General features: G+C 59.9%; 57 protein-coding genes, 2 tRNA genes, 1 pseudogene and 1 riboswitch (2 of these 61 only partly in view). Of the genes and pseudogenes, 32 read left to right on the top strand and 28 right to left on the bottom strand.

What is annotated here, in order from left to right:
* The 3 genes from PSUM_RS29815 to PSUM_RS29825 all read left to right on the top strand — a co-directional run.
* Positions 1 to 319 carry the final stretch of a 2-hydroxyacid dehydrogenase gene (locus PSUM_RS29815; protein WP_020799772.1) on the top strand. It extends 647 nt beyond the left edge of the window, so 319 of the gene's 966 nt are visible here — the last part of the coding sequence; its start codon lies off the left edge, out of view; the stop codon is at positions 317 to 319.
* Positions 320 to 352: 33 nt separating this feature from the next.
* A complete protein-coding gene (locus PSUM_RS29820) occupies positions 353 to 1351 on the top strand; it encodes a methyltransferase (protein ID WP_083349743.1) in 999 nt (332 codons plus the stop codon).
* Between the two features lie 39 nt (positions 1352 to 1390).
* Positions 1391 to 1515, top strand: a riboswitch (yybP-ykoY riboswitch).
* An 89-nt stretch (positions 1516 to 1604) separates the two neighbouring features.
* On the top strand, positions 1605 to 2189 hold the full coding sequence (locus PSUM_RS29825) for a TMEM165/GDT1 family protein (protein WP_020799770.1): 585 nt from the start codon (positions 1605 to 1607) through the stop codon (positions 2187 to 2189).
* A gap of 138 nt (positions 2190 to 2327) precedes the next feature.
* Here PSUM_RS29825 and PSUM_RS29830 read toward each other — a convergent pair whose 3' ends face one another.
* Positions 2328 to 3146 carry a M48 family metallopeptidase gene (locus PSUM_RS29830; RefSeq protein ID WP_020799769.1) on the bottom strand — a complete coding sequence of 273 codons (819 nt, stop codon included), beginning with the start codon at positions 3144 to 3146 and terminating at the stop codon, positions 2328 to 2330.
* A gap of 11 nt (positions 3147 to 3157) precedes the next feature.
* Here PSUM_RS29830 and PSUM_RS31745 point away from each other — a divergent pair, with 11 nt between their 5' ends.
* Positions 3158 to 3325 (top strand): hypothetical protein, encoded by a 168-nt coding sequence (locus PSUM_RS31745; protein ID WP_156703879.1) that lies wholly within the window; start codon positions 3158 to 3160, stop codon positions 3323 to 3325.
* Here the strand turns inward: PSUM_RS31745 and PSUM_RS29835 are convergent.
* The 3 genes from PSUM_RS29835 to PSUM_RS29845 are packed head-to-tail and all read right to left on the bottom strand — an operon-like array spanning position 3312 to position 4423.
* Positions 3312 to 3935 carry an SOS response-associated peptidase gene (locus tag PSUM_RS29835; protein WP_020799768.1) on the bottom strand — a complete coding sequence of 208 codons (624 nt, stop codon included), beginning with the start codon at positions 3933 to 3935 and terminating at the stop codon, positions 3312 to 3314. The two genes, PSUM_RS31745 and PSUM_RS29835, sit on opposite strands and share 14 nt — an antisense overlap.
* A gap of 35 nt (positions 3936 to 3970) precedes the next feature.
* On the bottom strand, positions 3971 to 4231 hold the full coding sequence (locus PSUM_RS29840) for a putative signal transducing protein (RefSeq protein WP_020799767.1): 261 nt from the start codon (positions 4229 to 4231) through the stop codon (positions 3971 to 3973).
* A gap of 9 nt (positions 4232 to 4240) precedes the next feature.
* Positions 4241 to 4423, bottom strand: coding sequence for a CPXCG motif-containing cysteine-rich protein (locus PSUM_RS29845; RefSeq protein WP_020799766.1), 183 nt, complete (start codon positions 4421 to 4423; stop codon positions 4241 to 4243).
* 139 nt (positions 4424 to 4562) lie between these two features.
* Between PSUM_RS29845 and PSUM_RS29850 the strand changes: the two genes are divergently transcribed.
* Positions 4563 to 5729 carry a 1-acyl-sn-glycerol-3-phosphate acyltransferase gene (locus tag PSUM_RS29850; RefSeq protein ID WP_020799765.1) on the top strand — a complete coding sequence of 389 codons (1167 nt, stop codon included), beginning with the start codon at positions 4563 to 4565 and terminating at the stop codon, positions 5727 to 5729.
* 55 nt (positions 5730 to 5784) lie between these two features.
* Here the strand turns inward: PSUM_RS29850 and PSUM_RS29855 are convergent, their stop codons facing one another.
* A complete protein-coding gene (locus tag PSUM_RS29855) occupies positions 5785 to 6063 on the bottom strand; it encodes a hypothetical protein (protein ID WP_020799764.1) in 279 nt (92 codons plus the stop codon).
* Between the two features lie 274 nt (positions 6064 to 6337).
* Entirely contained in the window at positions 6338 to 6922 is a 585-nt protein-coding gene (locus PSUM_RS29860) for a YajG family lipoprotein (protein ID WP_008060219.1), read from the bottom strand.
* A 199-nt stretch (positions 6923 to 7121) separates the two neighbouring features.
* On the opposite strand from PSUM_RS29860, the gene PSUM_RS29865 reads away from it, so the two are divergent.
* Positions 7122 to 7355, top strand: a complete 234-nt coding sequence (locus tag PSUM_RS29865; RefSeq protein WP_020799763.1) for a hypothetical protein — start codon at positions 7122 to 7124, stop codon at positions 7353 to 7355.
* Between the two features lie 740 nt (positions 7356 to 8095).
* Positions 8096 to 9604: a malate dehydrogenase (quinone) gene (mqo, locus tag PSUM_RS29870; protein WP_020799762.1), complete on the top strand. Its 1509-nt coding sequence runs from the start codon at positions 8096 to 8098 to the stop codon at positions 9602 to 9604.
* Between the two features lie 208 nt (positions 9605 to 9812).
* On the opposite strand, the gene PSUM_RS29875 is transcribed toward mqo, so the two are convergent.
* The 4 genes from PSUM_RS29875 to PSUM_RS29890 form a co-directional block, all read right to left on the bottom strand.
* Entirely contained in the window at positions 9813 to 10100 is a 288-nt protein-coding gene (locus tag PSUM_RS29875) for a PA4642 family protein (RefSeq protein WP_083349744.1), read from the bottom strand.
* A 63-nt stretch (positions 10101 to 10163) separates the two neighbouring features.
* Complete coding sequence (locus tag PSUM_RS29880) at positions 10164 to 10649, bottom strand: hypothetical protein (protein ID WP_020799760.1); 486 nt, start codon at positions 10647 to 10649, stop codon at positions 10164 to 10166.
* 16 nt (positions 10650 to 10665) lie between these two features.
* Entirely contained in the window at positions 10666 to 11139 is a 474-nt protein-coding gene (locus tag PSUM_RS29885) for a WbuC family cupin fold metalloprotein (protein WP_020799759.1), read from the bottom strand.
* A 3-nt stretch (positions 11140 to 11142) separates the two neighbouring features.
* Positions 11143 to 11700, bottom strand: a complete 558-nt coding sequence (locus PSUM_RS29890; protein ID WP_020799757.1) for a hypoxanthine-guanine phosphoribosyltransferase — start codon at positions 11698 to 11700, stop codon at positions 11143 to 11145.
* 162 nt (positions 11701 to 11862) lie between these two features.
* Between PSUM_RS29890 and upp the strand changes: the two genes are divergently transcribed.
* A complete protein-coding gene (gene upp / locus PSUM_RS29895) occupies positions 11863 to 12501 on the top strand; it encodes a uracil phosphoribosyltransferase (protein WP_008060213.1) in 639 nt (212 codons plus the stop codon).
* Positions 12502 to 12503: 2 nt separating this feature from the next.
* On the top strand, positions 12504 to 13778 hold the full coding sequence (locus tag PSUM_RS29900) for a uracil-xanthine permease family protein (RefSeq protein WP_020799756.1): 1275 nt from the start codon (positions 12504 to 12506) through the stop codon (positions 13776 to 13778).
* 97 nt (positions 13779 to 13875) lie between these two features.
* On the opposite strand, the gene hemH is transcribed toward PSUM_RS29900, so the two are convergent.
* Both hemH and PSUM_RS29910 read right to left on the bottom strand, forming a co-directional pair.
* Entirely contained in the window at positions 13876 to 14901 is a 1026-nt protein-coding gene (hemH, locus tag PSUM_RS29905; RefSeq protein WP_020799755.1) for a ferrochelatase, read from the bottom strand.
* Positions 14902 to 14914: 13 nt separating this feature from the next.
* Positions 14915 to 15817 carry a TIGR01777 family oxidoreductase gene (locus tag PSUM_RS29910; RefSeq protein ID WP_083349745.1) on the bottom strand — a complete coding sequence of 301 codons (903 nt, stop codon included), beginning with the start codon at positions 15815 to 15817 and terminating at the stop codon, positions 14915 to 14917.
* 198 nt (positions 15818 to 16015) lie between these two features.
* Between PSUM_RS29910 and PSUM_RS29915 the strand changes: the two genes are divergently transcribed.
* From PSUM_RS29915 to PSUM_RS29940, 6 genes are all read left to right on the top strand, one after another.
* Positions 16016 to 17002 (top strand): NAD(P)/FAD-dependent oxidoreductase, encoded by a 987-nt coding sequence (locus PSUM_RS29915; RefSeq protein WP_020799752.1) that lies wholly within the window; start codon positions 16016 to 16018, stop codon positions 17000 to 17002.
* A gap of 148 nt (positions 17003 to 17150) precedes the next feature.
* Positions 17151 to 18110, top strand: a complete 960-nt coding sequence (locus PSUM_RS29920) for a YbgA family protein (RefSeq protein ID WP_083349746.1) — start codon at positions 17151 to 17153, stop codon at positions 18108 to 18110.
* Positions 18110 to 19051 carry a MerR family transcriptional regulator gene (locus PSUM_RS29925; protein ID WP_033044013.1) on the top strand — a complete coding sequence of 314 codons (942 nt, stop codon included), beginning with the start codon at positions 18110 to 18112 and terminating at the stop codon, positions 19049 to 19051. Before PSUM_RS29920 ends, PSUM_RS29925 begins: the two co-directional genes overlap by 1 nt.
* 34 nt (positions 19052 to 19085) lie before the next feature.
* A complete protein-coding gene (gene phrB, locus PSUM_RS29930) occupies positions 19086 to 20531 on the top strand; it encodes a deoxyribodipyrimidine photo-lyase (RefSeq protein WP_083349747.1) in 1446 nt (481 codons plus the stop codon).
* A 72-nt stretch (positions 20532 to 20603) separates the two neighbouring features.
* On the top strand, positions 20604 to 21386 hold the full coding sequence (locus PSUM_RS29935; RefSeq protein ID WP_020799748.1) for an SDR family NAD(P)-dependent oxidoreductase: 783 nt from the start codon (positions 20604 to 20606) through the stop codon (positions 21384 to 21386).
* A gap of 85 nt (positions 21387 to 21471) precedes the next feature.
* Positions 21472 to 21777 (top strand): YkgJ family cysteine cluster protein, encoded by a 306-nt coding sequence (locus PSUM_RS29940; protein ID WP_033044015.1) that lies wholly within the window; start codon positions 21472 to 21474, stop codon positions 21775 to 21777.
* A gap of 60 nt (positions 21778 to 21837) precedes the next feature.
* Here PSUM_RS29940 and PSUM_RS29945 read toward each other — a convergent pair whose 3' ends face one another.
* The 6 genes from PSUM_RS29945 to hemA form a co-directional block, all read right to left on the bottom strand.
* Entirely contained in the window at positions 21838 to 22356 is a 519-nt protein-coding gene (locus PSUM_RS29945) for an acyloxyacyl hydrolase (RefSeq protein WP_083349748.1), read from the bottom strand.
* A 117-nt stretch (positions 22357 to 22473) separates the two neighbouring features.
* The gene (gene murI, locus PSUM_RS29950) at positions 22474 to 23265 is read right to left on the bottom strand and encodes a glutamate racemase (protein ID WP_083349749.1); all 792 of its coding nucleotides are present in this window, start codon (positions 23263 to 23265) and stop codon (positions 22474 to 22476) included.
* Positions 23258 to 24013, bottom strand: coding sequence for a molybdopterin-synthase adenylyltransferase MoeB (locus PSUM_RS29955; protein WP_020799743.1), 756 nt, complete (start codon positions 24011 to 24013; stop codon positions 23258 to 23260). Before PSUM_RS29955 ends, murI begins: the two co-directional genes overlap by 8 nt.
* Complete coding sequence (gene prmC, locus PSUM_RS29960) at positions 24007 to 24837, bottom strand: peptide chain release factor N(5)-glutamine methyltransferase (RefSeq protein ID WP_083349750.1); 831 nt, start codon at positions 24835 to 24837, stop codon at positions 24007 to 24009. Before prmC ends, PSUM_RS29955 begins: the two co-directional genes overlap by 7 nt.
* The gene (prfA, locus tag PSUM_RS29965) at positions 24838 to 25920 is read right to left on the bottom strand and encodes a peptide chain release factor 1 (RefSeq protein ID WP_020799741.1); all 1083 of its coding nucleotides are present in this window, start codon (positions 25918 to 25920) and stop codon (positions 24838 to 24840) included. It abuts the gene before it with no gap.
* On the bottom strand, positions 25917 to 27206 hold the full coding sequence (hemA, locus tag PSUM_RS29970; RefSeq protein ID WP_033044017.1) for a glutamyl-tRNA reductase: 1290 nt from the start codon (positions 27204 to 27206) through the stop codon (positions 25917 to 25919). Before hemA ends, prfA begins: the two co-directional genes overlap by 4 nt.
* A 314-nt stretch (positions 27207 to 27520) precedes the next feature.
* Here hemA and PSUM_RS29975 point away from each other — a divergent pair, with 314 nt between their 5' ends.
* The 8 genes from PSUM_RS29975 (at position 27521) to ychF (ending at position 34437) form a co-directional block, all read left to right on the top strand.
* A complete protein-coding gene (locus tag PSUM_RS29975) occupies positions 27521 to 29245 on the top strand; it encodes a tetratricopeptide repeat protein (protein WP_042955698.1) in 1725 nt (574 codons plus the stop codon).
* Positions 29246 to 29249: 4 nt separating this feature from the next.
* Complete coding sequence (lolB, locus tag PSUM_RS29980) at positions 29250 to 29867, top strand: lipoprotein insertase outer membrane protein LolB (protein WP_020799738.1); 618 nt, start codon at positions 29250 to 29252, stop codon at positions 29865 to 29867.
* Position 29868: 1 nt separating this feature from the next.
* Positions 29869 to 30720 carry a 4-(cytidine 5'-diphospho)-2-C-methyl-D-erythritol kinase gene (gene ispE, locus PSUM_RS29985; protein ID WP_083349751.1) on the top strand — a complete coding sequence of 284 codons (852 nt, stop codon included), beginning with the start codon at positions 29869 to 29871 and terminating at the stop codon, positions 30718 to 30720.
* 36 nt (positions 30721 to 30756) lie between these two features.
* Positions 30757 to 30831, top strand: a tRNA-Gln gene (locus PSUM_RS29990).
* A 45-nt stretch (positions 30832 to 30876) separates the two neighbouring features.
* Positions 30877 to 31818 carry a ribose-phosphate pyrophosphokinase gene (locus PSUM_RS29995; protein ID WP_003171603.1) on the top strand — a complete coding sequence of 314 codons (942 nt, stop codon included), beginning with the start codon at positions 30877 to 30879 and terminating at the stop codon, positions 31816 to 31818.
* A gap of 142 nt (positions 31819 to 31960) precedes the next feature.
* Positions 31961 to 32560, top strand: a complete 600-nt coding sequence (locus PSUM_RS30000) for a 50S ribosomal protein L25/general stress protein Ctc (RefSeq protein ID WP_007981839.1) — start codon at positions 31961 to 31963, stop codon at positions 32558 to 32560.
* Positions 32561 to 32729: 169 nt separating this feature from the next.
* Complete coding sequence (pth, locus tag PSUM_RS30005; RefSeq protein ID WP_020799735.1) at positions 32730 to 33314, top strand: aminoacyl-tRNA hydrolase; 585 nt, start codon at positions 32730 to 32732, stop codon at positions 33312 to 33314.
* A 22-nt stretch (positions 33315 to 33336) separates the two neighbouring features.
* Positions 33337 to 34437 carry a redox-regulated ATPase YchF gene (gene ychF, locus PSUM_RS30010; protein ID WP_020799734.1) on the top strand — a complete coding sequence of 367 codons (1101 nt, stop codon included), beginning with the start codon at positions 33337 to 33339 and terminating at the stop codon, positions 34435 to 34437.
* Between the two features lie 64 nt (positions 34438 to 34501).
* Here ychF and PSUM_RS30015 read toward each other — a convergent pair whose 3' ends face one another.
* Together PSUM_RS30015 and PSUM_RS30020 are read right to left on the bottom strand one after the other, a co-directional pair.
* Entirely contained in the window at positions 34502 to 36703 is a 2202-nt protein-coding gene (locus PSUM_RS30015; protein ID WP_020799733.1) for an OsmC domain/YcaO domain-containing protein, read from the bottom strand.
* A gap of 100 nt (positions 36704 to 36803) precedes the next feature.
* The gene (locus PSUM_RS30020) at positions 36804 to 38021 is read right to left on the bottom strand and encodes an MFS transporter (RefSeq protein ID WP_020799732.1); all 1218 of its coding nucleotides are present in this window, start codon (positions 38019 to 38021) and stop codon (positions 36804 to 36806) included.
* Positions 38022 to 38263: 242 nt separating this feature from the next.
* Here PSUM_RS30020 and PSUM_RS30025 point away from each other — a divergent pair.
* Positions 38264 to 38340: transfer RNA gene (locus PSUM_RS30025), tRNA-Met, on the top strand.
* A 182-nt stretch (positions 38341 to 38522) separates the two neighbouring features.
* Here the strand turns inward: PSUM_RS30025 and PSUM_RS30030 are convergent.
* Entirely contained in the window at positions 38523 to 39632 is a 1110-nt protein-coding gene (locus PSUM_RS30030) for a DUF2817 domain-containing protein (protein WP_033040747.1), read from the bottom strand.
* Positions 39633 to 39786: 154 nt separating this feature from the next.
* Here PSUM_RS30030 and ggt point away from each other — a divergent pair, with 154 nt between their 5' ends.
* Positions 39787 to 41619 carry a gamma-glutamyltransferase gene (gene ggt, locus PSUM_RS30035; RefSeq protein ID WP_083349752.1) on the top strand — a complete coding sequence of 611 codons (1833 nt, stop codon included), beginning with the start codon at positions 39787 to 39789 and terminating at the stop codon, positions 41617 to 41619.
* Between the two features lie 51 nt (positions 41620 to 41670).
* Here the strand turns inward: ggt and ddlA are convergent, their stop codons facing one another.
* The 4 genes and pseudogenes from ddlA to PSUM_RS30050 form a co-directional block, all read right to left on the bottom strand.
* Positions 41671 to 42765, bottom strand: a complete 1095-nt coding sequence (gene ddlA / locus PSUM_RS30040) for a D-alanine--D-alanine ligase (protein WP_020799729.1) — start codon at positions 42763 to 42765, stop codon at positions 41671 to 41673.
* Between the two features lie 87 nt (positions 42766 to 42852).
* The gene (locus PSUM_RS32770) at positions 42853 to 43413 is read right to left on the bottom strand and encodes a methyl-accepting chemotaxis protein (protein WP_404821816.1); all 561 of its coding nucleotides are present in this window, start codon (positions 43411 to 43413) and stop codon (positions 42853 to 42855) included.
* Positions 43393 to 44169, bottom strand: a pseudogene (locus PSUM_RS32775) (PAS domain-containing protein); the annotation flags it as partial. The pseudogene PSUM_RS32775 and the gene PSUM_RS32770, both read right to left, overlap by 21 nt.
* Before the next feature lie 128 nt (positions 44170 to 44297).
* Entirely contained in the window at positions 44298 to 45611 is a 1314-nt protein-coding gene (locus tag PSUM_RS30050; RefSeq protein WP_042955697.1) for an MFS transporter, read from the bottom strand.
* A 200-nt stretch (positions 45612 to 45811) separates the two neighbouring features.
* On the opposite strand from PSUM_RS30050, the gene PSUM_RS30055 reads away from it, so the two are divergent.
* From PSUM_RS30055 to PSUM_RS30065, 3 genes are all read left to right on the top strand, one after another.
* Entirely contained in the window at positions 45812 to 47230 is a 1419-nt protein-coding gene (locus PSUM_RS30055) for a short-chain fatty acid transporter (RefSeq protein ID WP_033039034.1), read from the top strand.
* Positions 47231 to 47397: 167 nt separating this feature from the next.
* Positions 47398 to 47718, top strand: a complete 321-nt coding sequence (locus PSUM_RS30060) for a hypothetical protein (protein ID WP_083349754.1) — start codon at positions 47398 to 47400, stop codon at positions 47716 to 47718.
* Positions 47719 to 47868: 150 nt separating this feature from the next.
* Positions 47869 to 49041, top strand: a complete 1173-nt coding sequence (locus PSUM_RS30065; protein WP_083349755.1) for a hypothetical protein — start codon at positions 47869 to 47871, stop codon at positions 49039 to 49041.
* A gap of 82 nt (positions 49042 to 49123) precedes the next feature.
* On the opposite strand, the gene can is transcribed toward PSUM_RS30065, so the two are convergent.
* Positions 49124 to 49768, bottom strand: coding sequence for a carbonate dehydratase (can, locus tag PSUM_RS30070; RefSeq protein WP_008055619.1), 645 nt, complete (start codon positions 49766 to 49768; stop codon positions 49124 to 49126).
* A 167-nt stretch (positions 49769 to 49935) separates the two neighbouring features.
* Here can and PSUM_RS30075 point away from each other — a divergent pair, with 167 nt between their 5' ends.
* Entirely contained in the window at positions 49936 to 50340 is a 405-nt protein-coding gene (locus PSUM_RS30075; protein ID WP_083349756.1) for a serine kinase/phosphatase, read from the top strand.
* Between the two features lie 140 nt (positions 50341 to 50480).
* On the opposite strand, the gene rimI is transcribed toward PSUM_RS30075, so the two are convergent.
* Together rimI and PSUM_RS30085 are read right to left on the bottom strand one after the other, a co-directional pair.
* Positions 50481 to 50933: a ribosomal protein S18-alanine N-acetyltransferase gene (rimI, locus tag PSUM_RS30080; RefSeq protein ID WP_007978046.1), complete on the bottom strand. Its 453-nt coding sequence runs from the start codon at positions 50931 to 50933 to the stop codon at positions 50481 to 50483.
* Entirely contained in the window at positions 50926 to 51666 is a 741-nt protein-coding gene (locus tag PSUM_RS30085; protein ID WP_083349757.1) for an energy transducer TonB, read from the bottom strand. The genes rimI and PSUM_RS30085 overlap by 8 nt, the downstream gene beginning before the upstream one ends.
* A 236-nt stretch (positions 51667 to 51902) precedes the next feature.
* On the opposite strand from PSUM_RS30085, the gene mksB reads away from it, so the two are divergent.
* The 3 genes in view from mksB to mksF are tightly spaced (each overlapping or abutting the next) and all read left to right on the top strand, a layout consistent with a single transcriptional unit that may run on beyond the window.
* A complete protein-coding gene (mksB, locus tag PSUM_RS30090) occupies positions 51903 to 53180 on the top strand; it encodes an Mks condensin complex protein MksB (RefSeq protein ID WP_162276381.1) in 1278 nt (425 codons plus the stop codon).
* Positions 53170 to 53871 (top strand): Mks condensin complex protein MksE, encoded by a 702-nt coding sequence (gene mksE / locus PSUM_RS30095; protein WP_020799720.1) that lies wholly within the window; start codon positions 53170 to 53172, stop codon positions 53869 to 53871. The genes mksB and mksE overlap by 11 nt, the downstream gene beginning before the upstream one ends.
* Positions 53868 to 55519, top strand: partial view of an Mks condensin complex protein MksF gene (gene mksF / locus PSUM_RS30100; RefSeq protein ID WP_020799719.1) — the 5' portion only. It continues 1189 nt past the right edge of the window; only the first 1652 of its 2841 coding nucleotides appear in the window; its start codon is at positions 53868 to 53870; the stop codon falls past the right edge of the window. Before mksE ends, mksF begins: the two co-directional genes overlap by 4 nt.

Here is a 55519-nt window from a genome sequence, read left to right on the forward strand (position 1 = left end):
TCACTTCATTGGGGCCCGTGAACTGGCGTCGATGAAGGCCGGCGCGTTCGTGGTCAACACCGCCCGTGGCGGCCTGATCGACGAGCAGGCCCTGGCCAATGCCTTGCGCAACGGTCACCTGGGGGGTGCCGCCACTGACGTGCTGAGCGTGGAGCCGCCGGTGAATGGCAATCCACTGCTGGCCCAGGACATTCCACGCCTGATCGTCACCCCACACAACGCCTGGGGCAGTCGCGAAGCGCGGCAACGAATCGTCGGCCAGTTGACCGAAAACGCCCAGGGATACTTCAGCGCTAAGGCGCTGCGGGTCGTCAGTTGATAAACTGCGGCACTTTTTTCCACAGGAGCAGTTATGGATCCGCGCAGTGAAGTACTGCTTCGTCAGGCTGAATTATTCCAGGGTTCGGTGTTGTTGGCCGGTCTGCCCGCCGATGACTTGCTGGGCCGCCTGCCCGACGCCCATGGCTGGAGTTGGCACGCCGGCGATCAGGCCGCGCTGGATGCGCGCTTTGCCGAGCGCAGCCATTTCGGTGTTAATGCACCTGAGCGCGCATTCGATAGCGCCGTGGTGTTTCTGCCCAAGTCCAAGGACCTGACTGACTACATTCTCAACGCACTCGCCTCGCGGCTGGCCGGTCGCGAGCTGTACCTGGTCGGTGAGAAAAAAAGCGGCATCGAAGGCGCAGCCAAACAGCTGAACCCGTTTGGCAAACCACGCAAGCTCGACAGTGCGCGGCATTGCCAGCTGTGGCTGGTCACCGTGGCCAACGCACCCGACGCCAAACCGCTGGAAAGCTTGGCCCAGACCTATGAATTGCCGCTGGCCGAAGGCCCGTTGAAAGTCATCAGCCTGCCAGGCGTGTTCAGCCACGGTCGACTGGATCGCGGCAGTGCGCTGTTGCTGGAACACCTGGATAAACTGCCAAGCGGCCACTTGCTGGACTTCGGTTGCGGCGCAGGGGTGTTGGGCGCGGCGGTAAAACGTCGTTATCCCCACAACCAGGTCACCTTGCTGGATGTCGATGCCTTTGCCGCTGCCAGCAGTCGCCTGACCCTGGCGGCCAACGGCCTGGAAGCCGATGTGATTACCGGTGACGGCATCGATGCGGCGCCGATGGGATTGAGCGCCATCCTGAGCAACCCACCCTTCCATGTCGGGGTGCATACCGACTATTTCGCCACAGAGAACCTGCTGCGAAAAGCAGCCAAACATCTGAAAAACGGCGGCGAACTCCGGCTTGTAGCCAATAGCTTCCTCAAGTACCAACCGCTGATCGAAGAGCACCTGGGGGTTTGTGCCATCAAGGCCGAAGGACAGGGTTTCCGTATCTACCGTGCCAAACGCGGATAAAACTTTGTGCTTGCGCAATGGATTCTGCCTAGGCAGAATCCGCTCCGTCCTAGGGGAGTAGTCTCCCACGAGCGCCATGCTCGTCCGGCATGCGTCAACATACTTGGTCAACAGACCATGGCGCATGCGACCCAAGCGTCCGCTTCAGACGGATCGCAGGGTTTGACAAGACCTATGACACGAACACCTTACCCGGGGCGGGAAGGCTGTACGTGTCATAGCCGTGTCGACCCGCCCCTTAGGAAAACCCCTGATGCTGGATTCACTACTGGTACCCACCGCAATCGTTGCCTTGGCCGAAATCGGCGACAAGACGCAATTGCTCGCGCTCATTCTCGCCGCCCGCTTTCGCAAACCCTGGCCGATCATCGCCGGCATCGTCGCCGCGACCCTGGCCAACCATGCGGCGGCCGGCGCGGTAGGCGCCTGGGTTGGGAGCTTCTTCTCGGATACGATGCTGCACTGGATCCTCGCCGCCAGCTTTGCCGCGACGGCGCTGTGGACCCTGGTGCCGGACAAAATGGACGATGACGAAGCCAGCACCGCCCGCAAGTTCGGACCGTTCCTGACCACGTTGATTGCGTTTTTCCTCGCCGAAATCGGCGACAAGACCCAGATCGCGACCGTGATGCTCGCCGCGCAATACCCTGAACTGTGGCTGGTGATCATCGGCACCACCCTGGGCATGCTGATTGCCAACGTGCCGGTGGTTCTGGCGGGTAACTTTGCGGCGGACAAACTGCCATTGACGTTGATCCGTCGACTGGCTGCGTCGGCATTTTTCGTCCTGGCGATTGTCGCGGTGTACAAGGCGATGCAGAGCAGCGGGTGGGTTTGACGGTGTAGGGCGGTAGACCGCGTTATCGTTCTTCGTCGGAACGCCGCCCGGAGCAAGCTCGCGCTCCCACATTAGATTGAGCTCCAATGTGGGAGCGAGCCTGCTCGCGAAGGCGGCAGCGGCCTCACTGCATATTTATCAGTGACTCCTGGACCGCTCGTAAAGCGGCATGACCTTCGGAATCGCCGCCTGCAACGAAGAAATACGGCTCGACGAAGCCGGGTGAGTACTCATGAATTCCGGCGGCGAACCTTCCGACGCCTTGGCCATCTTGTTCCACAAGGTGATCGCAGCGTTCGGGTCGTAGCCGGCACGGGCGGCCAGCTCGAGACCGATCAGGTCGGCTTCGTTTTCATTGGACCGACTGTTCGGCAAGGTCATTCCGTAGTTGGCCACGGCATCCGCCAGAGCCAGGCTACCCTGGCCCAGGCCGAACAAGGCACCGGCGCCCTGCTTGGCCATTTCGATGCCATAGGCCTTGGACATCGCCTCTCGACCGTGCTCGCGCAGGGCGTGGGCGATTTCGTGACCCAGGATGGCGGCGATTTCGTCATCGGTCAGCTGCAGCTTGTCCATCAGGCCGGTATAGAAAATGATTTTGCCACCGGGCCCACAATTGGCGTTGAGCTCATCGCTCTTGATCAGATTGACTTCCCACTTCCACTGGGCCGAATCCGGACGGAAAACCGGAGCCTGGGCAATCAGCCGATCGGAAATCAACTGGATGCGCTTGGCATCGCTGCTGGTCTTGTCCAGCACACCCTTGCTGTTCGCCTCGCCCACCGTATTCTGATAAGACTGGGCGTACATCTGATTGACCTCATCAGTGGACAGCATGCTGAACATGTATTGCTTGCGCTCAACACCCACGGCGCCACCGCTGGTGGTGTTGACCGACTGGCAGCCGGCGAGCAGCAGCGCTGCGCCGAGTGCACCTACAACCAAAATCTTGTTCATCGAAAGACTCCATGAAAACTGCCGCCTATCCTAGGCGTGGAAATGTATCGACGCCAGATACACTGGAATTAAGACGTTTTTTTCAGGCAAAGCTCTCACCGACGCAGGAAAAAATTCACAACACCCGCCCATCCAAAGCAGGAGCTGCCGCAGGCTGCAATCTTTTCAACCCGGCGTAAGACACTCCGGCCCATTGAGCTTTGGATCATTGACCATGTTGGCCAGCACCCGCTCACGCAACGCAGCAGGTTCGCTGGCGAGCAACGCTTGCAGGGCATGCAGCGGGGTTTCGGGATCGAGCCAGATTTGCTGCCCCACTTCATCGAGAATCAACGGTCGACGCTGACTCGCCGCCGGTTGCGTGATCACCGCCGTGCTCAGCCACACCTGTTCCTGCACCGGATAGGCCTCCCAGATGGCGGCGAAAAACAGCGATGAGCCCTCCCCCGGTGTCAGCCAGTACGGCCGCTTGCGAGTGGTGCCGCGCCATTCGTAGAAACCGTTGGCCGGCAACAGGCAGCGGCGCTCGCGCAAGGCCTGGCGAAACATCGGCTGTTCGGCGACGGTTTCGGCCCGCGCATGGGCCGGGGTGCGGGACAAATCGGTCAGCCACGGCGGGGTCAGGCCCCAGCGGGCACGGGCCAGTTCACGCTGCCCGTCCGGGCCTGCGCGCAGCATCAGTACCGAATCGTTGGGAGAAATGTTCCACTGGGCCTGCTGATCGGCCGGAAAACCTGGCAGGGTCGCGAAGTCGCGATTCCAGCGAAACAGGGCATAACGTCCACACATGGGGAAGCACGACTCTTGATCAAACGAACGCCAGCCTAACAGACCAGCGTGCCGGGAAAGCTGTCCGGTTCATCGCCGGACAGCGGCAGCGCAGCATTGTACGCAGTGATCAGCTCTCGGGCGTATTCAGCCTGGTCATTTTCCACCGCCAGTCCCAGCAAGCCGAAGATCGGCAATTCACCCGTGGCGCCCACCAGATCGCGCCCCACCAGGTGCGCCTCGACACCCTCGCTGGCGAGCATGCCCTGCAGCAACTCGCCTTCCATCAGGTTTTCCGGTTCGTAGATTCGCTGCATGGGCGCCTCTCACTCGTTTTCACTGAAGACTTCCAGAAACCAATCCTCTCCGTGAACCTGCAACACGAACGTGATCGGCCGACAACATACCTGACAGTCCTCGATATAGGTCTGATCGCCGCCGGACAAGTCCACCGTCGTTTCGACTTCTTCACCACAATACGGACATTCATACAGCGCAGATTCCAGCATCGCGGTCTCCCAGGTGACTTGTGCGTATAATCGCCGGTCTATTTGCAGGGCTATTTTTGTCTGGCTACTTTTTCAGACCGTGCCCTGCTGGTTTTCGATCAAAACCTTTACTTACCCTAGCCGTTTCTAACAAGAGAGCATGATGGGCGAATTCGATGCCATCCGACCTTACGACGATAGCGAAGTCCCAGCGGTGCTGGCACGACTGCTCGGCGACAAGGCGTTTCTAGATATCCTCACCCACTTCCGCTTTCCGCGTTTTGCCGGCGCCTTAGGCTGGGCGCTCAAACCCCTTATAGCTCATCGGCTACGCCGTGAGTTCGCCGGTATCACGTCGGTGGCCACCCTGCAGGACAAAGTCGAGTACTACGTCGACCACACGATCGAGCGCGCCACGGACGGTGTGACGTACACCGGCGTGGAGCAATTCAAGTCCGGCAGTGCCTACCTGTTCATCGCCAACCACCGCGATATCGTGATGGACCCGGCTTTCGTCAATTACGCCGTGTACCACGCCGGCCTGCCGACCCCGCGCATCGCCATCGGTGACAATCTGCTGCAAAAGCCCTTTGTCAGCGATCTCATGCGCCTGAACAAGAGCTTCATCGTGCACCGTTCGATCACCGGACGTCGCGAGAAAATGGCGGCGTACCAACTGCTGTCGGCGTACATCAACCATTCGATCCGCAACGATTGCGCCTCGATCTGGATCGCCCAGGCGGAAGGCCGAGCCAAGGACGGCGACGACCGCACCGAGTCGGCGATCCTGAAGATGTTCCACATGAGCCGCAAGGACGAGCCGTTCGGTGAGGTCATCCGTTCGCTGAACCTGACCCCCGTGTCGATCAGCTACGAGTACGACCCGTGCGACCAGGCCAAGGCCCGCGAACTCTACATCCGCGCCACCACCGGCAGCTACACCAAGGCCCCGGGCGAGGATGACGTGAGCATCGCCAAGGGCATCACCGGCTACAAGGGCCGGGTGCACGTGAACTTTGCGGCTCCCATCACGGAGTTGTTCGAAGACACCAAGCAATTGGCGATCGAGATGGACAAGCAGATCCTTGGCGGTTACCGCTTGTTCCCGGTGCACTACCTGGCCTATGCCCAATGGCAAGGTGCCGACCCGCAACTGCAGGTACCAAGCGCCAGCAAGCTGTTCCCGGCCGACGAACTGGCCAAGGCTCAGGAACAATGGCAGCAACGCCTGGATGCGTGCCCCGAGGAACATCGCCCGTACCTGGTGCTGCAATATGCGAACCCGGTGCGCAATCAGTATCGGGTGAAGGCTGGATTGCCGCTTTAACCTTGGATACGAGAACGGCGCCTACGAGCGCCGTTTTTGTTCCAGATAAAAAGATTCAGACCTGGGTGCTGATCCACGACACCAGCAGCGCCAACCCCATGCAGGCAAAACCGAAGCGATAGAAAAACCGGTTCATGCGCAGGGTTGCCCAATCCAGCGTCGGCTCCTGACTTGGACTGCTCTGGCGTTGCGCCTGGAGACTGGCCATCGCGCGCTGTTCGCGGCGACGCGTGGCGTGCAGCAGCCAACTGCCCGGGAAGGCCAGCAGCAAAGCCAGCAAGTTGATCAATTTTGCCGGATGGGCGGTAAACAGCGTCATCAAATGCAGCGACATTACGAACCTCAAACAAAACAGGTAGGGCAGACGCCGACCGACGACCGCGGCCGTGATTCTACCGAATGCCTTGCAGCCTTCCCTGTCTTTCCGACAATTAACGCCGTTTTGCTCAAGACCGCCTGCGATCCTTTTGTAGGAGCTGCCGCAGGTTCGGGCCGAGTTCGGACGATCTTTTGACTTTGCTTTTGGGGGATTTGGAACTGCCGAAGATCAAGATCAAAAGATCGTCCGAACGCGGCCCGAACCTTCGGCAGCTCCTACGGGGCTCGCATTACTCGCCGAGAACCTGACCCACGGTTGGATCCTTGAACAAGCGGGTCAACGCATCGCTCAACACGTCGCTGACCAGCTTGGTGTTGGTTTCCTGGTTGGGTGCCATGCCAAAACGCTGGTCCAGGGACGCGCCGTAACGACCGCTGTAGCGACGGTTGGCATTCTGTACATCGGAACGGAACGTCGCACCAATGGTTGCCTCGGTCACGTACATGCCCTCTTTCGGCGACTGGTACTTCAATTCGGCCAGGGTCACGGTGATTTGTGGGGCGTTCAGCGCATTCGCCGTCGGAGTAAAGCCCAGCAATCGCACGGCCGCTTCAGCCTGCGCCTGCAGTTTCGGCAGGATCTGTGCGCCCTGCACGGTAATCGCGCTGGTTTCCGGGTACAGGCCGCCACGGGTGCCCAGGGTTGGCGACGGGCGCCCGTCGACCACTCGCACCACCACCGGCTGGCCGTGGCCGACCGGCGCCAATTGAGCCGTCAGCTTGGGTTCCGGGTTCAGTTGTTGCGGGCTGTGGGCGCAGCCGACCAACGTCAAGCTGGTCACAGTGATCAAACCGAACAACAGGCGTTGCAACATTCTCTTCTCTCCAGAATCAGGCACTAACAGGTCCGCAGTATAGCGGTGCGTCGCTGCAGCGAACCAGCGCAACCCTTGCAGAAAATTCTGACAAAACTTTCAGAATCCCCTTCCTGTCACGCATCTGTCACCCCCCATACACTTGCACGTAACGGCTCGCTGCCATTCTTTGCAACAGCCCCCCACACGGTACGTCGCCATGCGTTTCCTCGTTTCGCTGTTCGCACCACGTCCACGGCACCGCTGCTTTGCCCTGCTCGACAGCAACGGCCTCTGCCTGGCATTCAAGCAGTGCAGCCTCCAGCCCATGGGCGATGGCTGGGTTGAAATCGAAGAAATTCGCCTCAACTGGTTGCACCAACCGCTGCCTGCCAGTGCGCGTGTCAGCCAGCACCCACCGCGCTCACGGGTACAAAACCTGATGGCGACCTGACCAGACGCCTAATAAAAGTCATTAAACACGACCAATTCCTTGCGTTTCTTCGCTACAATCTCCCCCCGATTATAAGGACGTCTCCTGATCGGGCCTCGCAGCATCGTCAATGCTTCGGTTTTGGCACCCCGCACCGCCCACAGAGAGCCGCCCACACAGATCGAGTGAAGCTGGCGCGCTTGCTGTTCCTCAAGCACAACCTCCACTTTTCGCGAATCTGCAGAGCTGTCATTACGCTCGGTCACTGAGCTGTTTGCCTGTATTGCCTGCCTGGGATCCCCTGGCGGCCAATCATCCGGGCACGGTGCCAGGCTGGGACAGCCCTTTTTTGAGGTTCACGTCTTCAAAAGAGCGTGAAAAAAACGGGTTTTCACAACTTCACAAGAGTGTGGCGAGCAAATGAATAGTTTTGCGTCTGAATATGCACCATTAGCGTCCAGTACAGCCCAACGACACAGGACCGAGTACACCTCGAATACCGGAGCCTGAAGCCTGTCCGCTACGGATTTGGTTGCACAAGCGGATGTATCGACCATAAGTCGAATTGCCAGTCGCACGTTGAAATGAGTTCATGGGACTCTTATTAGACCCGGCAGGTAGCGTCCGTCGAAGTTGCGAAAAATTGCGAAGATTCGGACATGGCGATCCTGCCATGGGTACCTGGGGCAACACAGACACGCCCCGTCACTCCTGGCAGCCATGCCGTCAATTTGGTGCTGCAGATTTTGGAGACGCGTTAAATGGCGCATAACGAAGCAGTCGACGTAGTACTGGTAGGGGCCGGCATCATGAGCGCCACCCTCGCGGTACTGCTCAAAGAGCTCGACCCCGCGATCAAGCTGGAAGTCGTCGAGCTGATGGATTCCGGTGCCGCGGAGAGTTCCAACCCGTGGAACAACGCCGGTACCGGTCACGCCGGCCTGTGCGAACTGAACTACACGCCGCAGGCTGCCGATGGCACCGTCGACATCAAGAAAGCCGTGCACATCAACACCCAGTTCGAGGTGTCGAAGCAATTCTGGTCATACCTGACCAAGAAAGGCACGTTCGGCTCGTGCAAATCGTTCATCAGCCCGGTGCCACACCTGAGTTTCGTGCAGGGCGAGAGCGGCGTGTCGTTCCTCAAGGAACGCTTCAACGTGCTGCATAAGCACCACGCCTTCGCCGACATGGAATATACCGAAGACAAGGCCACGATGGCCGAGTGGATGCCGCTGATGATGCCGGGGCGCGATCCTGGCGAAGTTCTTGCGGCCACTCGCGTGATCAACGGTACCGACGTCAACTTCGGCGCCCTGACCAACCAGCTGCTCAAGCACCTGACCAGCGCTCCCGATGCCCAGGTCAAGTACTGCAAGCGCGTAACCGGCCTCAAGCGCAACAACGGCGGCTGGACCGTGAGCATCAAGGACGTCAACAGCGGCAACAGCCGTGAAGTCGACGCCAAGTTCGTCTTCCTCGGTGCAGGTGGCGCGGCATTGCCGCTGTTGCAGGCTTCGGGCATCGAAGAGAGCAAAGGCTTCGGCGGCTTCCCCATCAGTGGCCAATGGCTGCGTTGCGACAACCCGGAAGTGGTCAAGCATCACCAGGCCAAGGTCTACAGCCAGGCTGCCGTGGGCTCGCCACCGATGTCCGTCCCACACCTGGACACCCGCGTCGTCGACGGCAAGAAATCCCTGCTGTTTGGACCATACGCCGGTTTCACCACCAAGTTCCTCAAGCACGGCTCCTTCATGGACCTGCCGATGTCGGTTCGCGCTGGCAACATCGGCCCGATGCTGGCGGTGGCGAAAAACAACATGGACCTGACCAAGTACCTGGTCAGCGAAGTGATGCAGTCGATGGAGCAGCGCCTGGAGTCCCTGCGTCGCTTCTACCCTGAAGCGAAAGCCGAAGACTGGCGCCTGGAAGTGGCCGGCCAACGGGTGCAGATCATCAAGAAAGACCCGAAAAAAGGCGGCGTCCTGCAATTCGGTACCGAACTGGTCGCGGCCAAGGACGGCTCCCTTGCCGCCCTGCTCGGCGCCTCGCCAGGTGCGTCGGTGACGGTTTCGATCATGTTGGAACTGATCGAAAAATGCTTCCCGGGCAAAGCCAAGGGTGAATGGGCTGCCAAGCTGGCAGAGATCTTCCCGGCGCGGGAGAAAGTCCTGGAAACCGACGCAGCGCTGTATCGCAAGATCAACACGCAGAACAACGTCGCCCTGGAACTGGTTGAAGCCAGCAGCGAGACTGAAAGCTACGCTTGATTCGGCCCCATGAAAAACGCCCCGTCCATCATTGATGGCGGGGCGTTTTTTTTATGTCGGATGAAACGAATATCGCTGTTCCACCTGACTTTGTGGCGAGGGGATTTATCCCCGCTGGACTGCGCAGCAGTCCCATTTTTCAGGGCCGCTGCGCGACCCAGCGGGGATAAATCCCCTCGCCACAGGTGTTCGGTTCGCCACAGATAGATCAGCGACGGGCCTTTTCGATCAGCTCGATGTAATCCTGTGCATTGCGCTGATCCTGGATCAGTGCAATGAAGGTTTTGCCATGCTCGTCCTTGCCGTTCACGTCATAACCGGCCTCGACAAAGAACGTCAGGAAACGCTCGAAGTCGTCGATCCGCAGACCACGGTACGCCTTGATCAGCTTGTGCAGGGACGGAGAAGTCGCGTCGACCGGTTCGAAATCGAGGAACAACTTGATCTGCTCATCGCCGATCTCGTCACCAATCACTTGTTTCTTATCTTTACGCATTGCCGACTCCAGCTCGCAGACATTTCACGGGGCGGGCAGTTTACCCCTGCGCGGGCGCCTGGCTCAACGCGGACGAACAGCCCCGGTGTGCAGATCGGCCCAGATGTGGCCGTTGGCATAGCTGAGAAACTGGCAATACACCGTGTCGTTGCGCAACAAATCCATGATCACCCGGTATTGAGCCTGCGGGTAATAAAGCGTCAGCGTCTTGCTCTTGTCGTCGTAGAGCGGTTTTTTCAGGCTTTTGCTTTCGCCATCGAAATTGACCAGCACCTGACTGATGGTCGCCCCCTTGTTCAAGGATTTGCCCTTGAGGCGGATCAGCAACGGCGAAGTGACGGGGATCGGCTGCTGGCTGGACTGACGCTGACTGCCGACCACCACCGAATACTCGGTGACTTGCAGCAGTTGTTGCTGCTCTGGTTGCGCATCACGCAGGGCCAAGTCATCCGGCGGCAGGAATTGAGCGTGCATGGGCGCGGGGGCGGCGGCCAGGGGCAGGCTGAGGGTCAGCAACAGGGCGGCGCAGCAACGGATCAACAGGTTCATGAAAAGCTCCAAGTGATCAATCGAACTGTGCGCGCATCCAGGCCTGATACTCGGCAACACCGGGTTCGCCTTCACGTGGCGCCCAGTGCGCCAGTTCACCTTCGCCCACCGGGCGATAGGGACCCGCCTTGCACTCGAACATCAGGCTATCGGCTTCGAGCACCACCAGCCCGTGGAACACGCCCGTAGGCAAATCCACGCCGACACAGTCGCCACCGGCCTGCAGCACCGTCTTGCTCAGGACTGCGCCCGACTCATCGAAGATCAATACGCCCAGCCGCCCCTTGAGCACCAGCAAGGTTTCAGCCTTGTTGTCGCCCAGGTGCCGATGAGGCGGGATATACGTCGAGGGTTGCAAGCCCACGGCCATGCGATGGCAGGCGTCTTCCATCTGGTGGAAGTTGTGATGCTGGCGTCCACGAGGGTTGGCCGCCGCTTTCTCGGCCAATTCGGCGAACAGGGTGTGGTCAAGAAAGCGAGGCGAGGTCATGTCTTACATTCCTTTAACGGCAAAAATCCCGTTGGCGTTGCGCCAGTAGCCTTTGTAGTCCATGCCGTAGCCGAAGATGTAACGGTCGATGCAAGGCAAACCGACGAAATCCGCCTTCAGGTCCGGACGAGCCTTGCGGTCGTGGTCTTTGTCGATCAGCACGGCAGTGTGCACTTTACGCGCGCCAGCGTGCTTGCAGAAGTCGATGATGGCACCCAGGGTGTGACCTTCGTCAAGGATATCGTCGATGATCAGCACGTCACGGTCGATGAACGACACTTCAGGCTTGGCTTTCCAGAACAGCTCGCCGCCGCTGGTTTCGTTGCGATAGCGGGTGGCGTGCAGGTAGGAGGCTTCCAGCGGGAATTGCAGATGGGTGAGCAGTTTGCCGGAGAAAATCAACCCGCCGTTCATCACGCAGAACACCACCGGATTGCTGTCCGCCAATTGTTCGTTGATTTGTGCACCGACGCGGGCGATGGCCGCCTCGACTTCAGCTTCGGTGTACAGGCAGTCAGCCTCTCGCATGATTTGACGGATATGCTCGAGATCAGCGGACATGGCGCTCTCCAGGGGGGGCAGTTTCGGAAAAGTCGGCAAAGGTACGCATCAAGTGAGGCCAGATCAAGCGATTGTGGACTAACGTACTCTATGTCTATAGGACATCACCCTCGGATAGATTAATCTAGCCCGGTTTTTTTGCCCGCCGCCGGAGCCTTTCCCATGCCCATCCTCGAGATCCGCCACCCGCTGATCCGTCACAAACTTGGCCTAATGCGCCGCGCAGACATCAGCACGAAGAATTTCCGCGAGCTCGCTCAGGAAGTCGGCGCCCTGCTGACCTATGAAGCCACCAAAGACCTGCCGTTGGAAACCTACGATATCGAAGGTTGGTGCGGCACCGTGTCGGTCGAGAAAATCGCCGGCAAGAAAATTACCGTCGTGCCGATCCTGCGTGCCGGTATCGGCATGCTCGAAGGCGTGCTGAGCCTGATCCCGGGCGCCAAAGTCAGCGCCGTGGGCGTGGCCCGCAACGAGGAAACCCTCGAAGCCCACACCTACCTCGAGAAGCTGGTGCCGGAAATCGACGAACGCCTGGCAATGATCATCGACCCGATGCTCGCCACCGGCGGCTCGATGGTTGCCACCATCGACCTGCTGAAAAAAGCCGGTTGCAAGGACATTCGCGCCATGGTCCTTGTCGCTGCACCAGAAGGTATCGCCGTGGTCGAGAAAGCTCACCCGGACGTGATCATCTACACCGCGTCCATTGACCAGAAACTCAACGAACACGGTTACATCATCCCGGGCCTGGGCGATGCTGGCGACAAGATCTTCGGCACCAAGCAGAAGGACGCGTGAGCATGCAGCAAGAGTTCAACGATCCGCTCTGGCGCACGGTGCTGTCTGGCGCCCAGATGCTGTTCGTGGCCTTCGGCGCCCTGGTGTTGATGCCGCTGATCACGGGGCTCGACCCCAACGTGGCACTGTTCACCGCAGGCCTGGGGACGATTCTGTTCCAGGTCGTCACCGGGCGCCAGGTGCCGGTGTTCCTGGCATCGAGCTTCGCGTTCATTACTCCGATCATTCTCGCCAAGGGCCAATTCGGCCTCGCTGCGACGATGGGCGGCGTGATGGCGGCCGGTTTTGTCTATACGTTCCTCGGCCTGGCAGTGAAAATCAAAGGCACCGGCTTCATCGATCGCCTGCTGCCACCGGTGGTGATTGGCCCGGTGATCATCTCCATCGGCCTGGCAATGGCGCCGATCGCCGCCAACATGGCGATGGGCAAGGCCGGTGACGGTAGTGAACTGATTCATTACCAGACGGCGATGCTGATCTCGATGCCGGCGTTGCTGACCACCTTGATCGTCGCAGTGTTCGGCAAAGGCATTTTCCGCCTGGTGCCGATCATTTCCGGCGTCTTCGTCGGGTTTGCCATGTCGTTCTACTTTGGCGTGGTCGATACCGCGAAAATTGCCGCTGCACCATGGTTCGCCATTCCCCACTTCACCGCGCCAGAATTCAACTGGCAGGCGATCCTGTTCATCGTTCCGGTAGCCCTGGCCCCAGCCATCGAGCACATTGGCGGCGTGATCGCCGTGGGTAGCGTGACCGGTCGCGATTACCTGAAGAAGCCTGGCCTGCATCGCACCCTGTTGGGCGATGGCATTGCCACCACCGCCGCCGGCCTGTTCGGCGGTCCGCCCAACACCACCTATGCCGAAGTGACGGGCGCGGTGATGCTGACCAAGAACTACAATCCGAAAATCATGACCTGGGCGGCGATCTTCGCCATTAGCCTGGCGTTCATCGGCAAATTCGGTGCGCTGCTGCAAAGCATTCCGGTACCCGTGATGGGCGGGATTCTTTGCCTGTTGTTCGGCTCGATTGCGGCCGTGGGGATGAACACCCTGATTCGCCACAAGATCGACCTGGGTGAAGCACGCAACCTGGTGATCGTCTCGGTGACGCTGGTGTTCGGTATTGGCGGCGTGCTGGTCGGCACGGGCACTGGCCCGGACGATTTCGGCCTCAAAGGCATCGCGCTGTGCGCGGTGGTGGCGATTGCGCTGAACCTGATCCTGCCGGGCAATGACAGCTGGAAGCACAAGAAGGCGCAAGATCCGCTGTTGTAATGGCTTGAGTTCATCACCGTCGATGAAATAGCTTTCGCGAGCAGGCTCGCTCCCACAGAGGAGATCTATTGTGGGAGCGAGCCTGCTCGCGAAGCTTTTAAAGCACCAGCGGTGCTCGTTCGCACAACGCACTCAACGCCTTCGCCCACTGCGGATCATCGTTGAGGCACGGCACCAGCACCAACTCCTCCCCTCCCGCTTCGCGGAACTGCTCCAGCCCCCGATCACCGATTTCTTCCAGCGTCTCGATGCAATCGGCCACGAACGCCGGGCACATCACCAGCACCTTTTTCACGCCGCTTTTGCCAAGCTCATCCAGGCGAGCCTCGGTGTAGGGTTCAATCCACTTGGCGCGCCCAAGGCGCGACTGGAACGACACCGACCATTTGCCATCCGGCAATCCCATGCGCTTGGCGAATTCGGATGCCGTGCGCAGGCATTGGGCGCGGTAGCAGGTCGCCAATACTTCTGGCGAAGCGGTCTGGCAGCAATCAGCGCTTTTGAAGCAATGGTGACCGGTAGGGTCGATCTTGCTCAGGTGCCGCTCCGGTAATCCATGGAAGCTCAACAACAGGTGATCGTAACCCTGCAGCAAATACGGCTTGGCGCTGGCCACCAGCGCGTTGAGGTATTCCGGTTGATCGTAGAACGGCTGGAGAATCGAAAACTGCACATCCAGCCGCTTCTCGCGCACCACTCGCTTGGCCTCCTCGATCACCGTGGTCACGGTGCTGTCGGCGAACTGTGGATAAAGGGGTGCGAGAGTGATCTTCCTGTGACCCTGGGCCGCCAGGCGTACCAACGTCGATTCAATCGATGGCTCGCCATAACGCATCGCCAATTCCACCGGGCCGTGATGCCACTGCTCAGTCATGGCCTGCTGCAGGCGACGGCTGAGCACCACCAGCGGCGATCCCTCGTCCCACCAGATCGATGCGTAGGCATGCGCCGACTGTTCGGGACGCTTGATCAGGATCAGCGAAACCAGCAAGCGTCGCACCGGCCATGGCAGGTCGATCACATACGGGTCCATCAAAAATTGATTGAGGTAACTGCGCACATCCGCCACCGAAGTGGAGGCTGGTGAGCCCAGGTTGACCAGAAGCAACGCGTGATCGGTCATGCAACGTCCTATTTCAAAGGCGGCTGGAAAGGTCGTCCAGGGCCGCGCGCAAATCAGTGAACTGGAAAGTGAATCCCGCTTCCAGCAAGCGAGTCGGTACTGCCTTCTGGCCGCCCAGCAACAACAATGACAATTCACCCAGGCCTACCTTTAATACCAGGGCCGGCATGGGCATGAACGTCGGGCGATGCAGCACGCTGCCCAACGTCTTGGCGAATTCTCGGTTGCGCACCGGTTTGGGCGCGCAGGCATTATAAGGACCACTGGCGCTTTGCCGGTGCAGAAGAAAATCAATCAGGGCGATCTGATCGTTGATATGGATCCACGGCATCCACTGCCGGCCACTGCCGATAGGCCCGCCCAGTCCCAGTTTGAACGGTATCAACAGGCGCGACAAAAAGCCGCCCTCTGCAGACAACACCAGCCCGGTACGAATGAAAATCACGCGAATACCCAAACCTTCGGCGCGCTGGGCAGTTTCCTCCCAGGCAATGCATAACTGACTGGCAAAATCATCGATGACCGGTGGTGAGTCCTCAGTCAGTTCGCGCTCACCGCCATCGCCATACCAACCGACCGCGGACCCAGAAATCAGGACCGGCGGCTTCTGTTCACGACTTTCGAGCCATGCCAGCAGGGTTTCAGTCAGGGTGATGCGGCTACTCCACAATAGGGCTTTGCGTTTGTGGGTCCATGGGCGATCGGCAATGGGGGCACCGGCCAGATTGACGATGGCGTCGAGCGGGTCTTGTCCGATTTCTTCAAGCCGCCCGATGCCGCGCACTTGGGCGCCGCAGATCTTGGCGACCTTTGCAGGCGTGCGGCTCCAGACCGTAAGACGATGTCCTTGACTCAACCAGTGCCGGCAGAGCTGACGTCCTATCAAACCAGTACCGCCGGTCAGCAATATGTGCATGACTTCTTCCTCGCGTGGCGTTTTACCCTGATCACTAGTCTATTTTTATAAGCAAGGGATCTTTTGGTATCGGGTAGGCTCTGTGTTTAACAATAGGCCAAGCTGTCAGAACGAGAACGCTGAAAGTTATACCAAAAAACAATATTGTACAGGTTTCAACCCCGGCGTAGTCTGTACAGACAGGTAAACGAGGCCCTTATGACTGTACCTATCGCAATCATCGGCACCGGCATTGCCGGACTCTCAGCCGCACAAGCCCTGACCGACCTGGGGTATGTCGTGCAACTTTTCGATAAAAGCCGCGGCAGTGGCGGACGCATGTCGAGCAAGCGCAGCGATGCGGGTGCCCTGGACATGGGCGCGCAATATTTCACCGCCCGCGACCGTCGTTTTGTCACCGAAGTCCAGCGCTGGCAGGCCCGTGGCTGGGTCGCCGAATGGACACCGCAGCTATACACCTTCCATGGTGGCCGGCTCGATCTGTCGCCGGACGAGCAGACGCGCTGGGTTGGCACCCCGCGGATGAGCGCCATCACCCGATCCCTGCTGGGCGACCTGGAAGTGCATTTCGCCTGCCGGATCACCGAGGTGTATCGCGGCGAAGAACACTGGCACCTGCAGGATGCCGAAGGCTTCACCCATGGTCCGTTCAGCCATGTGGTCATCGCCACCCCGGCACCCCAGGCAACCGCGCTGCTGGCCTCCGCGCCAAAACTCGCTGGCGCCGCCGCCGGGGTAAAAATGGACCCTACCTGGGCCGTTGCACTGGCGTTCGAGACCCCCCTGGAAACACCAATGGAAGGCTGCTTCGTGCAGGACAGTCCGATTGACTGGCTGGCTCGTAATCGCAGCAAACCAGGGCGCGACAACACCCTCGACACCTGGGTGCTGCACGCCAACAGTGCCTGGAGTCGCCAGCATATCGACTTGCCCAAAGAAGCAGTGATCGAGCAATTGCACGGCGCGTTCGCCGAGCTCTTGCACGATGCCATGCCCGCACCCAGCTTCAGCCTGGCCCACCGCTGGCTCTATGCCCGCCCTGCCAGCAGCCATGAGTGGGGCACCCTGGCTGATGCGGACCTGGGCCTGTATGCGTGCGGCGACTGGTGCCTTTCCGGACGCGTCGAAGGTGCTTGGCTCAGCGGCCAGGAAGCTGCCCGACGCTTGCATGCACACTTGCAGTGAACTGCATTAGACCGAGTTGAAGGCTGGTAACCGTAGGAGCCGCCAACAATCCTGTACAAACAGTTTGACTTGTACACCTTTGAATCTATGATGAACCTATGTTGTACAGACTTTCAGCTCTGTACAGGTTTAGATTCCGAGGTGTTCGATGCCCCTGCCCCCTGCCAAACCGAAAATCGCCATCAGCGCCTGCCTGATGGGTTTTGACGTGCGCTACAACGGCGGGCACAAGGCTTCTCGCCTGTGCATCCAGGTCCTCAGCGACTATTTCGATTTCGTCCCGATCTGCCCTGAAGTCGCCATCGGCCTGGGCACCCCGCGCCAGCCAATCCGCCTGGTAGGGGATGCGGATGCACCTCAGGCCGTCGGCACTGTCGACCGCGAGATCAACGTTACCCGGCCGCTGGCGGACTATGGTCGGCACATGGCGGCGGAACTTGACGATATCTGCGGTTACATCTTCATGCAGCAATCCCCTTCCTGCGGCCTGGAGCGGGTCAAGGTCTACCACGTCAATGGCGCACCGCAGAAGGGTGGTGGCCGGGGCATCTACGCCCAAGCGTTCTGTGCCCAGCAAGGAGACTTGCCGGTGGAAGAAGACGGTCGGCTGAACGACCCGGTGTTGCGAGAAAACTTTATCACCCGTGTATTCGCCTACAGCGCCTGGCAACAGTTGTTGCACGAAGGCCTGAGTCGCCGTGGATTGACAACATTTCACTCGCGCTACAAGTACCTGCTGATGGCCCACAACCCGGTGCAATACAAAACGCTCGGCAATTTGCTGGGCAACATGGGGCAGACCGACCCGAAAGAGCTCGGACCACGCTACTTCAGCCTGTTGATGGCGGCCCTGAAGCAATGCGCAACCCGCCGCACCCACACCAATGTCTTGCAGCACCTCTGCGGTTACCTGAAAAAAGCCATCAGCGCCGAGGACAAGAAAGAGGTGCAAAACCTCATCGGGCAATACCGCCAAGGCATCGTGCCGCTGGTGGTGCCGCTGACGTTGCTCAAGCATCACTTTCGCCAGCATCCCGACCCGTACATCGATCAGCAGGCGTACCTGCAACCCCACCCGGAAAATCTCAGCCTGCGAAATGCAATCTAATGAAATCCCGACTCGACAGCAGCGCCAGCGAAGACTTTGGTGCCGACTTCAAGAAGGCCCTGGATGATGGCTGGCTGCCGATTCGCGAAGTTGCCCGGCAGACTGGGGTGAACGCCGTGACACTGCGAGCCTGGGAACGTCGCTACGGCCTGATCGTGCCGCACCGCACGCCCAAGGGGCACCGGCTGTTCTCGGCTGAACATGTCCAACGTATTCTGACGATTCTCACCTGGCTCAACCGCGGCGTGGCCGTCAGCCAGGTCAAGCAACTGCTCGACACGCCGCAGGCTTTCAGCGAACTCGTTGAAAACGATTGGCAAGTGTTGCGCAATACCCTGTTCACCGCCGTCACGCAGCTGACCGAACGCCCCCTGGACGACACCATCAACCAAGCCATGGCGTTGTACCCGCCGCGCACCCTGTGCGAGCAGTTACTCATGCCCCTGCTGGCGGAGCTGGAACAACGCTGGCAAGGCCAGTTCGGCACGCAAATGGAGCGAGGATTTTTTTACTCCTGGCTCAGAAGCAAATTTGGCGCGCGCCTCTACCACAACAACCGCCAGTTACACGGCGCGCCACTGCTGCTGATCAATCAATCGGATCTGCCACTCGAACCTCACGTGTGGCTCACGGCCTGGTTGATCAGCAGTGCCGATTGCCCGGTGCAAGTGTTTGACTGGCCATTGCCCGCCGGTGAACTTGCGCTGGCTGTCGATCTTCTGCAAGCACGGGGCGTGCTGCTTTATTCCAGCAAAGCCATAAAACTTTCAACATTGCCGAAACTTTTAAACAGCCTCAGTTGCCCAAAAATGATCGTCGGAGCGACGGTGTGCATCCACCACACCGAGTTGTGCGCAATAACTTCCGAAATCAGTGACCTGTACCTGGCCGACAGCCCCTTGGCGGCGCACCAGGCACTCGTTCAACGGGGGCTCATCTAATGGCGTTTGTTCAATGAAACGGGCGAACACAACAATGCAATTGATCTGGCTGCGCAGCGACCTGCGCCTGCATGACAACACCGCCCTCTCGGCCGCGGCAGCCCGTGGCCCGACCGTGGCGGTGTATCTATTGAGCCCGGAGCAATGGCGCGAACATGATGATGCCCCCTGCAAAGTGGACTTCTGGCTGCGCAACCTGCAGGCGTTGAGTGGTGCGCTGGGCCAGTTGAACATTCCCCTGCTGATCCGCCATGCCCCACGCTGGGATGACGCACCGGCAGTGCTGCTCGAGTTGTGCCGGCAATTGCAGATCGATGCGGTGCATCTCAACGAGGAATACGGCATCCACGAAACCCGCCGCGATGCAGTGGTAGCCCAGGCCCTGAAAGCCGAAGGCATCGAGGTCCATGACTATCTCGACCAACTGCTATTCAAGCCCGGCAGTGTGCTGACCAAAACCGGTAGTTACTTTCAGGTCTTCAGTCAGTTCCGCAAAGTCTGTTATGAACGACTGCATCATTCACTGCCCAGTCTGGTACGCACACCACTGGCGCAAACCGCACTGAATATTGCCAGCGACGCCATCCCGACGCAGGTCGAAGGGTTCGACGCCCCCCCGGAGAGCCTGCGTGAGCTGTGGCCGGCCGGTGAAGACGAAGCCCGGCGCCGTCTCGACAGTTTTACCGACATACAGATCGACTACTACCAGAGCGAGCGCGACTTTCCGGCAAAACCCGGCACCAGCCAGCTCTCGGCCTATCTGGCCGCCGGGGTGATTTCGCCCCGCCAGTGCCTGCATGCCGCGCTGCAAAGCAACCAGGGCGAGTTCGAAAGCGGCAAGGTCGGCGCCATCACCTGGATCAATGAACTGCTGTGGCGCGAGTTCTACAAACACATCCTGGTGGGCTACCCGCGGGTTTCTCGTCACCGTGCCTTTCGCCCGGAAACCGAAGCCCTGGCGTGGCGCAACGCCCCTGAAGAACTGGCCGCCTGGCAGCAGGGCCGCACCGGTTTGCCGATCATCGACGCAGCCATGCGCCAACTGCTGGAAACCGGCTGGATGCACAATCGCCTGCGCATGGTGGTGGCGATGTTCCTGACCAAGAACCTGCTGATCGACTGGCGCGAGGGCGAACGCTTTTTCATGCGCCACCTGATCGACGGCGACCTGGCCGCGAACAACGGCGGCTGGCAATGGAGTTCGTCCACCGGCACCGATTCGGCGCCTTATTTCCGTATCTTCAACCCGCCGAGCCAGTCGGAAAAATTCGACGCCGAAGGCTTGTTCATCAAGCACTGGCTCCCGCAACTGTCGGGGCTCGATAAAAAGGCTGTGCATAACCCGGCGCATCTTGGCGGTTTGTTCGGCGTGGCAGGTTATCCGGCGCCGATCGTCGACCTGAGCACCTCCCGCGCCCGCGCCCTGGCTGCCTTCAAGAATCTGCCGTCGCGGCAGACTGCCGGGAGCCTCCATGAATAACCTCCTGCAGCGTCTCTATGAACACCAGATGGAATTTGGCCGGGCGACTGGCTTTCTGCAAAGGAGAATGGGATGAATCTTACCCCTCCACGACGATACTGGTTGACCGGTGCGAGTAACGGCATTGGCGCCGCGCTGGCTGAAGAAATACTCAAGAGCGGCGCCCACCTGGCTGTTAGCGCCCGCTCGCTGGCCCCACTGAAAGTCTTGTCCCTGCGTTACCCCGGAAAAGTATTGGTGGTCGCTGGTGACTTGACCAACAGCCAGACAGTACGTGAAATCGGCGAACGGATTGCTCGGGACTGGGGCTCTCTGGACACCGTGATCCTTAACGCCGGCACCTGCGAATACGTCGATGGCAAGCAGTTCGACGCCTCGATCATCGAGCATGTGGTGCGCACCAACCTGCTCGCCAGCAGCTTCTGCATCGAAGCCGCGTTGCCATTGCTGCGCGCTGGTACCGCACCGCACCTGGTGGGCCTGGCCAGCTCGGTGACTTACCTGCCACTGCCCCGCGCCGAAACTTATCGCGGCTCGAAAGCCGGGATGCGTTACCTGTTCGAATCCCTGCGCATCGACCTCGCACCGGAAGGGATCGAAGTCACAATGGTCAATCCCGGGTTCGTCCAGACGACACTGAACGGGAAAAATGATTTACCCATGCCACTCTCCTGGAAGGCAGGGAAAGCTGCGCAGCACATCTTCCACGAAATCAGGAGCCGACCACTGGAGATCGCGCTGCCGGGGATGCTCATGTCCACCCTATGGCCGCTACCGAAAATGCTCGACCGGACGAAGCTGGCGATTGGCAAACGCATGGTTCGCAGCAGCCCGCCAATCATGGATCAGTTGTGATCGAAAGACTTGCAGCGGATGCCAGCGACTGAGCGTCCGTCAGAGCTTTCACACGGTGCCGGCTGACTGCCTTACACTGCGCGCCATGAAAAACATCCCTCACCTACAAATCGCCACCCCCGCGGTGACCTGCTCGACTTGTGCAGCCTGCTGCTGCCAGCTCGAAGTCATGCTGATCACCGATACCGGCGTGCCCGAGCGATTCATCGACACCGATGACTGGGGTGGAGAGGTCATGTTGCGCCTGGACGACGGCTGGTGTGCCGCGCTGGATCGCAACACGATGATGTGCACCATCTACGAAAAACGCCCGCTGATCTGCAGGGAATTCGAGATGGGGGCGGCGGAATGCATCGAAGAGCGCCAAGGGATTTCGACGGCGTATCGCTGAAACTCAATGTGGGAGCCAGCAGGCTAGCTCCCACAGGGTATGTTGCTCAGACATTGATCCTTACAACGGCATCGTGTAATGCAGCGCGTAACTTTCTATACCATCGTTCGGGCTGGTAATCCCGGCATTGGAATAGTGCGTCGCGCGAACTCCGACTTCATGCCCACCGGCAAAGCGCAGGCCCACACCTAAGCGATCCTCGAACTGAAACGCGCTGCCCAGTTCATTGCTTTCGACTTCAGTACTGGCGAACACCGCCACGCCAAACCCGAGCTCGACGTAAGGCTTAACGCTCTGACCGGCGAACTCGTAAACAAACACTGGCGAAAATGAAAGGCTGTGATTGCTGGTGGTCTCGTCGCCATCCCAATAGGTGTAGGCGCCGCTCCAGTAACCGGTTAAACGACCCACGTCGCTCTGCCACCAACTCTTGTCCCAATCGAATTGCATGCCCAATCGATAAGTCATGGTTGATTCGCCGGTCTGACCGACTCCGAACTCCACGCCTGCTGCTTGCGAAGTGAAACTGTGCCCCATCAATGCAGCCGCAATCGCGGCCAAACAAAATAGTCGCTTCATAGAAACATCCTTATCCCAACGATTACGTTCGGTATTTTATTGATCTACGTTCACAGCTATAGAAGTCGACGGTTATTCAGAAGTTCAGCCCAAATTCTTCCTCTGCCCAGAATTTGCTTACTCTTCAAAGCTTCGCACAACACCAGCGTTATTCCACAGTATCGGCAATATATTTGTGAAATGAACAGGATCGGCGCTCGTCCAGAATTGCGCAGCACGAGCAGGCCCGGCGGCCAGTAATTCGCGCTCGGCGAGCAAGCGCTGAAGCTGACGCGCAACCGCCGCACCTGTATCGATCAGGCTGATGTCGTCGGGGATCATCTGTTTGAGCAAGGGCTTGAGGAAAGGGTAATGGGTGCAGCCCAGGATGATGGTGTCGGCACCCTCGGCAAGCAGCGGCCGGACGTAACGCTCCAGCAGCTGGTGCAGGACGGGACTGTGCAAGTCGCCTTTTTCGATCAACTCGACCAACCCCGGGCAAGGTTGGGTGATCACTCGAACGTCGGTGGCGAAGCGGTCGAGCAACGCGGCGAACTTGGCGCTCTGCAGGGTTCCCGTCGTGGCCAGCACGCCGACCACGCCACTGCGGGTAGCGGCAGCGGCCGGCTTGACGGCGGGCTCCATGCCGACGATGGGCCATTGCGGGTAATCGCGACGCAAGTCGGCAACACCGGCGACAGTGGCGGTGTTGCAGGCCAGGACAAGGGCCTTGGCGCCCTGGCGTTGAAAAAACTCGGCCATGACGCTGCAACGCTGCTGGATAAATTCCGGGGTTTTCTCGCCGTAGGGAATGTTCCCGCAATCGGCGACATACAACAGGGATTCGTCAGGCAACAAACGCTGGATCTCGGCTAGCACCGAAAGCCCGCCGACACCGGAGTCGAATACGCCAATCGGCGCTTCACGCATGCTTGGGCCCACAGACGCTGCAACCCGGATCTCGCTTGACTCGCAATTCGCGAAAGCGCGAACCCAAGGCGTCGATCAGCAGCAGGCGCCCTACCAGCGGCTCGCCGAATCCGGCCAGCAACTTCAACGCTTCAAGCGCTTGCAGGCTGCCGACCAGTCCCACCAACGGCCCGACCACCCCGGCCTCACTGCAGGTCAATTCAGCTTCGCTGCCGTGCCCATATAGACAGTGGTAGCACGGGCTTTCTGCTCGACGCGGATCGAACACCGACAACTGCCCTTCAAGGCGAATCGCCGCACCACTGACCAGCGGCTTGCTGGCGCTCACGCAAGCCGCGTTGACCGCTTCACGGGTGGAGAAATTGTCCGAGCAATCGAGGACCAGGTCTACGGCGGCGACAGTAGCGGCCAGGGAATCTTCATCGAGTGCTGCACGATGAGCGATCAAGCGGATTTCGGGGTTGATCGCCGTCAGGCGCTTGATTGCCGAATCGACTTTGCCCATGCCGACGCTGTCGGTGTCGTGAATGATCTGGCGCTGCAGGTTGGTCAGGTCGACCGTGTCGAAATCCGCCAGATGTAATTCGCCAACCCCTGCGGCGGCGAGGTACAGCGCCACCGGCGCACCAAGGCCACCGAGGCCGACGATCAATACTCGGCTGTCCTTGAGCCGCAACTGGCCGTCGATATCGATGTGTTGCAGCAGAATCTGCCGACTGTAACGCAGCAACTCCTGATCATTCAGCACGGCAGGCGCCCCAGACTGATGCGTTGGTGACCGCCCAGATCGGTGCGGCTGTGAACTTGCTCGAAACCGCGGGTCAACAGCAAATCGCGGACGGCCTCGGCCTGATCGTAACCATGCTCGAGCATCAGCCAGCCGCCCGTGTCGAGATGGTCCGGCGCCTGGGCGACGATCAGACGCAGATCATCAAGCCCGTCGACACCGGCCACCAGGGCGCTGGCCGGTTCAAAACGCACATCGCCCTCGACCAGGTGCGGGTCGGTGGCTGCAATGTAGGGCGGGTTACTGATGATCAGTTGAAAACGTTGACCTTCCAGGGCGCTGAACCAATGGCTGCTCAGTACCTTGGCGTTATTCAGATGCAGGCGTTGGCGATTGCGTTCGGCCAGGGCTACGGCTTCCAGCACGCGATCCACGGCAGTGACGCTCCAGGCCGGACGCTCGCTGGCCAGGGCCAAGGCAATCGCGCCACTGCCAGTGCCCAGGTCGAGTACGTTGGCGGGGGTGGCCGGCAACAGCTCCAACGCGGCCTCCACCAGCAACTCGGTGTCTGGCCGCGGGATCAGCGTGTGCGGCGCAACTTCCAGGTCGAGCTTCCAGAAACCTTGCTGGCCAAGAATGTACGCCACCGGTTCACCGCTGCGGCGGCGCTGCAAATACTCGGCGAAGGTCAACGCCGCTTCGCTCGGCACGATGCGTTCCGGCCAGGTGTGCAGGAAGCTGCGGGACTTGCCCAGCGCAGCCGCCAGCAACAGTTCGGCATCCAGGCGCGCCGTGGGCGAGTCGGGCAGATCGGCTGCACGCAACAAACTGGCAATGATCGTCATTTACTCACCTATCGCGGCCAGTTGATCGGCCTGGTACTCGGCCAGCAACGGCTCGATCACGGCATCGACGCCCCCGGCGAGGATTTCGTCGAGCGAATACAGCGTCAGGTTCACCCGGTGGTCGGTCACCCGGCCCTGGGCAAAGTTGTAGGTACGGATACGTTCGGAGCGGTCCCCCGAGCCCACCAGCAGCTTGCGCTCACTGGCGATGGCATTGGCGGCGGCACTGGTTTGCTGGTCATTGAGCTTGGCCGACAGCCAGGACATCGCCCGCGCACGGTTCTTGTGCTGCGAACGCTCTTCCTGGCACTCCACGACAATACCGGACGGCAAGTGTGTGATGCGGATCGCCGAATCGGTCTTGTTCACGTGCTGACCGCCCGCACCGGAGGAGCGGTAGGTATCGATGCGCAGGTCTGCCGGGTTGATCTCGATCGCTTCCTGCTCGTCCGGCTCGGGCAACACCGCCACGGTGCAGGCCGACGTGTGGATGCGTCCCTGGGACTCGGTCGCCGGCACCCGTTGCACGCGGTGGGCGCCGGACTCGAACTTCAGCTTGCCATAGACGTTGTCGCCTTCGACTCGCGCAATCACTTCCTTATAGCCGCCGTGTTCACCCTCGTTTTCCGAGAGGATCTCCACCCGCCAGCCGCGACGCTCGGCGTAACGCGAGTACATGCGGAACAAGTCGCCAGAGAAAATCGCCGCCTCGTCACCGCCGGTGCCGGCGCGGATTTCGAGGAATACGTTGCGCCCGTCATTCGGGTCCTTGGGCAGCAACATGCGTTGCAGGTTGGCTTCGAGCTCGACCAGGCGCTCCTTGGCTTCGCGGACTTCTTCCACGGCCATCTCCCGCATGTCCGGGTCGCTATCCTTGAGCAGCGCCTGGGCGCCTTCGAGGTCGCCCTGCACCTTGAGCAACTGTTTGTAGGTTTCGACGATCGGCTCGACTTCCGCGTATTCCTTGGAATAGGCACGGAACTTGTTTTGATCGGAAATGACCTCGCCATCGCCAAGCAAGGCGGTCAATTCCTCGAAACGGTCCTGGAGGATGTCCAGCTTATTGAGCAGTGACGCTTTCATTGCGGTTTCTTATCCGAAAAGCTATCCGATGAGCCCTCACCGAGGGCAAAGAGTTCCTGGGCCATCGCCAGCGCATCGAGGCGACCTTCGGCAGAGAGCTTTTTCAACTGCACGCTCGGTGCGTGCAAGAGTTTATTGGTCAGGCCGCGCGCCAGTTGCACCAGCACCTCCTCGGGGCTGCTGCCATTGGCCAGCAGGCGCTGGGCCTTTTGCAATTCTTCGTCGCGCAAGCGTTCGCTCTGTTGACGATAGGCCTTGAGCACGTCCACCGCCGCCAACTCACGCAGGCGCACCATGAAGTCTTCGGCGCCCACCGAGACCATCTCTTCGGCCGCCTGGGCTGCACCCTGGCGACTCTTGAGGTTCTCGGCGACCACTTCGTGGAGATCGTCGACGCTGTAGAGGTATACGTCGTCCAACTCGCCGACTTCTGGCTCGATATCCCGTGGCACGGCAATATCGACCATGAAGATCGGTTTGTGCTTGCGCAGTTTCAGGGCGCTTTCAACGGCGCCCTTGCCAAGGATCGGCAACTGGCTCGCCGTGGAACTGATGACAATGTCGCTGCGCACCAACTCTGCCGGAATGTCCGATAGCAGCACCGCATGGGCGCCAAACTGCTCGGCCAGAATACTCGCGCGCTCCAGCGTGCGGTTGGCCACCACGATACGTTTCACGCCCAGGTCGTGCAGATGACGGGCGACCAGTGTAATGGTCTCGCCGGCACCGATCAGCAAGGCCTGGCTACGTTGCAGGTCACTGAAGATCTGTTTGGCCAGGCTGACCGCGGCAAACGCCACGGACACCGGGTTCTCGCCGATGGCGGTGTCGGTGCGCACTTGCTTGGCCGCATTGAACGTCGCCTGGAACAAGCGCCCGAGCAACGGTCCGACGGTGCCGGCCTCGCGAGCCACGGCGTAGGCCGACTTCATCTGGCCGAGGATCTGCGGCTCGCCCAACACCAGCGAATCAAGCCCGGAAGCGACTCGCATCATGTGACGAACTGCCGCATCGTCTTCGTGCACATAAGCACTCGCACGCAGCTCATCGAGGCTCAAATGATGATATTCGGCCAGCCAGCGCAACACGGTATCCGCCGACAGGTGATCCTGCTCTATATAGAGTTCACTGCGATTGCAGGTGGAGAGGATCGCAGCTTCGCGGCTGTCGGTGAGTCGGCAGAGCTGCTGCAAGGCCTCGACCAGCTGTTCAGGGGTAAAGGCCACGCGCTCGCGGACGTCTACTGAAGCAGTCTTGTGGTTAATACCGAGTGCAAGGAAGGCCATTCAAAGTCGCTGGTGGTGACGTGAAGCCGGCAATTGTCCTACTTCGTCAGATTCAGAACAACTACTCGATATCTATTGGCCTGGTAGGCGGTATCCCGACCTGCGATCCATTCTCGTTTCAGCCTTTGTAGGAGCTGCCGCAGGCTGCGATCTTTTGATCTTGAAAAAGCAAAATCAAAAGATCGCAGCCTGCGGCAGCTCCTACAGGGTGGGGCCGGGCATGGGGTGTGACGGTAAATTGCCGGGGCCGGTTATGTTTGACCGAAGGCTTGTGTCATGATGATCCGACCGCAGGTTAGTCGTCCTCTTCCTATATGAATAGATCTTCCGCGTTGCTCCTCGCCCTCGTCTTTCTCAGCGGCTGCCAGGCCTTGGCTCCCGTGTCGACGGATGACCCGTCGCCGGTCGAAGACTCCACCCCGGCCCCTGAAAAGCCCAAGGTCTACAGTTCATTCAGCGAAGACACCGTCTTCAGCCTGCTGAGTGCGGAGCTGGCTGGCCAGCGCAATCGTTTCGACATCGCCCTGGACAACTACGTGACCCAGGCCATCAATACCCAGGATCCGGGCATCTCCGAGCGGGCATTCCGCATTGCCGAGTACCTGGGCGCCGACCAGGCCGCCCTGGACACGGCACTGATCTGGGCCAAAAACGCGCCGGACGACCTTGAGGCCCAGCGGGCCGCCGCCGTGCAGTTGGCACGCGCCGGGCGCTATGACGATTCCATGGTCTACATGGAGAAAGTGCTGCAGGGCAAGGGCGATACCCATTTCGACTTCCTCGCTCTGTCCGCGGCCGATACCGACCAGGACACGCGCAATGGCCTGATGAAAAGTTTTGACCGTTTGCTGCAGCGCCACCCGAACAACGGCCAGCTGATTTTCGGCAAGGCTTTGCTGCTGCAACAGGATGGCGACACCAAAGGCGCACTGACCCTGCTGGAAGACAATCCGCCGGACGATGGAGAAATCGCCCCCATCCTGCTGCGCGCACGCTTGCTGCAGTCCCTTGATCGCGGCGACGAAGCCTTGCCCCTGCTGCAAAAAAGCATCAAGAAGTATCCGGATGACAAGCGCCTTCGCCTGACTTACGCGCGCATGCTGGTTGAACAGGACCGCATGGATGATGCCAAGGCCGAGTTCTCAAGCCTGGTGCAGCAATACCCCGAAGACGACGACCTGCGTTATTCCCTGGCGCTCGTCTGCCTGGAGGCCAAGGCCTGGGACGAGGCCAAGGGCTACCTTGAAGACCTGATCGCCCGTGACAGCCATGTCGACTCGGCGCACCTGAACCTTGGGCGCATTGCTGAAGAACGTAACGATCCCCAAGGCGCGCTGATCGAGTACGGCCAGGTCGGCCCGGGTAACGACTATTTGCCTGCACAACTGCGTCAGGCCGACATTCTGATGAATAACGGCAAGACTGCCGAAGCCCAGCGCAAGCTGGCGGCAGAGCGCGATGAGCAACCGGACTATGCGATCCAGTTGTACCTGATCGAAGCCGAAACCCTGTCCGCCAACAAACAGGGGGACAAGGCCTGGAAAGTCCTGGAACAAGCCCTGCAAAAATACCCGGACGACCTGAATCTGCTTTATACCCGCGCCATGCAGGCGGAAAAACGCAATGACCTGGCACAAATGGAAAAAGACCTGCGCCTGATCATCAAGCGCGATCCAGACAATGCCATGGCATTGAACGCCCTCGGTTATACCCTGTCTGACCGCACGACGCGGTACGCCGAAGCCAAGGCGCTGATCGAGCAAGCGCACCGGATCACTCCGGAAGACCCGGCGGTTCTCGACAGCCTCGGCTGGGTGAACTACCGCATGGGCAATCTCGACGAAGCCGAGCGCCTGCTGCGCCAGGCCCTGGAGCGCTTCCCCGACCAGGAAGTCGCCGCCCACCTCGGTGAAGTCCTGTGGGCCAATGGCAAGCAACGCGAAGCGCGGCAAATCTGGGGCAAGTTCCTCAAGGATCAGCCCGACAGCCCTACCCTGCGCAGTACCATCAAGCGCCTGACCGGATCAGAGACTCTTTAAGATTATGTTTTTGCGCCACCTCATCGTTTTCAGTTTTATCGCCCTGCTCGCCGGCTGTGCGGGTTTCACTGCCCGCGAATCGGTCGTGGGCCACGGCAGCCCAGCGCAATGGCGCGAGCACAAACTGCAACTTGCGAGTCTTGATGGCTGGCAGATCGACGGCAAGATCGGCATCCGTGCGCCCAAGGACTCCGGCAGCGGCACGCTGTTCTGGCTGCAACGCCAGGAGTACTACGACATCCGCCTCTCGGGCCCATTGGGTCGCGGTGCAGCGCGCCTGACCGGGCGTCCGGGCAAGGTTTCCCTGGAGGTCGCTAATCAGGGACGCTACGAAGCGCCTTCCCCGGATGCCCTGCTTGAAGAACAGCTGGGCTGGAAGCTGCCGGTTTCCAACCTGGCCTGGTGGGTCCGCGGGCTCCCCGCACCGGACAGCAAAAGCCGCCTGACGCTCGATGGCGACAGCCGTCTGGCCAACCTCGAACAGGACGGCTGGCAGGTCGAGTACACGGCCTACACCGAGCAGAATGGTTACTGGTTGCCCGAGCGGATCAAACTGCACGGCACCGACCTGGATGTCACGCTGGTGATCAAGGCCTGGCAACCACGCAAATTGGGGCAATGACATGCCAGCCAATCGCCTGACCCTGCCGTCGCCGGCCAAACTCAATTTGATGCTGCACATTCTGGGTCGCCGCGAAGACGGCTACCATGAGCTACAGACGCTGTTTCAATTTCTCGACTACGGCGACGAAATCACCTTTGCCGTGCGCGACGACGGTGTCATTTGCCTGCACACCGAGTTCGAAGGCGTCCCCCACGACAGTAACTTGATCGTCAAGGCCGCGAAAAAACTTCAGGCGCAATCCGGCTGCTCGCTCGGTATTGATATCTGGATCGATAAAGTCCTGCCCATGGGCGGCGGCATCGGCGGCGGCAGTTCGAATGCCGCCACCACCCTGCTCGGCCTCAATCACCTCTGGCAACTGGGTTGGGACGAGGATCGGCTGGCCGCGCTGGGCTTGACGCTGGGCGCCGATGTCCCGGTTTTCGTGCGCGGCCATGCGGCTTTCGCCGAGGGCGTGGGCGAGAAACTGACCCCTGTCGACCCGGAGGAACCCTGGTATCTCGTGCTGGTGCCGCAAGTCTCTGTAAGTACGGCAGAAATTTTTTCAGATCCGTTGTTGACACGTAACACTCCTCCCATTAAAGTGCGCCCCGTTCCCAAGGGAAACAGTCGAAATGACTGCTTGCCGGTGGTAGCAAGGCGTTATCCAGATGTACGTAACGCATTGAATTTGTTAGGTAATTTTACCGAAGCAAAACTCACCGGAACTGGAAGTTGTGTGTTTGGGGGCTTCCCAAGCAAAGCTGAAGCTGATAAAGTCTCGGCCCTTCTTACAGAGACCCTTACAGGGTTTGTAGCAAAAGGAAGCAACATCTCGATTTTGCATCGCAAGCTGCAAAGTCTGCTCTAAAGGAACCGATTACTGGGTAATCGTTGCAACAGATACAGGGGCGTCGCCAAGCGGTAAGGCAGCAGGTTTTGATCCTGCCATGCGTTGGTTCGAATCCAGCCGCCCCTGCCATTTTCTATACTCATCCAGGTTACCCTCAGCCTCTAGGTACTGCGCGTGTCCAAGATGATGGTCTTTACGGGGAATGCTAACCCCGATCTGGCTCGGCGTGTCGTACGTCAGCTGCATATCCCTCTCGGTGACATCTCTGTCGGTAAATTCTCCGACGGCGAAATTACAGCCGAGATCAATGAAAACGTCCGCGGTAAAGATGTCTTCATTATTCAGCCGACTTGCGCTCCGACCAACGATAACCTGATGGAACTGGTAGTGATGGCTGATGCCTTCCGCCGCTCCTCGGCTACTCGTATCACTGCTGTTATTCCTTACTTTGGTTATGCCCGCCAGGATCGCCGTCCGCGTTCCGCACGTGTAGCTATCAGCGCGAAAGTCGTGGCTGACATGCTTACCGTAGTCGGTATCGACCGTGTTCTCACGGTTGATCTGCATGCTGACCAAATCCAGGGTTTCTTCGATATTCCGGTAGATAACATCTACGGCTCCCCGGTTCTGGTGGATGACATTGAAGATCAGCGCTTCGAAAACCTGATGATCGTATCCCCGGACATTGGTGGCGTCGTGCGTGCACGTGCCGTTGCCAAATCCCTGGGCGTGGATCTCGGGATCATCGACAAACGCCGTGAGAAAGCCAATCACTCTGAAGTGATGCATATCATCGGTGATGTCGAAGGGCGTACCTGTATTCTGGTCGATGACATGGTCGATACCGCCGGCACCCTGTGCCACGCGGCCAAGGCCTTGAAAGAGCATGGCGCTGCCAAGGTTTTCGCCTACTGCACGCACCCTGTGTTGTCCGGTCGCGCGATCGAAAACATCGAAAATTCCGTGCTGGACGAGCTGGTGGTGACTAACACCATCCCGCTGTCCGCTGCAGCACAAGCCTGTGCGCGTATCCGCCAACTGGATATCGCACCGGTAGTTGCCGAGGCGGTTCGCCGCATCAGCAATGAAGAATCGATCAGCGCGATGTTCCGCTAAGGGCCCTGCCCTTCTCGAAATGTCTCGTTGACGAAAAGCGCCCCGCCCCGGCATTCCTGTCGGGGCGGGGCTTTTTTGCCCATATCGCCTTTAGCGCTGGTCGCAAACGCTGGGGCGAGTGTGGTTATTTTGGAGATACAACATGAACGATTTTACTCTGAATGCTGAAGTGCGTTCCGACCTGGGGAAAGGTGCGAGCCGCCGCCTGCGTCGTCTCGCAAGCCTGGTTCCAGCTGTAGTTTACGGTGGCGACAAAGCCCCTGAATCCATCAGCATGCTGGCCAAAGAAGTTGCCAAACTGCTCGAAAACGAAGCGGCTTACAGCCACATCATCGAGCTGAACGTTGGTGGCACCAAGCAAAACGTCGTAATCAAAGCTCTGCAACGTCACCCGGCCAAAGGCCACGTGATGCACGCTGACTTCGTACGCGTAGTTGCCGGCCAGAAGCTGACCGCTATCGTTCCAGTGCACTTCATCAACGAAGAAGCACCGACCAAGAAAGGCGGCGAAATCTCGCACGTTGTTGCCGAGATCGAAGTTTCCTGCCTGCCGAAAGATCTGCCTGAGTTCATCGAAGTCGACCTGGCTGACGCTGAAATCGGTTCGATCATTCACCTGTCCGACCTCAAAGCCCCTAAAGGCGTTGAGTTTGTTGCTCTGGCACACGGCGATGACAAGGCTGTTGCCAACGTCCACGCTCCACGTGTTGCTCCAGAAGCTGCAGAAGGCGCTGCAGAGTAATTTACTCTGCGCTGCCGGAGTGACCGGAAACATCGCGGACTAGAGCGTAGCGAGAAAGCGGGCGAGAACGCGGAGTTTACATCATGGTAAATGAGCAATTTTCGTCCACTTTCGCCGCACTCCCTGATTGCGGCGATGTTATCCACCACTCCAATGAAGGGCCCCTATCGTGACTGCCATTAAACTGATCGTTGGCTTGGGAAATCCAGGCGCTGAATACGAACAGACCCGGCATAACGCAGGGGCCCTTTTTGTTGAGCGCATCGCGAACGCACAAGGTGTGAATCTTGTGGCGGACCGCAAATATTTCGGCCTGACCGGGCGCTTTTCGCATCAGGGTCAGGATGTTCGTCTGCTGATTCCCACCACGTACATGAACCGTAGCGGCCAGGCCGTGGCGGCCCTTGCAGGTTTCTTCCGCATCAAGCCTGAAGAAATCCTCGTGGCACACGACGAACTCGATCTTCCTCCGGGCGTTGCCAAACTCAAAGTGGGCGGCGGCCATGGCGGTCATAACGGTTTGCGCGACATCATTGCGCAACTGGGCAATCAGAACACTTTCCACCGCCTGCGGCTTGGCATCGGTCACCCGGGCGTCGCCAGCATGGTTTCAAATTTCGTCCTGGGTCGTGCGCCACGCGCCGAACAGGAAAAACTCGATGCCAGCATCGACTTTGCCCTCGGCGTGCTGCCGGATATCCTCGCCGGTGAATGGAACCGCGCGATGAAAAACCTGCACAGCCAGAAGGCCTGACTTTTACCCGAGGGGAAACACCATGGGATTCAATTGCGGCATCGTCGGCCTGCCTAACGTCGGCAAGTCCACCCTGTTCAACGCCCTGACCAAATCCGGTATCGCGGCCGAGAACTTCCCCTTCTGCACCATCGAGCCCAACAGCGGTATCGTGCCGATGCCGGATCCGCGCCTGCAGGCCCTGGCGGAAATCGTCAATCCAAAGCGCATCCTGCCGACCACCATGGAATTCGTCGACATCGCAGGTCTCGTGGCCGGCGCGTCGAAAGGTGAAGGCCTGGGCAACAAGTTTTTGGCCAACATCCGTGAAACCGATGCCATCGCCCACGTGGTCCGCTGCTTCGAAGACGAGAACGTGATTCACGTCTCCAACAGCGTCGACCCCAAACGCGACATCGAAATCATCGACCTGGAACTGATCTTCGCCGACCTCGACAGCTGCGAGAAGCAACTGCAGAAAGTCGCGCGCAACGCCAAGGGCGGCGACAAGGACGCAGTGGTCCAGAAAGGCCTGCTGGAGCAATTGATCTCGCACTTCACCGAAGGCAAGCCGGCGCGCAGCCTGATGAAGAACATGGGCACCGACGAGAAGGCGGTGATCAAGGGCTTCCACCTGCTGACCACCAAGCCGGTCATGTACATCGCCAACGTCGCTGAAGACGGTTTCGAGAACAACCCGCACCTGGACGTGGTCAAGGCCATCGCCGAAGAAGAAGGCGCCATGGTTGTTCCGGTGTGCAACAAGATCGAAGCGGAAATCGCCGAGCTCGATGACGGTGAAGAGAAAGACATGTTCCTCGAAGCCCTGGGCCTCGAAGAGCCTGGCCTGAACCGCGTGATCCGCGCTGGCTACGAAATGCTGCACCTGCAGACTTACTTCACCGCCGGTGTCGAAGAAGTCCGCGCCTGGACCGTGCGAGTCGGTGCTACCGCACCACAAGCTGCAGGCGTGATCCATACCGACTTCGAAAAGGGCTTCATCCGCGCCGAAGTGATCGCCTACAACGACTTCATCCAGTACAAGGGTGAAGCCGGTACCAAGGAAGCAGGCAAATGGCGCCTGGAAGGCAAGGATTACATCGTCAAGGACGGCGACGTGATGCACTTCCGCTTCAACGTCTGACGTTCGCAACCATTAACAAAAAAAGCACCCTGGGGTGCTTTTTTTGTGGGCGCTTTAAACGGGGTTAGCCCGTCACCTTCGCGCGCGCCGCGTGCAGTTTCTTGTAGCTCTCGATCAGTCGCAGATGCCTGTCGAGGCCTTCCAGCTTCATGCTGGTAGGCGTCAAGCCGAAGAAGCGCACGCTGCCGTTCACGGAGCCGATCGCGGCGTCCATGCGCTCGTTGCCGAACATCCGGCGGAAGTTGGCCTCGTAATCGGCCAGCTCCAGGTCCTCGTCCAGTTCCATCTCCAGCACCACGTTCACGGCCTGGTAGAACAAGCCGCGCTCGACCGTGTTGTCGTTGTACTGGAGGAACATTTCCACCAGCTCCTTGGCCTCTTCAAATTTCTGCAAGACGAGATTGAGCAACAACTTCAACTCCAGGATCGTCAACTGACCCCAGACGGTATTGTCGTCGAATTCGATGCCGATCAAGGTGGTGATGTCGGTGTAGTCATCCAGCTCGCTGTCTTCCAGACGCTTGAGCAGTGACTTCAGGCCGGCCTTGTCCAGGCTGTGCAGATTGAGGATGTCCTCACGGAAAAACAGCGCTTTGTTGGTGTTATCCCAGATCAGGTCGTCAACCGGATAAATTTCCGAGTAATCCGGCACCAGAATGCGGCAGGCCGTCGCGCCGATGTGCTCATACACCGCCATGTACACTTCTTTGCCCATGCCTTCGAGAATGCCGAACAAGGTCGCGGCTTCCTCGGCATTGGAGTTTTCACCCTGGCCGGAGAAGTCCCACTCCACGAATTCGTAATCGGACTGGGCACTGAAGAAGCGCCACGACACCACGCCGCTCGAATCGATGAAGTGCTCGACGAAGTTGTTAGGCTCAGTCACCGCATGGCCTTCAAAGGTCGGCAGGGGCAAGTCATTGAGGCCTTCGAAGCTGCGGCCCTGCAACAACTCCGTCAGGCTGCGTTCCAGCGCCACTTCCAGGCTCGGGTGCGCGCCGAACGAGGCGAATACACCACCGGTACGCGGGTTCATCAAGGTGACGCACATTACCGGGAACTCGCCCCCCAGGGACGCATCCTTCACCAACACAGGGAACCCCTGCTCTTCCAGCGCCTGGATACCGGCCAGTATCGCGGGGTATTTCGCCAGCACGTCGGCCGGCACATCCGGCAGGGCAAATTCACCTTCGATGATTTCGCGCTTTACCGCGCGCTCGAAGATTTCCGACAAGCACTGCACCTGCGCTTCGGCCAGCGTATTACCGGCGCTCATGCCATTGCTCAGGTACAGGTTTTCGATCAGGTTGGAGGGGAAATACACCACCTCGCCGTCTGACTGGCGTACATACGGCAGCGAACAGATGCCGCGCTCTTCGTTGCCCGAGTTGGTGTCGATCAGATGCGAGCCACGCAACTCGCCATCGCGGTTGTAAACCCGCAGGCAGTAGGCGTCGAGAATCTCCGGCGGCAGTTCATCTTTAGGGCCAGGCTGGAACCAGCGTTCGTTCGGGTAGTGTACAAACGCCGCATTGGCGATGTCCTCTCCCCAGAACTGATCGTTGTAGAAGAAGTTACAGTTCAACCGCTCGATGAACTCGCCCAAGGCCGACGCCAACGCGCCCTCTTTGGTCGCGCCCTTGCCATTGGTAAAGCACATAGGCGAGTGCGCATCGCGGATATGCAGCGACCATACATTGGGCACGATATTGCGCCACGAAGCGATTTCGATCTTCATGCCCAGGTCGGCCAGAATGCCCGACATGTTGGCAATGGTCTGTTCCAGCGGCAGGTCTTTGCCCACGATGTAGGTGCCCGCCCCTGAACCTGAAATGGAAGCCGGCATCAGCAACGCCTGGGCGTCGGCATCCAGGTTCTCCACCTCTTCAATCACGAACTCAGGCCCGGCCTGCACCACCTTTTTGACGGTGCAGCGGTCGATGGAGCGCAAGATGCCCTGACGGTCTTTGTCGGAGATATCTGCCGGCAACTCGACCTGAATCTTGAAAATCTGGTTGTAGCGGTTTTCCGGGTCGACGATGTTGTTCTGCGACAGTCGGATGTTTTCGGTAGGGATATTGCGAGTGTCGCAGTACAACTTCACAAAGTAAGCCGCACACAACGCCGACGAAGCCAGGAAGTAGTCGAACGGACCCGGTGCCGAGCCATCGCCCTTATAGCGGATAGGCTGGTCGGCCACCACGGTGAAGTCATCGAACTTGGCTTCAAGTCGAAGGTTGTCGAGAAAATTGACCTTGATTTCCATGCGGGATACCACAATAGCGAGCAAACGAATGGCCGCCATTATCCGGCTTTTCAGCCGGAAGTCTTGTGCAAGCTCGCGCTAACGGCTTAGTGGCAGGTGATCAGGCCTTTTTGGCGCGTGGCAGGAAAATCGCCAATACACCCAATAACGGCAGGAATGAACACAGGAAGTACACGTATTCGATGCCGTGTATGTCCGCCAGGTGGCCCAGCAGCGCCGCGCCAATCCCACCGAAGCCGAACATCAGGCCGAAGAACACCCCGGCAATCATCCCGACATTGCCTGGCACCAACTCCTGGGCGTACACCACGATGGCCGAGAAGGCTGAGGCGAGGATGAAGCCGATGACTACACTCAGGACAGTGGTCCAGAACAGGTCCACATGCGGCAGCAGCAATGTGAACGGCGCAACGCCCAGGATCGAGAACCAGATCACCGCCTTGCGCCCGATTTTGTCGCCGATGGGCCCGCCGAAGAAGGTCCCCGCGGCCACCGCACCGAGAAACAGGAACAGGTGCAGCTGCGAACTGGCCACCGACAGGTCGAACTTCTCTATCAGGTAGAAGGTGAAATAACTGGTGAGGCTGGACATGTAGAAGTATTTGGAGAACACCAGCAGCCCGAGCACCACCAGCGCGCTGGTCACCCGCCCCTTGGACAGGCCGTGGGTCGCTGCCTGGCCCTGCTTGAGCTTGAACAGGTTCAAGTGGTTGGCGTACCAGCGACTGATCCGGTACAGCACGAACAGTGCAAACACCGCGAACAAGCCGAACCAGGCCACATTCCCTTGGCCGTAAGGGATGATGATCGCCGCCGCCAGCAACGGACCGAACGCCGAGCCCGCGTTGCCCCCGACCTGGAAGGTCGATTGTGCCAGGCCAAACCGCCCCCCCGAGGCCAGCCGCGCCACGCGAGAAGCTTCCGGGTGAAAGGTCGAGGAGCCAATGCCGATCAAGCCCGCCGCCAGCAGAATCAGCGGGAAGCTGCCGACCACCGACATCATCACGATGCCGATCAAAGTGCAGACCGTACCGGCTGGCAACAGCCAGGGCTTGGGATGGCGGTCAGTGTGGTAGCCGACCCAGGGTTGCAGCAGCGAAGCGGTCAGCTGGAAGGTCAGGGTGATCAGGCCGACCTGGGTGAACGTCAGGCCATAGTTGGCCTTGAGCATCGGGTAGATCGACGGCAGCACCGATTGAATCAGGTCGTTGATCAGGTGCGCCAGTGCCACCGCGCCGATGATGCGCATGACCAGAGGGCTGCTTTGTGAAGGCGCGGACGCCGCCGCAGTGGCGGGCTGAACGTTGCTGATAGCCATGAAATTTCCGAAAAACAGAGGGGTGCACACGGGCAGGTGCGTCAATGTGCCATTTTTCGTTGCGGCAGCGCCATCCCCTTAGCCTGCTAACGACCTCGGTATTGGGCAGATTTCCACTCGATCGATACCCTCCTCCGCCCCGTTTTTTCGGCTCAGGAAGATAAGCGGTTGAAAGTGTAGAGAAATATTTTAAATTTACGCTTGACGCATCTGCATTACCGGTGAATAATGCGCGCCATCTTGGCTACATAGCTCAGTTGGTTAGAGCATAGCATTCATAATGCTGGGGTCCGGGGTTCAAGTCCCTGTGTAGCCACCAAGTGCTAAAAACGGCTTACCGAAAGGTAAGCCGTTTTTTTATGCCTCAAGAAAATGGCTGCTCCCTTGTAGGAGCGAGCATGCTCGCGATGGACTTGAACGATAACGCGGGGAGTCAGGTTCCCCCGCGGTGCATTTGAGTCCATCGCGAGCATGCTCGCTCCTACACCATCATCGTCATCATCAGCAACGAATCGCCGGTAGCGCCGACAACGCCCGCTCCCAGATCTGCCAGGTACGCAGCCAGACCATGGCCTGCCAATCGCTATCGGCCGGATAGAACTGTTCAAGCAGATTCAACTTGATCTCTCGCCCCTGCGCATCGTGGACATTACCGTGCAGATGCAACCAGTGGTCATCGCGCAGATGTCGATGGACGTCCGGCCCCGGATAAGTCCCGCACTCGATCACGAACGGCATCAACCGCACCTGCGGCAGCGCATTGAGCAACGCCTGCGAGGTGTAGCCGGTCGCAGTGGCTGCAACACCGGTTTCGCTCAGGGTGTCGGCGCCGGTGTGCAACGTGTAGAGCCACGGACCGTAAATTGCCTGGGCATCGGCCAGCGCCGGATAAGCCGCTTCGGTGATCGTCAACAACATCGGATGCCCATACTCCCCGGCCCCGGTGTGCAAGTCGAAACACAGGGCGACGTCGGCATGGGCCACGTGCTTTTGCATGATCTGCTGCAATGTACGGTTCGACCAACTGGGCGCCACCCCGCCGAAGAACAATCCGTCCGGGTGCGCATGCTGGCCACCTTCAACAATCGACATGACCGCGGGCCATCCGTGCAGGCGGATTTGCTCATCCAGCAAGGCATCGGCCCGATCTCGCTCAGGCCCGCGCAACTGCGTGCAGGCATAAATTTCATGCAGCGCGTCATAAGCCTGGTTGTCCGGCAGCGCACGATCGAAGTCCAGGTGATTGCGGTTCAGGTCGATGTTGTCTTCATTGACCCGACGCAGCCACGCCATGCCCCAGGGATTGATCGCATGAATCATCACCACGGCGACATCCGTCGGCAATGAGCGCTTACCGAGCTCCTGCAGCCACTTGATCTGGCAACCCGAGCCATAGAAGCCCTCGACCCCGTGAGTACCGCTCAGCGCGATCAGCAGGCGTTTAGCGCCAGGATCGCCGAGTACCGCTACATCGGTGCCCAAGGCCTCGCCTGATGGCCCCTTGAGAGGATGGGGATACTCGCTCAGCGTCGCACCGGCCGCGGTTGCCGCCGCCAGGAATTGTTCGCGCTGGGAACGGTAGCTGGGCTGGGCTGGAAACTCGCTGTGCATGGCTGCCTCTTGTGGGTCTTGTGGGGTGATCGCTGGCAATGACCCTACAGAAAATCCGTCGATTGATGAAGAGCGACCACGGGACCTGGTTTGCGTCACTGCGAGGTCACCGATACAGTCCCCGGTATATTTATCCCACGGACGGAGTGCCCCCATGTTCCCAGCCTCCCATTCGAGTCGCGCGCGCCTGCCAGCCCTGGCGCTGATCATCACCGCGCTGACCCTTGGTGCCTGCCACAACGCGTCCGCCCCGACGCTGCCCACGGCACCGGAAAACGCGTCCGGTTATCGTACCGACCTGCAGACCCGACACGCTTCACGCCACATGGCCGCAGCCGCCAACCCATTGGCAGCCGAAGCCGGGCGCGAGATGCTGCGTCGGGGCGGTTCGGCCATCGATGCCGCCATTGCCATGCAAGCGGTTCTGACGCTGGTCGAACCGCAGTCCTCGGGCATCGGTGGCGGCGCGTTGATCGTGCTCTGGGATGGCCAATCCGTGCGCGCCTACGACGGGCGCGAAACCGCACCGGCCGGTGCCACCGAGAAACTGTTCCTGCAGGCCGATGGCCAGCCGATGCCCTTCACCCAGGCACAGATTGGCGGGCGCTCGGTGGGAACTCCCGGGGTGTTGCGAGCCCTTGAGCTGGCCCATCGCAAACACGGTCGTTTGCCATGGGCGCAGCTGTTCGAGCCCGCCATCGAATTGGCCGATCAAGGCTTTGTCATCTCGCCTCGCCTGCATCGGTTGATCGCTGCGGATTCGTCCATAAAGCGCTCTGCGGAAATGACGGCCTACTTCCTGAATGCCGATGGCAGCCCGAAAGCCAGCGGCACCCTGTTGAAGAATCCGCCCTTGGCCGCTGCGTTGCAACGCATCGCCAAGGAAGGGCCGGATGCCTTATACAAAGGGCCCATTGCGCAAGAGATCGTGGCCAAGGTCCAGGGTCACGCCAACCCGGGCAGTCTGTCGCTGACCGACCTGGCCAACTACAGCGCCAAGGAGCGCGCGCCCTTGTGCACCGACTACAAGCGTTGGCAGGTCTGTGGCATGCCGCCACCGTCCTCGGGCGGGATCGCCATGGCGCAGATCCTCGGCACGCTGCAAGCTCTGGAGACACGCGACAAGCGCTGGGCCCTGGCGCCAATGCGACCGGTGAAAGCCAGCACCGCCGCCGGTTTCGAACCGACCGCCGAGGCCGTGCACCTGATCAGCGAAGTCGAGCGCCTGGCCTATGCCGATCGCGCGCAGTACGTCGCCGACTCGGACTTCGTGCCAGTGCCCGTCAAGGGCTTGATCGACCCGGCTTACCTGGCCAGCCGGGCGGCACTGGTCGGCGAGCTCAGCATGGGCACGGCCAAGCCCGGCACGCCACCGGGCATCCAGGTCGCCTACGCGCCAGACCGCTCCCCCCTGCGCATCTCCACCTCGCAAGTGGTGGCGGTCGATGACCAGGGCGGCGCGGTGTCGATGACCACCACCATCGAATCCGCTTTCGGCTCGCATGTGATGGTCCAGGGCTTCCTGCTCAACAACGAGATGACCGACTTCTCGTTCATTCCCGAAGAGAACGGCCAGAAAGTCGCCAACCGCGTCGAACCCGGCAAGCGTCCGCGCTCGTCCATGGCCCCAACGCTGATCTTCGACCGCCAGAGTGGCGAATTCGTCGCCAGCCTCGGCTCTCCCGGCGGCTCGCAAATCATCGAATACGTGGCCAAAACCACCGTCGGCCTGCTCGACTGGAACCTCGATACACAGGCAGCCATCAACCTGCCCAACTTCGGCAGCCGAAATGGCCCGACCGAACTGGAGAGCGGCCAGTTCAGCCCGGCGCTAATCCAGGCACTCAAGGACAAGGGCCACCGCGTCAACGAAATCGACATGACCAGCGGCACCCAGGCGATTGTCCGGGTCAAGGATGCACAGGGGAAGGCGTCGCTGGCCGGTGGGGCTGATCCTCGGCGGGAGGGGGAAACGTTGGGGGATTGAGTCGCTTGCAGCGTGAAGGGGCCTGCCTGGGCGAAGGCAGGCCCATTTTCCTCAACGACTGATTTTCAACGCCCGTCGAGCCTGGTGTTTTTCCAGCGCCAATTCGATCAGCCGCGTGACCAGTTCACTGTAGGTCATCCCCGCTGCCTGCCACAGTTTCGGGTACATGCTGATGCGGGTGAAGCCTGGCAGGGAGTTGATTTCATTGATCAGGACTTCGCCACTGTCAGTCAAAAATACATCGACGCGCGCCAGCCCGGAACAGCCGAGCAGCTGGAACGCCTCGACCGCCATCGCGCGAATGCGTTCGCTGGACTCGACGCTGATATTGGCCGGCACCACGACTTCAGCAGCTTTGTCGTCGATGTACTTGCTGTCGTAGGAATAGAAGCCACTGTGCACCACGATCTCGCCACAGCCGCTGGCGATGGCGTCTTCGTTGCCAAGCACCGCACATTCGATCTCTCGGCCCTTGACCGCCGACTCGATCAGCACTTTTTCATCGAAGCTCAAAGCCAGCTCGACTGCCGCCGCATATTCGGCTTCGTCGCTCACCTTGCTCACACCGACGGAAGAACCCTGGTTGGCCGGCTTGACGAACAGCGGCAGGCCGAGCTTGCCGCTGACCTCGGCAAAGCCTGTGCGCGCGGCGCTGGCGCGGGTCAGGGTGACGAACGGCGTGACGGCCAGGCCGGCATCACGCAACAGGCGCTTGCTGATGTCCTTGTCCATGCAGACCGCCGAACCCAGCACATCGGAACCGACAAACGGCAAGTCGGCCATGCGCAGCAATCCCTGCAGGCAACCGTCTTCGCCAAGGGTGCCGTGGACGATGGGGAATATCACGTCGACGTGACCCAACAGATCGGCACCGGCGGTTTCCACCAATTGCTGGTGGGCCTTGCCCGGAACCACGGCCAATTCGCGATTGGATTGATTGAGCGCGATCAGGGCCGGATTTTCCTGGTTCAGCAGGAAGTTCGAGGGGTCGTTGAGGTGCCAATGGCCTTGCTTGTCGATGCCGATCAACACCGGCTCGAAGCGCGAGCGATCCAGTGCATCGACAATGTTTTTCGCCGACTGCAGCGACACCTCGTGCTCGGTCGAGCGGCCCCCGAAAATAACGCCCACACGCAGTTTACTCATTGCCTGACCTCATCGTGGATGGCTTGCAACCTGGGTAGCCGCCACGTTACGACTGCAAGGTCCTGCCGTCCAGCGGCTCGCAGGGAGTCAGATCGCCAACTGATTGGCAAACTGCCCCACTGCATTGACCACTTTCTGCGCGCCATCCTGGATCTCGACGATCACCGAGCCTGCTTCCGCCGCCAGCGCCAGGCCCTGTTCCGCCTGGAGCTTACCGTCGGCCATCAGGGCCACGGCGTTGCGCGCCATGTCCTGGTTTTGCCGCACCACGAGGACAATCTCGTCGGTGGCCTGGCTGGTGCGCGAAGCCAGTTGCCGAACCTCGTCCGCCACCACGGCAAAACCTCGTCCCTGCTCACCGGCACGGGCCGCTTCGATGGCCGCGTTGAGCGCCAGCAGGTTGGTTTGTTCGGCAATCCCGCTGATGGTCTTGACGATGGTGCCAATTACCAGTGATTGCTCATTCAAGGCTTCGATGCCATCGACAGCGGTTTGCATGTGCCTGGCCAGGTCACGCATCACATCCACCGCCTGCGTCACCACGGCGTTGCCGCGCTGGGCGCTTTGATCGGTTTGCTGCGAGGTGCCGTAGGCAATGTTGGCCGCTTCGGCCACCGCTTGCTCCTGGTTGACCTGATCGGTGATCACCGTGGCGAATTTCACCACTTTGTAGAGTTTATTGTTGGCATCGGTCACCGGGTTGTAGGAGGCCTCCAGCCAGACTGTACGACCGTGGCTGTCGACGCGCTTGAAACGTTCGGCCACGAACTCTCCGGTGTTCAGACGGCGCCAGAACGCCTGGTATTCGGCGCTGTTGTAGTCCTCGGGAAAGCAAAAAGTACGGTGATGCTTGCCCTTGATCTGCGCCAGGCTGTAGCCCATGCCACTGAGAAAGCGCTCGTTGGCGGTCAGCACATTGCCATTGAGGTCGAACTCGATCACCGCTGTCGAACGCACCAGTGCACCGATCAGGTTTTCATGCTCACGGGAGGCCTCGATGGTGCGGGTCAGGTCGCTGGAGAAAATCGAAAAATGCTTGATCCGCCCGTCCGCCGTGCGCACGGGCTGCACAATTGAACGCAACCAGGCTTCCTGGCCAGTGCCACGCAACAGACGCACGGCACCGGCAAAGTGCTCGCCCCGACTCAGTGCGGTCTTGAAACGTAGCTGGAATTCGTCGTTTTTCACATGATCCGGAACGATCTCTTCGATGTGCCGGCCGATCAGCTCGTTGCTCTTGTAGTGCATCTCGCCGAGGAAGTTCTGGTTGACCGACTGCACCCTCCCGTCAATATCGAGGGTCAGCACGAGCATCTCGCTTTCCAGGCTTTCCTTCACTTGCTGCAGGCTGGAGAGTTCTTCGCGAAGAGCCGACAGCTCCTGCTTCAAGCGTTTATTGAACATGGGACGCACCGATGGACTGGAATAGAAAGCGACTTAGAGCCTAGCCATCGGCCTTGCAGGGATTTTCTGAAGAGCGCTTGAGGATTGTCCTACAAATATAATGAAACCGCGCCAATCGTCCCTGCCTATCACGCTGTACCGGCGGCTGGGCAACCGGCGACTCCCGGTGCCCGCGAGCCGAAATACGCCGCACTGCCCACACCCACCGCCCCCATCACCGCGCAAAAAATCACGCAGATCCAGGGGCTCCATGGCATCAGGCCGATCAACAGCAAGGGCGTGATGCTCGCCCAGGCGGCGTAGGCGATGTTGTAGGTGAAGGAAATACCCGAGACGCGAATCCGCGCCGGGAACAGGCTGACCATCACCGATGGCACCGCGCCCACTACTCCGCAACTCAGTCCAGCCACCGCGTAGGCCAGGCCGACCCAGTTGCCACCGCTGATCAGGCAGGTGTAGAGCACGCCGATACCCAGTGGCAGCAACAGGCTATAAAGCATGACGGTACGCCAGGCGCCGATGCGATCGACCAGCAGACCGGCGAGCACGCAGCCAATGTTCAGAAACACGATGCCCAATGCGCTCAGGGCGAAGGTGTGGCTGGCGGTCATGCCGAAGGTTTTTTGCATCATGGTCGGGGTGATGACCACGAACACCACCACCGCTGATGTCAGCACGCAGGTGAGAATCATCGCGGGCAGCAGGGCCAGGCGATGTTCACGCAGGACTGCCCGTAACGGCAACTCGATGGCTGCCTCGCGCCGGGCTTGCATGGCCATGAACACCGGCGTTTCGCTGAGCCAGCGCCGCAACCAGACGCCAATCACGCCAAACACCCCGCCCAGCAGGAAAGGATAACGCCAGGCGTGATCGAGGATCTCCGCTGGAGTAAAAGTCTGCGCCAGGAAGGTTGCCGTCAGGGCGCCAAGCAAATAACCAAAGGTCAGCCCCGCCTGCAGGAAGCCCAGGGCGTAGCCGCGATGGCCGACTGGCGCGTGTTCCGCTACGAATACCCAGGCGCTCGGCACCTCGCCACCCACCGCCGCGCCCTGGAGGACGCGCAGGGCCAACAGCAGCAGTGGCGCGAAATAGCCGATCTGCGCGTAGGTCGGCATGATTCCGATCAGCAGGCACGGCAGCGCCATCATCAGGATGCTCAGGCTGAACACCTTCTTGCGACCCAGACTGTCGGCGAAATGCGCCATCAGGATCCCACCCAGGGGCCGCGCCAGGTACCCGGTGACGAAGATGCCAAAGCTTTGCAGAAGCCGCAGCCACTCAGGCATTTCGGGCGGGAAAAACAGCTGGCTCAAGGTCAGGGCGAAAAATACGAAGATGATGAAGTCGTAGATTTCCAGCGCGCCACCGAGAGCCGCGAGCCCCAGGGTCTTGTAGTCCGAGCGGCTGAATGGCAGCGGACGTGGATCTATATTGGCAGTCATGAAAAGAACTCTGGCACAGGCAAAAACCAAGGCGCCCATGGTCTACGCAAACGCGCCGACGGACAACCCGTTAGACCAAAGTCCCATAGGCCTAAATCAGCGCCGCAAAAAACACTCGTTTGAATTAAGGTTGGCGTCTGTCCTGAGGGGCCTATGCTGCCCCGAAGACCACAACAAACATAATAATTCGAGGTAGTCCCGTGGCCGCTGATATCGAAGATACCCGCTCCGCCCGCTTTGCCCTGCGCTGTTCAAGCTTTGCCGAACGCTGGTTCCCCGACTCCTGGGTATTTGCCGCCCTGGCGGTGATCATTGTCGCCGTGGCCACCATGGCCATGGGCGCCAAGCCGACTGATGCGGCCATGGCCTTTGGTGACGGCTTCTGGAGCCTGATCCCGTTCACCATGCAAATGGCGTTCGTGGTGATCGGCGGTTATGTGGTCGCCAGCTCGCCACCGGCGGTGAAGCTGATCGATCGCCTGGCGAAGTTGCCGAAAAACGGGCGCTCCGCGGTGGCCTGGGTGGCCCTGATTTCCATGGTCGCGTCGCTGCTTAACTGGGGTTTGTCACTGGTGTTTGGCGGCTTGCTGGTGCGAGCCCTTGCCCGCCGTACCGACCTTAAGATGGACTATCGCGCCGCGGGTGCAGCCGCGTACCTGGGGTTGGGCGCGGTGTGGGCCCTGGGCCTGTCTTCGTCTGCTGCGCAGTTGCAGGCCAACCCGGCCAGCCTGCCGCCGTCGATCCTGTCGATTACCGGGGTGATTCCGTTCACCCAAACGATCTTTCTCTGGCAGTCGGGCGTCATGTTGCTGGCCTTGATCGTCATCTCGCTGATCATCGCCTACGCCACTGCCCCCGGCCCGCACACGGCGCGAGACGCCCAGGCCTGTGGCGTCGACCCGAGTTTCAATCTGCCACCACTGCAACCACGCACCCGTCCCGGAGAATGGCTGGAACACAGCCCGCTGCTGACCATCCTGTTGGTGCTGCTGGCGGCTGGGTGGCTGTTCCATGAGTTTTCCACCAAACCTGCGATCAGCGCGATTTCCGGTCTCAACACCTACAACTTCCTGTTCATCATGCTCGGTGCCCTGTTGCACTGGCGCCCGCGCAGCTTCCTCGACGCGGTGGCCCGCGCGGTGCCGACCACCACCGGCGTGCTGATCCAGTTCCCACTGTACGGTTCGATCGCCGCACTGATGACCACGGTCAAGGGCGCCGACGCGCAGACCCTCGCCCACCACATCTCGACCTTCTTCGTGAGCATTGCCTCCCATGACACCTATGCCCTGCTGATGGGCGTGTACTCGGCGATCCTCGGCTTCTTCATTCCGTCCGGCGGCGGTAAATGGATCATCGAAGCACCGTATGTGATGCAAGTGGCGAACGACTTGAACTACCACCTGGGCTGGGCCGTGCAGATCTACAACGCCGCCGAAGCGCTGCCCAACCTGATCAACCCGTTCTACATGCTGCCGCTGCTGGGCGTGCTGGGATTGAAGGCGCGGGACCTGATCGGCTTCTCGTTCGTGCAATTGCTGGTGCACACACCACTGGTGCTGGTGCTGCTGTGGGCACTCGGAACGACGCTGGCGTATACGCCGCCGGTGATGCCATAGGGAAGCGGCTACAGCGAGGGTCAGCGCGACCTGAGACTGCGCGTTTTTCTTACAAAACGCGCAGCGTTGTCCCACCCAATCCAACGGCAAGCCCTGACTCTCGCAACCAGCCTCCTTGAATTAACCTGTCCCGGAGTATCAATCACCAAAAACCCAAGGAAGATCCGATGACACCGATATCCAAGACACTGGAAGAGTTGATCAATGAAATGTACCAGGACGGTAACGTCTCGGTGGTTGAGTACAGGGCCCTGCGAGACGATGCCGATCGCCGCATGGACGCTGTTGTCCGCGAATTTGGCCAGCACAACAATGTGACGGCCTTTCAGAAAGCGATGGATGTCGCCATGCAGTTATTGCAAAGCGCCGTCCTCGATGCCAAAAAAGCCAGGCTGAGCGATACCGGTGAGGCTATCGTCAAGGATGCGGTTACCGCACAGGTCGAGTACTTGCGTGCCGGCGGCCAATTGGCGCTACGCCTGTTGTGATCGCCTGACCTCACTCCCCCGCAAACACTGATCGCGGGCTGGATCGCACGCTTCGAAAAAAAGTGCTTGAGGCCTGGTTTTCTGCATCATTGTGTTGATCCAGTATGACGTGCATCTTCGTATCGCGACCACGCTGAAAAGGATCTGAGCATGTTAAGACTCGCAGGCCTCACCCTCGCGGCCTTTACCCTGAGCACCGCTGCCCACGCCGATATCGCCCTGAAGCTGGGCAGCACCGAACGCGTCAAACGTTTGTTCGCCTATCCCAACAACTGCAACGTGATCTGCTTTCGCAACTGGACGCTGGAGCAGACCGTCGAGCACTACCTGACGCAAAGCGTACAACGCGATGGCTATAACGATGCCAAGGTTCTGGTCAAAACCGATAACCATCAACTCCATGCCGAAATCACGGGTGTGCCCAGGAGCTATGAAAAACCCCTGGCAGCGCTGCTTGACGCCGGCGACCTGGCCTACGACGGTGCTAGCAAACTGAATGCCGACGGCAAGTGGGCCTATAACTGGCATTTTTTCCTGCCACTGGGCATGGCCCTGGAAAACCGCAGAAGCGTCGAGCTGCTGCACTTCCCACCCGATTATTCGCTGACCCAGGCCCAGGATTACCTGAAGTCGGCCACCACGGATCGCTGGGCCACGCTGCTGACCATCAATGGCGTCACACCCGAGCAGCTACCGGGCTACCAAACCATTATCGATATCGCCCCGATTGCCGCGCCTTCGAACGCAGGCAAGGATCTGGAAGGCGTCTACGACTACTTCAAGGACTACCAGACCAGCATGGTCAAGCAGGTGACGGTACATTCCAGCGGCGCGGCCTTGCCAACGGTTGCCTTCGGTGCACCGGTGCGCAACTGGGTCAAGCAGCAGTACGGGCCAACCGTGAATGTGTTGAGCCTGGTGACAATCAGCCCGGTCGACGGAGTAAAAGTACCGCTATTGGGCGCCAACCATCCCAGCTACATCTGGTACGCCGCCGATCCAGCCAGCTACACCGGCAAAGACGCCCAGGCCCAAGCCGATACAGCGGGCCTGAAAGTCATGGGCCAGGATTTGAGTGCCGCTTGCTGGCAGGCCGCTATGGGCCGTGAAACGGACACCAATCCCGATATCGAGCTGAAAAGCTGCACCCAGACCTGGCAAGTGGCCCAGGCCGATAAAACCTGTGCGCTGTTCTACACCTCGATCCGCAAGCTGACCCCCGCACAGGCCGCAGGCAAATGTGCGACAGCATCGATCAAGGCCCAGCTCAAATTGCTCAAGGTGCCAGCGCCAGCCCCGGCGATACCCGCGCCCGCGCTATAGGCTGACGAGTCAACTGACGGAGAGCGCCGACGACCAGATGTTTTTGCAACACTGGCGTCGGCAAAGCGTCTGCTGCGCAGGCTTACAACTTCTCGACCGGACGCAGTCGATACTGCGGTGGCAATTGCTCGAAACCGCTGATCGTGGTGTTCAGGCTTTTCCAGCGACCGTCCTTGATGCCGTAGATGCAACCGTGAATCGACAGGTTCTGCCCGCGGTGCCAGGCATTTTGCACAATGCTGGTATGGGCGACGTTGGCCACTTGCTGAATCACGTTGAGCTCGCAGAGGCGGTCGACCTGCTCCTCTTCGGTGGCCAACTTGGCGAGCTCTTCACGTTTCTCGTAGTAAAGATCGCGAATCGAACGCAGCCAACCGTCGATCAGGCCGAACTGACGGTCCTGCATCGAGGCGCGCACGCCGCCACAGCCATAGTGGCCGGTCACGAGGATATGCTTGACCTTGAGTACGTCGACCGCGTACTGGATCACCGACAGGCAATTGAGATCCGTATGCAACACCACGTTGGCCACGTTGCGGTGCACGAACAAATCGCCCGGCAGCATGCCGACGATCTCGTTGGCCGGCACCCGCGCATCGGAACAGCCGATCCACAGGTACTCCGGCGTTTGTTGACGAGCCAGCTTGGCGAAGAAGTCAGGATCTTCTTTGGTGATCGCGTCGGCCCAGCGCTCGTTGTTATCAATCAGATCTTGTAATTCGTTCATGCAATGAAGCCTCGATAATGGTGCGCTGCTTTGACAGACAACCGTCCGTCGGGGTCACGCGCGTGATGCAAATGCCCGCTGCTGCCCGTTCATGGCGCTCCATGCCGGTGGAATTCCCTGCAACCCAGTGGGTCCACTCTATAAGGCTAACAGTATGAGGAATTGCCATGACTGATTCACGACGTCCGTACGATGCGGTGCAACCGGAACCCATCGATGATAACGAAGATCGCATGGGCTCGGTGCATGAGCTGGATTTCGACACGGAAGAACCCAGCGCAAAAATCGGCGATGAATTGCCGCAAAAGGAGCGCAAGCAGCTGATACCCGAAGAACGCGTGCGCGAAGCCGGCATGACGGGAGCATCGACCGATGATCATGAATCGACCGATGATGACATGAGCCCGGAAACGCTCATCCGTGAGGACGGTGCGCGGGATGCCCAGGAATTAGGTGAAGGTGACCAGGCCGACTGGGACCTGAGCATTGTCGATGAAGACGAGATCGGTGGGGGAAATGGGTTGGACGAGGAGGAGATGGCGCAGCGCGATCCGCTGGACAAGAAACGCTGATCTGTAGGAGCTGCCGCAGGCTCGGGCCGCGTTCGGACGATCTTTTGATCTTGATCTTAAAAATCAAAGATCGTCCGAACGCGGCCCGAGCCTACGGCAGCTACTACGCAGGAATCGGCGTTCAACCAAAACGATGGTGATCAATCCACCAATGTACAGGCCATGACCACCGCATCTTCGCGCCCACCCACCGCCGGGTAGTAATCCCGTCGACGTCCGATCTCGTTGAAACCGTAACGCTCATACAGCTTGAACGCCGCGGTATTGCTGTCGCGCACTTCCAGGAAGCATTCCCGGGCATCGGCCTTGTAGGCGATCGACATCAAATGTTCCAGCAAGGTCAAACCCAGGCCTCGGCCCTGGTTTTCCGGCTTGACGGTGATGTTGAGCAGATGCGCCTCGTCAAGAATGATCTGCACCACCCCATGGCCCACCTGCTGCTGACCTTCGAACATCAGCCAGATCTGATACTTGCCCAGGCCATCGAGAAAAATCCCGCGGGTCCAGGGATGGCTGTAGGCCGCATACTCGATCTTCAGAACAGTTTCCAGGTCCGCCTCGGTCATCGGGCGGAACGACACAGCGTCACTCATTCGGTTCTTTCCAACGCGCCATCAGCCGACGCATGGCTTGCCACACGGCGGCCTTGCGCTGTGGCTCTTCCATTAACAATTCCAGGCCCGGTACCGCCCACGCCGAGCCCAGGCCCTCAATCTGCAATTCGCGGTTGAACGCATCAGAGTCCGCTTCACCGGCAAACCGCACCGCGGGCAGGCCGATCAGCCAAAGGCAGGCGCATGGCACTTCTTCCATGCGCACCGAGAGGAAACCTTGCACAAAGTCACGGGCGGCCTCCGGGCCCTGGTCCATAGTCCCACGCACCAGCAGCGGCCAGCGTACCGGCTCGCCGATGATCTGCGGGCTGTCCGGCAGACCGGCGGCTCGCAGCATGTCCTTGAGCAGCAGATAAGCAGGGTCGCGTGCCTGGAAGGATTCACCTGTGGGTAACTCCACCAGCAGCAGGCAGCGGCCGGCTCGCAGCAGTTGCAGGGCAAAGCGCGGCGGCGGCACCGGCGCGACCCTGGCGACCACCGGCGCCTCCTCGGCCGCAGGTTTTGCGCCAGTGCGCGTGCTGGCCAGCGATGGCCGCGGCACCTCGACCTTCACCCGCTCGGCGGGTTTTACCGTAGGCACGACGGGCGTCTCGACCACCGGCACAGGCGCCACGGGAGCCTCGACCAGCGCCTCGGGCGGCTCCAGCAGCTCGGGCCGCGACGGGGCGGCAAAGGGCAATTCGGTGCGCGGTAACCAGTTGACCACCTGCATGGCGTTCAAATAAGCGCGACGACGGGACTCGATAAGCAAAGGTCGGCCACTTGTGGATAACTAAAGTGCGCCGATTCTACCGCCCTTCGCGCAAGATCGCCCGCTGTTGATCGATAGACTGCACCGATAATCTTTCCACTTGTGAAAAATGGCGACAGCCCGTCCCGAGAGTGAATCGCATCGTGCCTGATGCAGTACAATCGCGGCTTTTATTCGCCAACCAGCCGGCCATTCCGATGATCGAACCCAAGCGCGTCTTGCGCGCCCTCGCTGAACACTGGGCACTTCTGGAGCCACTGTGCGAGCATTTCGACCAAGGCACCCTGAGCCTCAACGAACTGCGCACGCAACTGGCCGCCCAGCAACTCGACAGTACGCCGCAGGACATCACCAGCCTGCTGGACGTGTGGATTCGCCTCGATATTCTGGTTCCGGTGGCGAAAAGCCCGAACCGTTTCGAGCTCAATGCGCAAATTCACGACTTCCTCGCCTACCTGCGCCGTGAACACCGTTTGGGCCTGTGCCTGGAAATCGAAGCCTATCTGCGCCATCTCGAGCGCCTGGCCGGCTACATCCAGGACGCCTTCGACATCCGCGACGGCAACGACCTGGCCCGCCAGCTTCGCCTGCTCGACATGCGAGTTCGCGATGTACTGAAAAAACTCGATAACGACGAACAAGCACTGGTGGCCGTCGCCGAAAGGGCGAAAACCAGCGACCGACAGATTCCATTGCGCCAGCGTTACGCTGAAGTGCTGGCGACCTGGGACGAATACGTCGAGCCGATGATTGATCTGGTGAACGCCGACGGCGCTTTCGAACAAGGCGTGCGCAAGGTTGAAACCGTGCTGCTGAAGATGCTCTCCGAGCAGCAACGCCTCGGCCACCTGGTCGATGACGACATGTTGCTGCGCACTCACGCGCGTATCCTTGAAATGCAGACCAGCGCCCAGTTGACCCTGCGTCACGCGCGCGAACTATTGCTGCCGCTGCGTGAAGAGGCACGTCGCCACAACGCTGTCACCCGTGGCGCGGCCCTGGCCCTGTCCGCCATTCGCCGAAAAGGCATCGATGCCGTGCCGCAGGCGGCAATGCCGTTGTTCACACGCCCGCAAAGCACCTTCCTCGGCAGCGCCAGCCAGGTCGAGGCCTACGTTTATGCCCTGGCCCGCTTCGAACCGAAACCGGCGCGCTTCCCCAAGGCCCACAAAACCCAGAAAGGCGAAGCTCCACGTGCGCCACGCACGGTTCGGGAAATGCTCGAACGCTGCGAAGACGCCCTGCCGATGCCGGACCTGATGACCTGGCTGCTGGAGCAGGAGCCGGACGGCGCCACCGACGAATTGCTGTACTGGTTCTCGCGACTGTCCCGGGAAAAACGTTTCAAGCGCGAACGCCTGGAACGTCGCGACTACCACACACACGAGCACCAGGTCAGCCTGCGCTCCTTCGCCCTGCTCTCGGTCGGCGATGACCCTACCGAGAATTCTGCGAGCATCCCCCATGCATCTTGATCTTTCCGAACTGTCCCAACTGGCACCGATCTTTCGCGAGCTGTTCAAGGGCTACCACGTCAGCCGCCGCGATCCTGAGCTGTATGCGCAGCTGTCGAACTTCCAGGACCAGTACCGCACGCTGTTCAAGGCCCTGGGGTTTGAACTGGTCTGCGACACCCGTGGTTTCTACTATTTCGTACCGGACCTGGCCGCCGCGGCGGTGAATAAGACCGCGCAGCGTCTGGCGCTGTTCACCTTCATCCTTGTCGAGCACCTGGCCGATCAGGGCCGCGACCCGGTCGCCGTGCTCGACGGCGGCAGCCTGGGTCGCGATGAACTGCCATCGCTGCTGGAAAAGTACCGCGACCTGTTCATCCAGGCCGAAGTACAGACCCAGGATGAGCTGGAAGAAAAAATCATGCGCCGCATGACCCAACTCGGCTTCGCCGGCGAAGAAAACGGCGTGTACCGTTTCCTGCCGCCGATGCACCGTTTCCTCGATGTGTGCCTATCGGTGCAACAGGACCGTGACCTGGCGGCCAGCCTGCACAGCGTACTGCCGCTGCCGGCTCCGGTGCTGATCGATGAAGACAGCGATGAAAAACTACTGCAGACCGACGACCCGCTCGACTTGGCAGAGTTTGCAGATGAAAGCGAAGAAGACGCCCTGGCCCGCGCCATTGCCGAAGAACAGGAGCTCGACGCATGATCAAGGAACGCTACGGCATCCGCCGCTTTGCCCTTTTGAACACCGCCGGCTACACCCTCGGCCTGTTCCCGCTGGAAGAGCCGCTGTCGGTCTACGGCGCGAACAACCTCGGTAAATCCGCTTCGATCAATGCGCTGCAATTCCCGATCCTGGCACGCATGTCGGACATGAGCTTCGGCAAGTACAGCCTGGAGCAATCCCGGCGCTTCTATTTCGCCTCCGACACCAGCTACATCCTGGTGGAGGTGAACCTGCCCCATGGCCCCCACGTGATCGGCGTGGTCGGACGCGGTCCGGGTGGCGGCTTCGGTCACCAGTTCTTTGCCTACGCCGGCCGGCTGGACCTGGCCCACTACCAGAAAAACGACACCTGCCTGCGCCAGAAGGAGTTGTTCAGCAACCTTGAGCGCGAAGGCCTCAAAGCCTACGAACTCAAGCCCGATGAATTGCGGCGCTTGCTGGTCGGTGGACACACCTCGATCCCGCTGGACCTGACACTGATCCCCCTGCGCTCTACCAGCGAACAGAGCCTGAAGACCTTCCGCGCGCTGTTCATCAACCTGCTGCACATGCGCGAAATCACCGCGGCCAAGCTCAAGCAACTGTTCCTCGACGCCTTCGAGCACAGCCTGCGTTCCGGTAGCGTCGACTACATCGCCGCGTGCGAAGAAGCTTTCCGCGACGTACGACGCATGGAACAGGACTACCAATCGCTGGTGGCAGCCGGTCCCCTGGTCGAAGCCCTCGCCAACGGCGTGAAACAGCGCGATATCCTGCGCGGCAAGCTGCACCGCCTCTCGCCGCTGCTCGACTCCCTGCTCGGCACTTGGTCGGACTACGCCAGTGCCCGCAAGGAAGAGCTGACCATCCAGGCCGAGCACTATCGCCACGAGCAGGACGCCCTGCAGAACGACCAGCGTGGCGGCACCCAGGAGCTGATGCGCCTGGAGCGGGAAATCACTGGCATCCAGCGCTGGCTCGGCGAACTGGCGGTGCTCAAGCATCGTTTTGCCCTGGTCGAAGACGTCAAGGTGCTCGAGCAACAACTGCTCGCGGCCAAGGACGCCCACGATGAGCTGGCAGGTGCCTTGGCGCAGTCGCGGCAATTCAGTGCCGAGGACCTGGAAGAACGCCTGCGTGAGCTGGAAAAACGCCTGAAGTCGGTCAAGCAACAACTCGACCACGCCGACAACAACAGCTACGCCCGCCTGCGCGAAGAATTCTCGCAGCAGGACGTCGAGCGCCTGATGCGCCTGTTCAACAGCGCACTGTTCAGCCTGCCGCTGGGCGAGCACGGCATTACCCTCGACGACAACGGCGACTGGGTCAAATCCGTAGAGCTGATCCTCGACGGTTTCAAAGGCGAGCGCTTCGAAGTACCGGGCCTGTCCATCGACATCTCGCACATTGAGCCCCCGGCCCTGCAAGCCCTGGCGGACCGCGCCGCGCTACGCGACCAGAAAGAGCGTCTGGAAAAAGAACTCAAGCAACTGAAAACCCAGCAAGCCGTGGCCGCCGACCGCGCCGCGAGCAAGACCCAGACCGAAGCGCTGTACCAGCAGGTGCTGGATGCCCAGAAAGCCTTGGAAGACTTCCGTCGCGCGCAAACCCTGAGCGCCGAAGAGGGCGACAAGCTGGAGCAGCTGGC

Origin of the sequence: Pseudomonas umsongensis, from assembly GCF_002236105.1 — a bacterium.
GTDB lineage: Bacteria > Pseudomonadota > Gammaproteobacteria > Pseudomonadales > Pseudomonadaceae > Aquipseudomonas > Aquipseudomonas umsongensis.

What these genes read in the sequence shown, in the direction of transcription:
- hemH (WP_020799755.1), bottom strand. Translation starts at nt 14,901, where the DNA reads ATGACCGATCACGCGTTGCTTCTGGTCAACCTGGGCTCACCAGCCTCC.
- PSUM_RS29935 (WP_020799748.1), top strand. Translation starts at nt 20,604, where the DNA reads ATGAATCTTACCCCTCCACGACGATACTGGTTGACCGGTGCGAGTAAC.
- can (WP_008055619.1), bottom strand. Translation starts at nt 49,768, where the DNA reads ATGAACGAATTACAAGATCTGATTGATAACAACGAGCGCTGGGCCGAC.
- PSUM_RS29855 (WP_020799764.1), bottom strand. Translation starts at nt 6,063, where the DNA reads ATGTCGCTGCATTTGATGACGCTGTTTACCGCCCATCCGGCAAAATTG.
- phrB (WP_083349747.1), top strand. Translation starts at nt 19,086, where the DNA reads ATGCAATTGATCTGGCTGCGCAGCGACCTGCGCCTGCATGACAACACC.
- ggt (WP_083349752.1), top strand. Translation starts at nt 39,787, where the DNA reads ATGTTCCCAGCCTCCCATTCGAGTCGCGCGCGCCTGCCAGCCCTGGCG.
- PSUM_RS30015 (WP_020799733.1), bottom strand. Translation starts at nt 36,703, where the DNA reads ATGGAAATCAAGGTCAATTTTCTCGACAACCTTCGACTTGAAGCCAAG.
- PSUM_RS29885 (WP_020799759.1), bottom strand. Translation starts at nt 11,139, where the DNA reads ATGACCTCGCCTCGCTTTCTTGACCACACCCTGTTCGCCGAATTGGCC.
- PSUM_RS29875 (WP_083349744.1), bottom strand. Translation starts at nt 10,100, where the DNA reads ATGCGTAAAGATAAGAAACAAGTGATTGGTGACGAGATCGGCGATGAG.
- ddlA (WP_020799729.1), bottom strand. Translation starts at nt 42,765, where the DNA reads ATGAGTAAACTGCGTGTGGGCGTTATTTTCGGGGGCCGCTCGACCGAG.
- PSUM_RS29850 (WP_020799765.1), top strand. Translation starts at nt 4,563, where the DNA reads ATGATGGGCGAATTCGATGCCATCCGACCTTACGACGATAGCGAAGTC.
- PSUM_RS29940 (WP_033044015.1), top strand. Translation starts at nt 21,472, where the DNA reads ATGAAAAACATCCCTCACCTACAAATCGCCACCCCCGCGGTGACCTGC.
- PSUM_RS29900 (WP_020799756.1), top strand. Translation starts at nt 12,504, where the DNA reads ATGCAGCAAGAGTTCAACGATCCGCTCTGGCGCACGGTGCTGTCTGGC.
- rimI (WP_007978046.1), bottom strand. Translation starts at nt 50,933, where the DNA reads ATGAGTGACGCTGTGTCGTTCCGCCCGATGACCGAGGCGGACCTGGAA.
- PSUM_RS29975 (WP_042955698.1), top strand. Translation starts at nt 27,521, where the DNA reads ATGAATAGATCTTCCGCGTTGCTCCTCGCCCTCGTCTTTCTCAGCGGC.
- PSUM_RS29945 (WP_083349748.1), bottom strand. Translation starts at nt 22,356, where the DNA reads ATGAAGCGACTATTTTGTTTGGCCGCGATTGCGGCTGCATTGATGGGG.
- ispE (WP_083349751.1), top strand. Translation starts at nt 29,869, where the DNA reads ATGCCAGCCAATCGCCTGACCCTGCCGTCGCCGGCCAAACTCAATTTG.
- PSUM_RS29915 (WP_020799752.1), top strand. Translation starts at nt 16,016, where the DNA reads ATGACTGTACCTATCGCAATCATCGGCACCGGCATTGCCGGACTCTCA.
- PSUM_RS30065 (WP_083349755.1), top strand. Translation starts at nt 47,869, where the DNA reads ATGTTAAGACTCGCAGGCCTCACCCTCGCGGCCTTTACCCTGAGCACC.
- prfA (WP_020799741.1), bottom strand. Translation starts at nt 25,920, where the DNA reads ATGAAAGCGTCACTGCTCAATAAGCTGGACATCCTCCAGGACCGTTTC.
- mksE (WP_020799720.1), top strand. Translation starts at nt 53,170, where the DNA reads ATGCATCTTGATCTTTCCGAACTGTCCCAACTGGCACCGATCTTTCGC.
- upp (WP_008060213.1), top strand. Translation starts at nt 11,863, where the DNA reads ATGCCCATCCTCGAGATCCGCCACCCGCTGATCCGTCACAAACTTGGC.
- PSUM_RS30085 (WP_083349757.1), bottom strand. Translation starts at nt 51,666, where the DNA reads ATGCAGGTGGTCAACTGGTTACCGCGCACCGAATTGCCCTTTGCCGCC.
- hemA (WP_033044017.1), bottom strand. Translation starts at nt 27,206, where the DNA reads ATGGCCTTCCTTGCACTCGGTATTAACCACAAGACTGCTTCAGTAGAC.
- PSUM_RS30030 (WP_033040747.1), bottom strand. Translation starts at nt 39,632, where the DNA reads ATGCACAGCGAGTTTCCAGCCCAGCCCAGCTACCGTTCCCAGCGCGAA.
- PSUM_RS29820 (WP_083349743.1), top strand. Translation starts at nt 353, where the DNA reads ATGGATCCGCGCAGTGAAGTACTGCTTCGTCAGGCTGAATTATTCCAG.
- PSUM_RS29890 (WP_020799757.1), bottom strand. Translation starts at nt 11,700, where the DNA reads ATGTCCGCTGATCTCGAGCATATCCGTCAAATCATGCGAGAGGCTGAC.
- PSUM_RS30050 (WP_042955697.1), bottom strand. Translation starts at nt 45,611, where the DNA reads ATGACTGCCAATATAGATCCACGTCCGCTGCCATTCAGCCGCTCGGAC.
- PSUM_RS29920 (WP_083349746.1), top strand. Translation starts at nt 17,151, where the DNA reads ATGCCCCTGCCCCCTGCCAAACCGAAAATCGCCATCAGCGCCTGCCTG.
- PSUM_RS29845 (WP_020799766.1), bottom strand. Translation starts at nt 4,423, where the DNA reads ATGCTGGAATCTGCGCTGTATGAATGTCCGTATTGTGGTGAAGAAGTC.
- lolB (WP_020799738.1), top strand. Translation starts at nt 29,250, where the DNA reads ATGTTTTTGCGCCACCTCATCGTTTTCAGTTTTATCGCCCTGCTCGCC.
- PSUM_RS29880 (WP_020799760.1), bottom strand. Translation starts at nt 10,649, where the DNA reads ATGAACCTGTTGATCCGTTGCTGCGCCGCCCTGTTGCTGACCCTCAGC.
- mksB (WP_162276381.1), top strand. Translation starts at nt 51,903, where the DNA reads ATGATCGAACCCAAGCGCGTCTTGCGCGCCCTCGCTGAACACTGGGCA.
- prmC (WP_083349750.1), bottom strand. Translation starts at nt 24,837, where the DNA reads ATGACGATCATTGCCAGTTTGTTGCGTGCAGCCGATCTGCCCGACTCG.
- PSUM_RS29925 (WP_033044013.1), top strand. Translation starts at nt 18,110, where the DNA reads ATGAAATCCCGACTCGACAGCAGCGCCAGCGAAGACTTTGGTGCCGAC.
- PSUM_RS31745 (WP_156703879.1), top strand. Translation starts at nt 3,158, where the DNA reads ATGAAAACTGCCGCCTATCCTAGGCGTGGAAATGTATCGACGCCAGAT.
- murI (WP_083349749.1), bottom strand. Translation starts at nt 23,265, where the DNA reads ATGCGTGAAGCGCCGATTGGCGTATTCGACTCCGGTGTCGGCGGGCTT.
- PSUM_RS30000 (WP_007981839.1), top strand. Translation starts at nt 31,961, where the DNA reads ATGAACGATTTTACTCTGAATGCTGAAGTGCGTTCCGACCTGGGGAAA.
- PSUM_RS29830 (WP_020799769.1), bottom strand. Translation starts at nt 3,146, where the DNA reads ATGAACAAGATTTTGGTTGTAGGTGCACTCGGCGCAGCGCTGCTGCTC.
- PSUM_RS29860 (WP_008060219.1), bottom strand. Translation starts at nt 6,922, where the DNA reads ATGTTGCAACGCCTGTTGTTCGGTTTGATCACTGTGACCAGCTTGACG.
- PSUM_RS29825 (WP_020799770.1), top strand. Translation starts at nt 1,605, where the DNA reads ATGCTGGATTCACTACTGGTACCCACCGCAATCGTTGCCTTGGCCGAA.
- PSUM_RS30075 (WP_083349756.1), top strand. Translation starts at nt 49,936, where the DNA reads ATGACTGATTCACGACGTCCGTACGATGCGGTGCAACCGGAACCCATC.
- PSUM_RS29865 (WP_020799763.1), top strand. Translation starts at nt 7,122, where the DNA reads ATGCGTTTCCTCGTTTCGCTGTTCGCACCACGTCCACGGCACCGCTGC.
- PSUM_RS29835 (WP_020799768.1), bottom strand. Translation starts at nt 3,935, where the DNA reads ATGTGTGGACGTTATGCCCTGTTTCGCTGGAATCGCGACTTCGCGACC.
- PSUM_RS29910 (WP_083349745.1), bottom strand. Translation starts at nt 15,817, where the DNA reads ATGCACATATTGCTGACCGGCGGTACTGGTTTGATAGGACGTCAGCTC.
- PSUM_RS30060 (WP_083349754.1), top strand. Translation starts at nt 47,398, where the DNA reads ATGACACCGATATCCAAGACACTGGAAGAGTTGATCAATGAAATGTAC.
- mqo (WP_020799762.1), top strand. Translation starts at nt 8,096, where the DNA reads ATGGCGCATAACGAAGCAGTCGACGTAGTACTGGTAGGGGCCGGCATC.
- PSUM_RS29840 (WP_020799767.1), bottom strand. Translation starts at nt 4,231, where the DNA reads ATGCAGCGAATCTACGAACCGGAAAACCTGATGGAAGGCGAGTTGCTG.
- ychF (WP_020799734.1), top strand. Translation starts at nt 33,337, where the DNA reads ATGGGATTCAATTGCGGCATCGTCGGCCTGCCTAACGTCGGCAAGTCC.
- PSUM_RS30020 (WP_020799732.1), bottom strand. Translation starts at nt 38,021, where the DNA reads ATGGCTATCAGCAACGTTCAGCCCGCCACTGCGGCGGCGTCCGCGCCT.